The sequence below is a fragment of the Methylobacterium sp. Leaf91 genome, assembly GCF_001422815.1.
Classification (GTDB): Bacteria; Pseudomonadota; Alphaproteobacteria; order Rhizobiales; family Beijerinckiaceae; genus Methylobacterium.
The window spans coordinates 1-57,230 of the sequence record NZ_LMMP01000014.1; the positions used below are offsets into that span (position 1 = coordinate 1).

The 57,230-nt window shown below is 67.6% G+C and carries 48 protein-coding genes; 21 read left to right on the top strand and 27 right to left on the bottom strand.

Features of this window, described 5'->3' with window-relative positions:
• Positions 1-136: 136 nt before the first annotated feature.
• The gene (locus ASF32_RS12945) at positions 137-301 is read right to left on the bottom strand and encodes a YqaE/Pmp3 family membrane protein (RefSeq protein WP_082470365.1); all 165 of its coding nucleotides are present in this window, start codon (positions 299-301) and stop codon (positions 137-139) included.
• 154 nt (positions 302-455) lie between these two features.
• Between ASF32_RS12945 and ASF32_RS12950 the strand changes: the two genes are divergently transcribed.
• Complete coding sequence (locus ASF32_RS12950) at positions 456-1,223, top strand: hypothetical protein (RefSeq protein WP_056428993.1); 768 nt, start codon at positions 456-458, stop codon at positions 1,221-1,223.
• A gap of 117 nt (positions 1,224-1,340) precedes the next feature.
• On the opposite strand, the gene ASF32_RS12955 is transcribed toward ASF32_RS12950, so the two are convergent.
• The 5 genes from ASF32_RS12955 to ASF32_RS12975 form a co-directional block, all read right to left on the bottom strand.
• Positions 1,341-2,690: a DUF4167 domain-containing protein gene (locus ASF32_RS12955; protein WP_056428996.1), complete on the bottom strand. Its 1,350-nt coding sequence runs from the start codon at positions 2,688-2,690 to the stop codon at positions 1,341-1,343.
• Between the two features lie 429 nt (positions 2,691-3,119).
• Positions 3,120-4,055, bottom strand: coding sequence for a peptide chain release factor N(5)-glutamine methyltransferase (gene prmC / locus ASF32_RS12960; protein ID WP_244478081.1), 936 nt, complete (start codon positions 4,053-4,055; stop codon positions 3,120-3,122).
• The gene (gene prfA / locus ASF32_RS12965) at positions 4,052-5,137 is read right to left on the bottom strand and encodes a peptide chain release factor 1 (RefSeq protein WP_018042072.1); all 1,086 of its coding nucleotides are present in this window, start codon (positions 5,135-5,137) and stop codon (positions 4,052-4,054) included. The genes prmC and prfA overlap by 4 nt, the downstream gene beginning before the upstream one ends.
• A gap of 88 nt (positions 5,138-5,225) precedes the next feature.
• The gene (gene ptsP, locus ASF32_RS12970) at positions 5,226-7,490 is read right to left on the bottom strand and encodes a phosphoenolpyruvate--protein phosphotransferase (protein WP_056429002.1); all 2,265 of its coding nucleotides are present in this window, start codon (positions 7,488-7,490) and stop codon (positions 5,226-5,228) included.
• Positions 7,491-7,562: 72 nt separating this feature from the next.
• Positions 7,563-8,798 (bottom strand): aspartate kinase, encoded by a 1,236-nt coding sequence (locus tag ASF32_RS12975; protein WP_056429005.1) that lies wholly within the window; start codon positions 8,796-8,798, stop codon positions 7,563-7,565.
• 186 nt (positions 8,799-8,984) lie between these two features.
• Here ASF32_RS12975 and ubiG point away from each other — a divergent pair, with 186 nt between their 5' ends.
• Both ubiG and ASF32_RS12985 read left to right on the top strand, forming a co-directional pair.
• Positions 8,985-9,731, top strand: a complete 747-nt coding sequence (ubiG, locus tag ASF32_RS12980) for a bifunctional 2-polyprenyl-6-hydroxyphenol methylase/3-demethylubiquinol 3-O-methyltransferase UbiG (RefSeq protein ID WP_056429009.1) — start codon at positions 8,985-8,987, stop codon at positions 9,729-9,731.
• A gap of 104 nt (positions 9,732-9,835) precedes the next feature.
• On the top strand, positions 9,836-10,810 hold the full coding sequence (locus tag ASF32_RS12985; RefSeq protein ID WP_056429012.1) for an NADPH:quinone oxidoreductase family protein: 975 nt from the start codon (positions 9,836-9,838) through the stop codon (positions 10,808-10,810).
• Positions 10,811-11,040: 230 nt separating this feature from the next.
• Here the strand turns inward: ASF32_RS12985 and ASF32_RS12990 are convergent, their stop codons facing one another.
• From ASF32_RS12990 to ASF32_RS13000, 3 genes are all read right to left on the bottom strand, one after another.
• Complete coding sequence (locus tag ASF32_RS12990; protein WP_056429124.1) at positions 11,041-14,391, bottom strand: error-prone DNA polymerase; 3,351 nt, start codon at positions 14,389-14,391, stop codon at positions 11,041-11,043.
• 244 nt (positions 14,392-14,635) lie between these two features.
• Entirely contained in the window at positions 14,636-16,219 is a 1,584-nt protein-coding gene (locus tag ASF32_RS12995; protein WP_056429017.1) for a DNA polymerase Y family protein, read from the bottom strand.
• Positions 16,146-16,856, bottom strand: coding sequence for an ImuA protein (locus ASF32_RS13000; RefSeq protein WP_244478082.1), 711 nt, complete (start codon positions 16,854-16,856; stop codon positions 16,146-16,148). Before ASF32_RS13000 ends, ASF32_RS12995 begins: the two co-directional genes overlap by 74 nt.
• Positions 16,857-17,177: 321 nt before the next feature.
• Between ASF32_RS13000 and ASF32_RS13005 the strand changes: the two genes are divergently transcribed.
• A complete protein-coding gene (locus tag ASF32_RS13005; RefSeq protein ID WP_056429023.1) occupies positions 17,178-18,191 on the top strand; it encodes a collagen-like protein in 1,014 nt (337 codons plus the stop codon).
• Here the strand turns inward: ASF32_RS13005 and ASF32_RS13010 are convergent.
• The 3 genes from ASF32_RS13010 to ASF32_RS13020 form a co-directional block, all read right to left on the bottom strand.
• Positions 18,186-19,421: a TIGR03862 family flavoprotein gene (locus tag ASF32_RS13010; protein WP_056429026.1), complete on the bottom strand. Its 1,236-nt coding sequence runs from the start codon at positions 19,419-19,421 to the stop codon at positions 18,186-18,188. The genes ASF32_RS13005 and ASF32_RS13010 overlap by 6 nt on opposite strands.
• Positions 19,422-19,479: 58 nt before the next feature.
• Positions 19,480-20,244 (bottom strand): ComF family protein, encoded by a 765-nt coding sequence (locus ASF32_RS13015; RefSeq protein ID WP_056429028.1) that lies wholly within the window; start codon positions 20,242-20,244, stop codon positions 19,480-19,482.
• A gap of 84 nt (positions 20,245-20,328) precedes the next feature.
• The gene (locus ASF32_RS13020) at positions 20,329-20,556 is read right to left on the bottom strand and encodes a hypothetical protein (RefSeq protein ID WP_056429032.1); all 228 of its coding nucleotides are present in this window, start codon (positions 20,554-20,556) and stop codon (positions 20,329-20,331) included.
• A 100-nt stretch (positions 20,557-20,656) separates the two neighbouring features.
• On the opposite strand from ASF32_RS13020, the gene ASF32_RS13025 reads away from it, so the two are divergent.
• Both ASF32_RS13025 and ASF32_RS13030 read left to right on the top strand, forming a co-directional pair.
• Entirely contained in the window at positions 20,657-21,553 is an 897-nt protein-coding gene (locus ASF32_RS13025; protein ID WP_056429036.1) for a methyltransferase domain-containing protein, read from the top strand.
• A 10-nt stretch (positions 21,554-21,563) separates the two neighbouring features.
• Positions 21,564-21,923, top strand: coding sequence for a DUF427 domain-containing protein (locus ASF32_RS13030; protein WP_056429040.1), 360 nt, complete (start codon positions 21,564-21,566; stop codon positions 21,921-21,923).
• 6 nt (positions 21,924-21,929) lie between these two features.
• Here ASF32_RS13030 and ASF32_RS13035 read toward each other — a convergent pair whose 3' ends face one another.
• From ASF32_RS13035 to argJ, 4 genes are read right to left on the bottom strand one after another with little or no spacing between them, the layout of a single operon-like run.
• The gene (locus tag ASF32_RS13035; protein ID WP_056429043.1) at positions 21,930-23,474 is read right to left on the bottom strand and encodes a DUF6880 family protein; all 1,545 of its coding nucleotides are present in this window, start codon (positions 23,472-23,474) and stop codon (positions 21,930-21,932) included.
• 52 nt (positions 23,475-23,526) lie between these two features.
• The gene (gene mutT, locus ASF32_RS13040; protein ID WP_244478083.1) at positions 23,527-23,964 is read right to left on the bottom strand and encodes an 8-oxo-dGTP diphosphatase MutT; all 438 of its coding nucleotides are present in this window, start codon (positions 23,962-23,964) and stop codon (positions 23,527-23,529) included.
• Complete coding sequence (locus tag ASF32_RS13045) at positions 23,961-24,710, bottom strand: SIMPL domain-containing protein (RefSeq protein WP_056429046.1); 750 nt, start codon at positions 24,708-24,710, stop codon at positions 23,961-23,963. Before ASF32_RS13045 ends, mutT begins: the two co-directional genes overlap by 4 nt.
• Entirely contained in the window at positions 24,707-25,957 is a 1,251-nt protein-coding gene (gene argJ, locus ASF32_RS13050; protein WP_056429049.1) for a bifunctional glutamate N-acetyltransferase/amino-acid acetyltransferase ArgJ, read from the bottom strand. Before argJ ends, ASF32_RS13045 begins: the two co-directional genes overlap by 4 nt.
• Before the next feature lie 274 nt (positions 25,958-26,231).
• On the opposite strand from argJ, the gene ASF32_RS13055 reads away from it, so the two are divergent.
• Positions 26,232-26,636 carry a hypothetical protein gene (locus ASF32_RS13055; protein ID WP_056429052.1) on the top strand — a complete coding sequence of 135 codons (405 nt, stop codon included), beginning with the start codon at positions 26,232-26,234 and terminating at the stop codon, positions 26,634-26,636.
• Between the two features lie 118 nt (positions 26,637-26,754).
• Here ASF32_RS13055 and ASF32_RS13060 read toward each other — a convergent pair whose 3' ends face one another.
• Entirely contained in the window at positions 26,755-27,285 is a 531-nt protein-coding gene (locus ASF32_RS13060; RefSeq protein WP_056429055.1) for a PRC-barrel domain-containing protein, read from the bottom strand.
• A gap of 181 nt (positions 27,286-27,466) precedes the next feature.
• Between ASF32_RS13060 and ASF32_RS13065 the strand changes: the two genes are divergently transcribed.
• The gene (locus tag ASF32_RS13065) at positions 27,467-28,024 is read left to right on the top strand and encodes a glutathione peroxidase (RefSeq protein ID WP_056429058.1); all 558 of its coding nucleotides are present in this window, start codon (positions 27,467-27,469) and stop codon (positions 28,022-28,024) included.
• A gap of 16 nt (positions 28,025-28,040) precedes the next feature.
• Here ASF32_RS13065 and ASF32_RS13070 read toward each other — a convergent pair whose 3' ends face one another.
• Positions 28,041-28,295: a hypothetical protein gene (locus ASF32_RS13070; RefSeq protein ID WP_056429061.1), complete on the bottom strand. Its 255-nt coding sequence runs from the start codon at positions 28,293-28,295 to the stop codon at positions 28,041-28,043.
• Positions 28,296-28,402: 107 nt separating this feature from the next.
• On the opposite strand from ASF32_RS13070, the gene ASF32_RS13075 reads away from it, so the two are divergent.
• Positions 28,403-28,630 (top strand): hypothetical protein, encoded by a 228-nt coding sequence (locus tag ASF32_RS13075; protein ID WP_056429065.1) that lies wholly within the window; start codon positions 28,403-28,405, stop codon positions 28,628-28,630.
• 113 nt (positions 28,631-28,743) lie between these two features.
• A complete protein-coding gene (locus ASF32_RS13080) occupies positions 28,744-28,983 on the top strand; it encodes a hypothetical protein (protein WP_018042095.1) in 240 nt (79 codons plus the stop codon).
• A 111-nt stretch (positions 28,984-29,094) separates the two neighbouring features.
• Here ASF32_RS13080 and ASF32_RS13085 read toward each other — a convergent pair whose 3' ends face one another.
• Entirely contained in the window at positions 29,095-30,333 is a 1,239-nt protein-coding gene (locus ASF32_RS13085) for a GGDEF domain-containing protein (protein ID WP_244478084.1), read from the bottom strand.
• On the opposite strand from ASF32_RS13085, the gene ASF32_RS25775 reads away from it, so the two are divergent.
• The 3 genes from ASF32_RS25775 to ASF32_RS13095 all read left to right on the top strand — a co-directional run bounded on the left by ASF32_RS25775 (position 30,328) and on the right by ASF32_RS13095 (position 32,992).
• Positions 30,328-30,579, top strand: coding sequence for a hypothetical protein (locus ASF32_RS25775; protein ID WP_162239906.1), 252 nt, complete (start codon positions 30,328-30,330; stop codon positions 30,577-30,579). The genes ASF32_RS13085 and ASF32_RS25775 overlap by 6 nt on opposite strands.
• A gap of 186 nt (positions 30,580-30,765) precedes the next feature.
• Positions 30,766-31,362 carry a nitroreductase family protein gene (locus tag ASF32_RS13090; RefSeq protein WP_056429132.1) on the top strand — a complete coding sequence of 199 codons (597 nt, stop codon included), beginning with the start codon at positions 30,766-30,768 and terminating at the stop codon, positions 31,360-31,362.
• Positions 31,363-31,372: 10 nt separating this feature from the next.
• Positions 31,373-32,992: an AMP-binding protein gene (locus ASF32_RS13095; protein WP_056429069.1), complete on the top strand. Its 1,620-nt coding sequence runs from the start codon at positions 31,373-31,375 to the stop codon at positions 32,990-32,992.
• A 3-nt stretch (positions 32,993-32,995) separates the two neighbouring features.
• Here ASF32_RS13095 and ASF32_RS13100 read toward each other — a convergent pair whose 3' ends face one another.
• Positions 32,996-33,496: an Rrf2 family transcriptional regulator gene (locus ASF32_RS13100; protein WP_056429073.1), complete on the bottom strand. Its 501-nt coding sequence runs from the start codon at positions 33,494-33,496 to the stop codon at positions 32,996-32,998.
• Positions 33,497-33,594: 98 nt separating this feature from the next.
• Here ASF32_RS13100 and hmpA point away from each other — a divergent pair, with 98 nt between their 5' ends.
• Complete coding sequence (gene hmpA / locus ASF32_RS13105; RefSeq protein WP_156467803.1) at positions 33,595-34,836, top strand: NO-inducible flavohemoprotein; 1,242 nt, start codon at positions 33,595-33,597, stop codon at positions 34,834-34,836.
• Between the two features lie 23 nt (positions 34,837-34,859).
• Here hmpA and ASF32_RS13110 read toward each other — a convergent pair whose 3' ends face one another.
• Positions 34,860-35,534 (bottom strand): hypothetical protein, encoded by a 675-nt coding sequence (locus tag ASF32_RS13110; RefSeq protein ID WP_056429080.1) that lies wholly within the window; start codon positions 35,532-35,534, stop codon positions 34,860-34,862.
• Positions 35,535-35,683: 149 nt separating this feature from the next.
• Between ASF32_RS13110 and ahcY the strand changes: the two genes are divergently transcribed.
• From ahcY to addB, 5 genes are all read left to right on the top strand, one after another.
• Positions 35,684-37,084 carry an adenosylhomocysteinase gene (ahcY, locus tag ASF32_RS13115; protein ID WP_018042100.1) on the top strand — a complete coding sequence of 467 codons (1,401 nt, stop codon included), beginning with the start codon at positions 35,684-35,686 and terminating at the stop codon, positions 37,082-37,084.
• Between the two features lie 314 nt (positions 37,085-37,398).
• Entirely contained in the window at positions 37,399-39,978 is a 2,580-nt protein-coding gene (locus ASF32_RS13120) for a PAS domain-containing sensor histidine kinase (RefSeq protein WP_056429083.1), read from the top strand.
• A gap of 173 nt (positions 39,979-40,151) precedes the next feature.
• Positions 40,152-41,756 (top strand): tRNA (adenosine(37)-N6)-threonylcarbamoyltransferase complex ATPase subunit type 1 TsaE, encoded by a 1,605-nt coding sequence (tsaE, locus tag ASF32_RS13125; protein WP_156467804.1) that lies wholly within the window; start codon positions 40,152-40,154, stop codon positions 41,754-41,756.
• A gap of 166 nt (positions 41,757-41,922) precedes the next feature.
• A complete protein-coding gene (locus ASF32_RS13130; protein WP_056429086.1) occupies positions 41,923-42,666 on the top strand; it encodes a nucleotidyltransferase family protein in 744 nt (247 codons plus the stop codon).
• A gap of 23 nt (positions 42,667-42,689) precedes the next feature.
• Complete coding sequence (addB, locus tag ASF32_RS13135) at positions 42,690-45,809, top strand: double-strand break repair protein AddB (protein WP_056429089.1); 3,120 nt, start codon at positions 42,690-42,692, stop codon at positions 45,807-45,809.
• 93 nt (positions 45,810-45,902) lie between these two features.
• Here the strand turns inward: addB and dmeF are convergent, their stop codons facing one another.
• A complete protein-coding gene (gene dmeF / locus ASF32_RS13140) occupies positions 45,903-46,880 on the bottom strand; it encodes a CDF family Co(II)/Ni(II) efflux transporter DmeF (protein WP_056429092.1) in 978 nt (325 codons plus the stop codon).
• A 103-nt stretch (positions 46,881-46,983) separates the two neighbouring features.
• Between dmeF and addA the strand changes: the two genes are divergently transcribed.
• Positions 46,984-50,454 carry a double-strand break repair helicase AddA gene (addA, locus tag ASF32_RS13145; RefSeq protein WP_056429095.1) on the top strand — a complete coding sequence of 1,157 codons (3,471 nt, stop codon included), beginning with the start codon at positions 46,984-46,986 and terminating at the stop codon, positions 50,452-50,454.
• Here the strand turns inward: addA and ASF32_RS13150 are convergent.
• Positions 50,444-51,718 carry a PQQ-dependent sugar dehydrogenase gene (locus ASF32_RS13150; RefSeq protein WP_056429141.1) on the bottom strand — a complete coding sequence of 425 codons (1,275 nt, stop codon included), beginning with the start codon at positions 51,716-51,718 and terminating at the stop codon, positions 50,444-50,446. The genes addA and ASF32_RS13150 overlap by 11 nt on opposite strands.
• A 370-nt stretch (positions 51,719-52,088) precedes the next feature.
• Here ASF32_RS13150 and trxA point away from each other — a divergent pair, with 370 nt between their 5' ends.
• Positions 52,089-52,409, top strand: coding sequence for a thioredoxin (trxA, locus tag ASF32_RS13155; RefSeq protein ID WP_056429100.1), 321 nt, complete (start codon positions 52,089-52,091; stop codon positions 52,407-52,409).
• 172 nt (positions 52,410-52,581) lie between these two features.
• On the opposite strand, the gene ASF32_RS13160 is transcribed toward trxA, so the two are convergent.
• The 4 genes from ASF32_RS13160 to trpA all read right to left on the bottom strand — a co-directional run bounded on the left by ASF32_RS13160 (position 52,582) and on the right by trpA (position 56,889).
• Positions 52,582-53,403 (bottom strand): hypothetical protein, encoded by an 822-nt coding sequence (locus ASF32_RS13160; protein ID WP_056429104.1) that lies wholly within the window; start codon positions 53,401-53,403, stop codon positions 52,582-52,584.
• Positions 53,404-53,736: 333 nt separating this feature from the next.
• Positions 53,737-55,062, bottom strand: coding sequence for a folylpolyglutamate synthase/dihydrofolate synthase family protein (locus tag ASF32_RS13165; protein ID WP_056429106.1), 1,326 nt, complete (start codon positions 55,060-55,062; stop codon positions 53,737-53,739).
• A 28-nt stretch (positions 55,063-55,090) separates the two neighbouring features.
• A complete protein-coding gene (gene accD / locus ASF32_RS13170) occupies positions 55,091-55,993 on the bottom strand; it encodes an acetyl-CoA carboxylase, carboxyltransferase subunit beta (RefSeq protein ID WP_056429110.1) in 903 nt (300 codons plus the stop codon).
• A gap of 80 nt (positions 55,994-56,073) precedes the next feature.
• Positions 56,074-56,889: a tryptophan synthase subunit alpha gene (gene trpA / locus ASF32_RS13175; protein ID WP_056429145.1), complete on the bottom strand. Its 816-nt coding sequence runs from the start codon at positions 56,887-56,889 to the stop codon at positions 56,074-56,076.
• Positions 56,890-57,230 lie beyond the last annotated feature (341 nt).

Below are 57,230 nucleotides of genomic sequence, written 5' to 3' on the forward strand. Positions count from 1 at the left end.
AGGCTCATAACCTGAAGGTCACAGGTTCAAATCCTGTCCCCGCAACCAATCCTACACATCACACCACACAGCCCGCAGCGCCATAAACGCCGCGGGCTTCGTCATGTCCAGAGCACGCAGTTCTCCCCAGCACAGATCAGCGAGACCGCATCACAACCCAAAGCGCGTGAATCGAGCCAGGCAGGTAGAACAGAATGCACAGCAGGATGTTCAGGAAGAACTGCACGCCAATCCCAACCGTCAGAAGCACTGCAATCGGCGGGAGAAAAATGGCAAGGAGAATACGGATAAGGCTCGACACGGTGCTTCCCTGATCAATGGAGTGCTTTTGCACTTCGATGAACCGTAACAGCCGCGCTTAAGTTCCAGCGAGCTCCACTCCCATGGGTGTTCTTCCGCGAACAAACTCGATCCTTGGCCTAAGATGAGGCCCCTCGTCGAGCCGTGAGGCATCCATGCTGATCGAGGCCATCCACTATCTGACGACGCCGGCATCGCGCGCGCAGCGGAGGCTCGGATATCTGAGTGAGAGCGTTCGGCTGCTGTCACGTTCGCGCCGTTGCCGTCTGGCGTGGGCGGATCACCTCGCGGCCGCCCGATCCGCTATCATGCAGTCTTGTGCGGATCTCGTCCGCCGTCGCACCGCCGTGATCCTAGGCTCGGGCCTTCTCGACGATGTACCCTTGTCGTATCTGGCCGAACGCTTCGAGCGTGCGATCCTGGTGGACATGATCCATCCCTGGCCAGCCCGATGGATGGCGCGCCGCCATGCGAATGTCAGCCTGCAGATCGTGGATCTCAGCGGATGCGCGAACTGGCTGAGAGGGGAGGGGGAGCGGCATGCCGATCCTCTTGCCGTATTCAACAGCGACGATGTCGATCTCGTCGTCTCCGCCAATCTACTCTCACAACTGCCGATCCTGCCCGTGGACTGGTTCGAGTCCCGTGGCATTCCGCTTCCCCATGGGTTGGGAGCCGAGATCGTCGACATGCATCTCCGGGGTTTGGCGGGTCTGCGGGCACATGTCTGCCTCATCACCGATACCGAGGAGCTGACAGAAGACCGCGACGGCCGCGTCATCGAGCGGTTCGATCTTCTCCACGGCGTCGCTTTACCGCCTTCCGATCATTCCTGGATTTGGGAGATAGCGCCATTCGGAGAGATTGGACGCCGCCGCAGGCAGCGCCATCACGTCCGTGCCTATTGCGATTGGCGTGGATGAAAGAGCAGCAAGACTTTTGTCTGCGGCAAGAAAAAAGCCGCCCCACATGAGAGGGCGGCTTTTACAAAACTTCATCCGGTTGTCCGCGCCTGGGATAGGCGGCGGGTCCTTTGCAAACTATTCGACGGTGGAGGGTGTATCGTCGGCGTTCGTGCTGCCGCCCTCTGAGCCTTCCGGTCCCTCGAAGCGAGGACGACGGCGACGACGTGGCTTCGGTGCTGCCGGAGCTGAATCGTCCTTCGTCACCTCTCCGGCGAGATCGCGTTTCGGCTCCGCTTCGCCAGCGGGTTCGACAAAGCGTTCTGCCACCGGTGCAGCGGCTGGACGAGGAGCTGCCGTCAGGAAAGCCGGCAAGGCACTGACATCGTCTTCAGCGCGAAGATCGGGTTCCTCGCGGCGGCGGGAACGGCGCGGAGCCGTCTCCGAACGCCGGCTGTCACTGCGCGAGGATTCCGGGCGCGGGCTCTCCTGGCGCTGGTTTTCCTGGCGCTGGTTTTCCTGACGCGGTGGATCCTGTCTCACAGGCTCGTTTCTAAGCGCAGGCTCCTGTCGAGGATTGTCCTGGCGATAGGCCTCCTGCCGGGGAGCTTCCTGGCGAGACACGTCCTGAGACATCTGGTCCGGCTTCGGCGCGGTGTCGTTGCCCTGGAACTCGCTGCGCTGGCTTTCGTAGCGGGAGCTGTCGTTGCGGTTCTGAGCGCGGTTGAAGTCCGTGCGCGGCTGATCCTGGCGGCCGTAATCCTGCCGCGGCTGCTCGTGCCGGGGATTGTCCTGCCTCGGATTATCCTGCCGGGCATTCTCGCCACGGAAGGAATCCTGCCGGTTATACTCCTGGCGGCCACCGTCGCTACGGTGTCCCTCATAGCGCGAACCGTCTTGGCGCGAACCGTCTTGTCGGTTCCCGTCCTGCCGGCCACCGTCCTGGCGCTGACCGTCCCGATTGTTCTCGAAACGTTGGGGGCGGTCGTTACGATTCTGGAAGCGGTCGCGCCGCGGGCTTCGCTGGTCGGACTGGGAGTCCTGGCGGTGATCGGGGCGGGAATCTTGCCGGGAATCCTGCCGCGAGTCTTGGCGTGGCGCCTCGTAGGATTGAGGCTGCGGCTGCTGCGCCGGATCGCCGTATTCCTCGCCGTAACTGTTGCCGTAACCGTTGGCGGCATAGCCCTGGCTCGTGCCCTGGCCCTCGTCTTCGCCATCCTCGTCGTCATCGTAGCCGTTGCGGGCGTAACCGCCATTCTGCTGGCGGTTCTGCTCCTGGGCACCGGAGATGATGCGGAAATAATGCTCGCCGTGCTGGAAGTAATTCTCGGCCGCCACCGGATCGCCGCTCGCTTGCGCATCACGCGCCAGCTGGGCGTATTTGTCCGCGATGTGCTGAGCCGTCCCGCGGATTTTTACATCCGGCCCGTTGGACTCGTAGGAACGCGTCAGCGGATTGGGACCTTTGGGGCGGTTGCGACCGCGCATCCGTCTATTCTGGTTTGGTCTCATCGGTCTCGATTGACCCTCGTTCAAATCGGAGCGTCTGATGATGCGGCGGGGCTACGAGCGAAGGAGAATGAACCCGCTCGGGCTCTTTCCTGTCCTCGTAAGATCCGGTCGATGGTTCCGCGATCGATTGTGCCGTGCTCGCCGTATGTCCGGCCAACCGATTCCCACGCTCGCATCTCGGCGTCGATCGGATGTCTGGAACTCAGTTCATCAAGCTTCCACACGGAATCTCGTGCGTATCGGCTCGATGGTGGGGAGATCGTCTAAAAACATCGCGTGCTAGACGCCGCCGACATTTCTACCTCGATCCGCCTTAACGGACCGTTCGCGACCTGACTGTGACATTAGCGGCTCCCCAAGCCCACAACAAGCTTTTTTTCCGAGCCTTCTCGCGGTTTCCGGTGGTCAAAGGCCCGATAATGTGACGACGCGGGCGTGACCGGCCAGATCGTGCCGGATCGAACCTTGCGTGAATCCCGCCTCATGGCCGATCCGGACGACGTCCTCCGCCTGATCGTAACCGACCTCGAACACCAGGGCCCCATCCCGCGCGAGCAGGCGCCGGCCATCCGACGCCCCGCTCACCTCCGCGGTGATCCTCCTGTAGGCGGCCAAGCCATCCTCTCCGCCATCGAGGGCGCCAATGGGATCATGGTAGCGAACTTCGTGGGAGAGCATCGGAATGGTGGCGCTCGGGATGTAGGGCGGGTTCGAGAGAATGACGTCGAACGGCTTGCCGAGAGCGGAGCACCAATCGCCGGCAAGGAAAGCGGCACGCCGTCCGACACCGTTCATCCGGGCGTTGCTGCGGGCGCAACCGAGCGCTTCGTGCGAACGGTCGACACCCACGCCGAAGGCCTGTGTCCATTCGCTCAAGAGCGCGATCAGGATGCAGCCGGATCCGGTTCCGAGATCCAGGAGGCGTAGGGGCCGGTCGCGGGTAGCATGAAGCGACAGTGCGGCATCCACCATCGTCTCGGTATCGGGCCTGGGAACCAGGGTCGCGGCGTTCAGGATGAAGGGAAGACCCCAAAACTCCCACTCGCCGAGGATGCGGGCGACGGGCTCACCCGCGAGGCGCCGTTGCATCGCCTCGCCGAGCCGCTTGGCGCCCTGCTCGCCCAGAGTCTCCGCGCCGGAAAGGACGAGCTCGGTCTGAGTGATGCCTAGGACGTGAAGGAAGAGGAATCGGGCATCGCTGGCCCCGCCATCGATCCCGGCCTCGCGGAAAGCCGCCGTGATCCGGCTGAGCGCCTGCGAGCGAGACAGCCATGGGTCGATGCCTGTTCCATCCGCCCCGCCCCCGGTCACGCGAGAGTCACTCAGACCATCTTCCGTCACGCCATGCCTTCGGCGGCCATGAGTTCGGCCTGGTGCTCAGTGATGAGGGCATCCACGAGTTCGTCCAGCGCTTCACCCGCGAGAACCTCTTCCAGTTTGTAGAGGGTGAGGTTGATGCGGTGGTCGGTCACCCGCGCCTGTGGGAAATTGTAGGTGCGGATACGCTCCGACCGGTCTCCCGAACCGACCTGTGACTTGCGGTCTGCTGCGCGAACGGCATCTTTTGCCGTCCGTTCGGCATCGTAGAGCTTGGCCCGCAGGAGCGACATGGCGCGCGCGCGGTTCTTGTGCTGCGAGCGCTCTTCCTGGACGAAAATGACGATGCCGCTCGGCATATGGGTGATGCGGATCGCCGATTCCGTCTTGTTGACGTGCTGGCCGCCGGCACCCTGGGAGCGCATCGTGTCGATCTTCAGATCGGCATCGTTGACGACGATATCGACCTCCTCGGCCTCGGGCAGGACCGCCACGGTGGCGGCTGAGGTGTGGATGCGTCCCTGGGCCTCGGTATCGGGCACACGCTGGACCCGGTGGGCTCCGCTCTCGAATTTCAGCTTGGCGAAGACGCCCTTGCCCTTCACCTCAGCGATGACTTCGCGATAGCCGCCGACCGTGCCTTCGCTCTCGGAGATGACATCGACCTTCCAGCCCTTCAGATCCGCGTATTTCGCGTACATCCGGAACAGATCGCCGGCGAAGAGCGCGGCTTCGTCGCCACCGGTCCCGGCACGGATTTCGAGAATGGCGCTCTTCTCGTCGGCGGCGTCCTTGGGCAGCAGGATGACCTGGAGCGCCTTGTGTGCCGCCTCGAGCCCCGCTTCCGCATCGGGCTTTTCGGCGGCGGCGAGCGCACGCATCTCGGCATCGCCCCCCGGCTCGTCGATGAGAGCCTCGATTTCGGCAAGGTTCGTCGCGGCCGCGCGGTAGGCATGGATGGCCGCCACCACGCCGTCGAGTTCGGCGAGTTCCCGGGACAGCTGGACGAAGCTGTCGGAATCGGCCGAACCTGCGCTGAGCGTGGCGGTGACGATGTCATGCCGCGTCAGAATGGCGTCGAGACGGTCTGAAGGAATTGGGGTCATCGCCCGGAGGATACTCTCAACTGTGGAAAGGGAATGTCGAACGGACGTGCGAAAAGCTCAGCTGCCGGCGTAAGCGCCGTCACGCTCGCTAGATAGGCACGCCGTGGGCCTTGGCGAAGGCCGTCAGGACCGGCCGCAGGGAAGCGCTGTCGCTGGAACGCTCCATCTCGGCATCGATCACCGCCGCCACGGCGGACGCATCGATTCCGAGAACCATGGCCTTCACCGGGCCGATGGCGGCGGGCGACATCGACAGGTTGCGGAAGCCGAGGCCGATCAGGGCCATCGCCTCCAAGGGCTTGCCGCCGATCTCGCCGCAGATGGTGACGGGGCAGCCGGCGGCAGCCGCCCGCTCGGCGATGAGGCGGAACGCACGCAGGGCCGGCACGCTGAGCGTGTCGAACCGGTCGGCGACGCGGCGGTTTTCGCGGTCCACCGCGAAGAGGAACTGCATCAGGTCGTTCGAGCCCACCGACAGGAAGTCGGCGACCTTGGCGATCTCGTCGATCTGGAAGAGGAGAGACGGTACCTCGACCATCACGCCGAGGCGGCAATCGCTCGGAAGGATATGGCCGTGGCGGCGCAGATGCGCCTTCTCCCGGTCGACGATGGCCTTGGCGCGGACGAACTCGTCCACCGTCGCCACCATCGGAAACATGATCTTGAGAGGCCGGCCGGACGCCGCCCGCAGCAGCGCGCGCAACTGCACCCGCAACAGGGCGGGGCGGTCGAGGCCGATGCGGATGGCGCGCCAGCCGAGAGCCGGGTTTTCCTCCTCGAGGGCCGGCATGTAGGGCAGGATCTTGTCGCCGCCGATATCCAGGGTACGGATCGTCACGGGCAGGTCGCCGGTGGCGGCGAACACCGCTTCGTAGAGCGATTGCTGCTCGGCGGCCGAGGGCATCCGCTGCGCCACCATGAACTGCAATTCCGTGCGGAACAGGCCGATGCCCTCCGCGCCGGTCTCATGGAGATGGGTGAGGTCGACCAGCAGTCCGGCATTCAGCTGCAGGCCGATGGCGACCCCGTCCCTGGTGACGGCGGGGAGGTCGCGGAGCGCCCGGTACTGTTCCTGACGGCGCGCGCGCAGGCGGACCTGCTCGGCATAAGCCGCCTCGATCTCCGGGCCGGGACGGACCTGGATCTCGCCGGTGACACCATCGACGATGATGGCGTCGCCCGCATCGCAGAGGGCCGTAGCATTGGCGATCTCGCCCACCGCCGGGATGCCGAGCGCCCGTGCGACGATGGCGATATGGCTCGTCGGGCCACCTTCCTCCAGCACCACGCCGCGCAGGGAGGCGCGGTCATAGTCGAGGAGGGCGGCCGGCCCCATGGAGCGGGCGACGAGAATCGCGTTTTCGGGAAGCTCGCGATGCGTGCCGTTGCTCTCCGTTCCGATCAACGTGCGCAGAAGACGGTTGGCGAGATCGTCGAGGTCGTGCAGGCGGTCGCGAAGATACGGATCGCTCTGACGCATCATCCGGGCGCGGTTGTCCGACTGCACGCGCTCCACGGCGGCTTCCGCGGTGAGGCCGGAATGGACGGCCTCGCGCATCCGGCGCAGCCAGCCCTTGTCGTGCGCGAACATGCGCACCGTCTCCAGCACCTCACGCGATTCGCCGGTGCCGATGCTGTCGCCGCGCTCCACGAGATCGTCGATGGCCGAGCGGACTTCTCCGATGGCCTCCTCCAGGCGCTCGACCTCGCGCTCCAGGTTTTCGGCGATGAGCTGCTTCACGATGATGCGCGGCTCATGCAGCACCACGTGGCCGAGGCCGATGCCATCGGCGAGCGCGACACCGCGCTGGCTCACGGCGCGGCGCGCGGCCGAGCCCGCACCTGGGGCCAGGGATTGCAATTCACCCGAAGCGATCATCTCGGACAGCACCATCGCCGTCGTCTGGAGCGCCTCGATCTCCTCCTCCGAATAGACCCGGTAAGTGAGGTTCTGCACCACGAGGACGCCGAGCGTATTCCCCGCCCGCAGCAGCGGCACGCCGAGGAAGGCGTGATAGGCCTCTTCCCCGGTCTCGGGGCGATACGAGAAAGCGGGGTGGGACTGGGCGTCCGATAGCGAGAGCGGCTCGGCGGTCTTGGCGATGAGGCCGACGAGGCCTTCATCGGCCCGCATCCGGGTCAGGTGGACGGCCGAACGGTTCAGTCCCTCGGTGGCAAACAGTTCGAGGGTGTTGTCATCGCTCAGGACATAGACCGAGCAGACCTCGGCGATGACGTTCGCCGCGATGAGGGTGACGATGCGGTCGAGGCGAGCTTGTGGACTGACCGGCTCCGCCATCGCTTCGCGGAGGCGGCGCAGCAGCAGGCGCGGTCCTCCGGGCGCAGCAGGCATGGTCTCCTCGATCCGAATTCAGTCCCCGGTTCCGCACGCGCAAGTTTCATGCGCGGCGGAGAGGGCAGGCGCTCAAGCCTGATCGAGGCCGTATAGCGAGTGGAGCGTACGCACGGCAAGCTCCGTATAGGCCGCGTCGATCAGGACCGAGAACTTGATCTCCGATGTGGTGATCGCGCGGATGTTGATTCCCTTCTGCGCCAGGGCCCTGAATGCCTTGGCGGCGACACCCGCATGGCTGCGCATGCCAACGCCGATGGCCGAAACCTTGACGACATCGGTGGCGCCCTCGATCTGGGCGAACTCGATGATGCCGCTCTGAGCATCGAGAATCGTGCGGGCGCGATCGTAATCGGCCGAGGGCACCGTGAAGGTCATGTCGGTGGTCGACTGGTCGCCGGACACGGTCTGGATGATCATGTCGACGTTGATGTTGGCATCCGCCAGCGGTCCGAAGATCGCGGCCGCGATCCCGGGGCTGTCCTTGACGCGGCGAAGGGTGATCTGCGCCTCGTCCTTCGAGAAGGCGATCCCGGTGATGATCTGCTGTTCCACGATGTCGTCCTCGTCGCAGATGAGGGTGCCTGTGCGGGCGTTGTCGGGTGGGTCGAAGCTGGAGCGCACCGTGGTCGGCACGCGATGGACCATGGCGAGCTCGACGGAACGGACCTGGAGCACCTTGGCCCCGAGAGAGGCCATCTCCAGCATCTCTTCGAAGGTCACGCGTTCCATGCGCTTGGCCTTCTGCACCACGCGCGGGTCGGTGGTGTAGACGCCGTCGACGTCGGTATAGATGTCGCAACGCTCCGCGCCGATGGCGGCGGCGATGGCGACCGCGCTGGTATCCGAGCCGCCCCGGCCGAGCGTCGTCACGCGGCCGGTCTCGGCATGGATACCCTGAAAGCCGGCGATCACGGCGACTTCGCCGCGTTGGAAGCCGGCCTCGAGATTCTTCGGATCGATGGCGGTGATACGGGCCGAGCCGTGGGCGTCCGAGGTCTCGATCGGGATCTGCCAGCCCTGCCAGGACCGGGCCTTGATCCCGTTCTTCTGGAGCGCCGCGGCGAGGAGACCAGCGGTGACGAGCTCCCCCGAAGCGACGATGGCGTCGTATTCCGCCTCGTCGTAGAGCGGGTTGGCGTCCTTGACCCAGGCCACGAGTTCGTTGGTCTTGCCGGACATGGCCGAGACCACGACGGCGACGTCGTAGCCGGCCTCGATCTCGCGCGCCACGTGGAGCGCCACGTTGCGGATACGGTCCACGGTCGCCACCGATGTGCCGCCGAACTTCATTACCAAACGGGGCATGTCGGGTCCGCGTCGATTCATTCCAGGCTGGCCGCCCGCTGCGGGCACGACGCCGGCGGCAATCGCCGCAGCCGTGTCCCGCCGCTATACCGGCCGGTGCCTGGGCGGGTACAAGGGCCCTTCGGACGTGTCAACAATCGGGCATGCGGGCGGGATGGCCCGCATCCGAGTCGGAAGGTCAGGCGAATGAATCCAGCGGCACCCTCTTCCATCGACGCCGAGGAAGTCGCGCGCTTCGAGGGGATCGCCGCGACCTGGTGGGCCGAGGACGGGCCGATGAAGGTGCTTCACCGCTTCAACCCCGTGCGCCTCGCCTATATCCGCGACGCGATCTGCAGAACCTTCGGCCGAGACCCGCGCGCGCCCTATCCGCTGAAGGGGCTGACCATCGTCGATGTCGGCTGCGGCGGCGGCGTCCTGTCCGAGCCCCTGGCGCGGCTCGGCGCCAGCGTCACCGGGCTCGATCCGGCCCCCACCAACATCGCCGTGGCGCGATCCCATGCGGAGGCCGAGGGCGTGGCGGTGGATTACCGCTCGCAGACCATCGAAGAAGTGGTGGCGGCGGGCGAGCTTTTCGACGTCGTCCTGATCATGGAGGTGGTGGAGCACGTGGTCGACATGCCGGCCTTCGTCGCGAGTGCCTGCCAGGCGGTGAAACCGGGCGGTCTCCTGTTCGCCGCCACCCTCAACCGCACGATGCGCTCCTTCGCGCTGGCCATCGTCGGAGCGGAATACGTTCTCGGCTGGCTGCCGCGCGGAACCCATGACTGGAACAAGTTCGTGAAGCCGGAGGAATTGTCCCGCGCCATCGCGCGCGGCGGCCTCGCCGTCACCGATACGACCGGCGTCGTGTTCAATCCCCTCGACGGGAGTTGGCGACCGGCCCGCGACACGGCAGTGAACTACATGGTCGCGGCAGCGCGTCCGGCCTGAACCGGGCTCTACGAGCGCCGCTGACGACGAACGCTTGCGCTGCTGCCGCCAATCGGTGCAAGCGCGCTCAAGCAAAAGGCGCTGCGGCTCAAGGGAGGATCGGCATGAAGGCTTTGCTCTGCACCAGGCTCGGCGGCCCCGAGGATCTCGCGATCGCCGACTTGCCGGATCCAATGCCCGGACCCGGCGAGGCCGTGGTGCGGGTGACGCTGGCGGCACTGAACTTCTTCGATACGCTCATCATCGCAGGGCGCTACCAAGTGAAGCCCGATCTGCCGTTTTCACCCGGCGGTGAGGCCGTGGGAATCATCGAGGCCCTGGGGCAGGGCGTCGAGGGGTTCGGGGTCGGGGACCGGGTCATCGTCCACCGTACCTGCGGCACCTGCGCCGAGCGCATCGCGGTGGGCACCCGGCATCTCACTGCCGTCCCCGATGCGGTGAGCGACGAGCAGGCCGCCGGCCTCACCATCACCTATGGCACCTCGCTCCACGCCCTGCGGGATCGCGCGCGGCTCCAGCCCGGCGAGACCTTGGCGGTCCTCGGTGCCTCGGGCGGCGTCGGTCTCGCTGCGGTGGAGCTCGGCGTGATCATGGGGGCCAAGGTAATCGCCTGTGCCTCCTCGCCGGAGAAACTCGCGGTGGCGCAGGCGCACGGCGCAGAGATGAGCCTTGATTACAGCGCGAACAATCTGCGCGAGGGGTTGAAGAAGCTCACCGAGGGACGGGGCGTCGACGTGATCTACGATCCGATCGGCGGCGAATACGCCGAGCCTGCGCTACGCTCGCTCGGCTGGAAGGGACGCTACCTCGTCGTCGGATTCGCGGCCGGCGATATCCCACGCATCCCCCTGAACCTCGCCCTCCTGAAGGGCATCGATATCCAGGGCGTGCATTGGGGCGTGTTCGTGGAGCGCGAGCCCGAGGCTCACCGGGCGAACCAGGAACAGCTCCTCGCCTGGGTGGCGGAGGGGCGCCTCAAGGCCAAGATCCACGGCACCTATCCGATGATCGAATACGAGAACGCGCTCGGCATCCTCAAGCGCCGCGAAGCCGTGGGCAAGGTCCTGCTTCGGCCCTGAGGGGGCAAGCCCTCCTCCCCAGCGGATCTCGTGCCTGCTCAAGATCCGTCGAGCTTGTGGGGAGGAGTTGGAGGTGGGGGTGGTGGGGTGACCCTCAGCTTACGGAGGCTGGCGGAGCCACCCCCACTCCTGACCTCTCCCCACAAGGGGGAGAGGGACGCGCTCTGCCTGCAAAAGCAGATGGGTGAATCCGGTAGCCGCCGGCGGGGAGAGGGGATGCGCACCGCCCCTCAATGGAAATCCCGGCTGCGGTAGACGCGCCGGTCGGGCGGCGCCCCGAAATCCGTGGTTTCCGGTGGGAGGGGGAGGCCGCCCTCCCGCAGGGTCCGCAATTCCTCCGTCAGGTCGCGAAACTGCTCGGCCAGGAGATGAACCACCAGCCCTGAGCGCTGGATGCGGCCGCGCACGGCAAGGAAGCGCGCGCTCATGGCGATGCGCCGGTTGGCGTCGAACACCTTCTTCCAGACGATGACGTTGCAGATGCCGGTCTCGTCCTCCAGCGTCAGGAACACCACGCCCTTGGCGGTGCCGGGGCGCTGCCGGGTGAGGACGAGGCCCGCCACCGTGACGCGGGCATTCTGCGCCCATGAAGGGTCGTGGTGGGCCGCCGCAGGGATCGCGCCGATGCGGGCGAGGCGCGCCCGGAAGAACGCCACCGGATGGCCTTTGAGCGAGAGGCCGGTGGAGACGTAATCCTCCGCCACATGCTCGGAGAGCGCCATGGCGGGCAGCTCCACCGCGGGCTCGGCCCGGAACAGGCCATCATCGGCATGGAAGGCGAAAAGCGGCATCGGCGCATCGAGGAGATGGGTGCGCCGGTCGGTGGGGACGCCCCGCCCGGCGCTGGCCCGCATCGACGTTCCTTCCAGCGCCCGCACCGCCCAGAGCGCAGCGCGGCGGTCGAGGTCGAGGGAGCGGAAGGCATCCGCTTCCGCCAAGCGCTCGAGGGCGTTGCGGGGCAGCGTCAGGGCGGCCTGGAGGCCCTCGACGCTGGCATAGCCGTTGCCGCGCAGGGCCACGAGCCGGGCCATGGCGGCTTTCGGCAGGCCGCTCACCTGCCGCAGGCCGATGCGGACGGCGAAGCGGCGCTCCGGCCCACGCTGCTCCGAGGTCGGTTCCAGAGTGCAGTCCCATTCGCTGGCGTTGACGTCGGGCCCGCGCACCTCGACCCCATGGGCGCGGGCATCCCGCACCAGCTGGGCCGGCTGGTAGAATCCCATGGGCTGCGAGTTCAGGATCGCGGCCAGGAAAACGTCCGGGTGCCGGCATTTCATCCAGGCCGAGGCGTAGACCAGCAGGGCGAAGCTCGCCGCGTGGCTCTCGGGAAAGCCGTAGGTTGAGAATCCCTCGATCTGCTTGAAGCAGCGCTCGGTGAAATCGCGCGGATAGCCGCGCCCGACCATGCCCTCGATGAACTTGGTCCTGAAATTCACGATCAGCCCGTTGTGCCGGAAGGTCGCCATGGCCCGGCGCAAGCCGTCGGCTTCAGACGGCGTGAATCCGGCCGCCGTGATCGCGATCTGCATGGCGTGTTCCTGGAACAGCGGCACGCCGAAGGTCCGCTTCAACACCTCCTCGAGTTCGTCCTTCCGTCCATGCTCGGGAGAGGGGGATGGGAAGACCACTTCCTCCTCCCCAGAGCGCCGGCGCAGGTAGGGATGGACCATGTCGCCCTGGATCGGGCCGGGGCGCACGATGGCGACCTGCACGACGAGATCGTAGAATTCCTTCGGCTTCAGGCGCGGCAGCATCGACATCTGCGCCCGGCTCTCGACCTGGAACACGCCGACGGAATCGGCCTTCGAGAGCATCGCGTAGACGTCCGGCTGCTCCGGCGGGATGTCGGCCAGGGTCTCGTAGGCGACGCCGAAATCCTCGCGCAGGAAGTCGAGGCCGCGCTTGAGACAGGTCAGCATGCCGAGCGCCAGCACGTCGACCTTGAGAAGGCCGATCGTGTCGATGTCGTCCTTGTCCCATTCGATGAAGGTGCGGTCCGGCATCGCCGCATTGCCGATCGGCACGGTCTCGTCGAGACGCCCCCGCGTCAGCACGAAGCCGCCCACATGCTGGGACAGGTGGCGCGGGAAGCCGATGAGCTGGATCGCGAGGTCCACCGCCTGCCGGATCGCCGGGTTGGCGGGGTCGAGCCCGGCTTGCGCGATATGCTGGTCGGGCAGACCGTCGCCCCATGAGCCCCATACCGTGTCGGCCATCATGCCGGTGATGTCGGGGGTGAGGCCCAGCACCTTGCCGACCTCGCGGATCGCGCTGCGGGGCCGGTAATGGATCACCGTCGCGCAGATGGCCGCGCGCTCCCGCCCGTAGCGATCGTAGAGGTGCTGGATCACCTCCTCACGGCGCTCATGCTCGAAATCGACGTCGATATCGGGCGGTTCGTCGCGGCTTTCGGAAATGAAGCGGGCGAAGAGAAGCCGGATCTTGGTCGGGTCCACCGAGGTGATGCCGAGGCAGTAGCAGACCACGGAATTGGCCGCCGAGCCGCGGCCCTGGCACAGGATTCCCCGGTTCCGGGCGAATTCGACGATGTCGTGGATGGTGAGGAAGTAGCGGGCGTAATCGAGCTGGCGGATCAGGTCGAATTCGTGGGCGAGGGCCGTCTCCACCATCTCGGGAATGCCATCCGGATAGCGCAGCCGGGCCCGTTGCCGCGTCATGTATTCGAGATGCCCCTGGGCCGTCCTGCCGGGGGGGACGGTCTCGTCGGGATACTCGTATTTCAGCTCCTCCAGCGAGAACTCGCAGGCTTGCGCGATCTCGACACTGCGCGCGATCGCCTCCGGGTGGTCCGCGAAGAGCCGGGCCATCTCCTCCGGTGGCTTCAGGTGGCGCTCGGCATTGGCCTCCAGCCGGTAGCCGGCCTCGACCAGGGTGCAACCCTCGCGGATGCAGGTGGCGACATCCTGCAGGGGGCGCCGGTCGGGATGGTGGTAGAGCGCATCCGACACCGCCACCATCGGCGCGCCGAGGCGTTTCCCGAACCCGGCCAGCCGGCCGAGGCGGCGGCGCTCGTCGCCACGGTAGCGGTGGCTGACACCGAGGAAGACGCGGCCCGGCGCCGCCTCCGCCAGATCGGCGAGGTGACGGGCGAAGGCCTCGTCCGCCATGTCCGGCGGCGAGCCGTCTTCCGAAGGCAGAAAATCCTCGGGAGGCAGAAAATCCTCCGGAGAAATGGCGATGAAGATCTGGCCCCTTGCTGCCGCGAGCACCTCCGCGATGCCGAACCGGCATTCGCCCTTCTCCGAACGGCGGTTGCCATCCGTGAGCAACCGGCAGAGCCGGCCATAGGCATCCCGGTCCATCGGGTAGGCGACCGCCTCAAAACCTTCCTCGGTGACGAGACGGACGCCCGGCAGATACCGGACCGTCGCTTCGCCCGCCTTCTTCCGGCGCTTGGCCTCGGCATGGCCGCGCACCACGCCCGACAGCGTATTGCGGTCGGCGATGCCGATGGCGTGAAACCCGAGTTCGGCACCCTGCGCCACCATTTCCTGCGGATGCGAGGCTCCGCGCAGGAACGAGAAATTCGTGGTCACCGCGAGCTCCGCATAGGGCGGGGTCATGCGCAGAAAGATGGGCCGTTCGCGCAATCCCCTCTCCCCGCGAGCGGGGAGAGGGCCGCGACGACCCCGTTGTCGGCGCGGCGAGGCGGCAGCCGAGGGTGAGGGGGCGCGTCCGAAGGAGCCTCATCCGAAGAGACCCCCTCACCCTCGCTCCGGCTTCGCCTCCGCTCATCGCAGTCACGGCAAGGTGCCTGCGATCCTCTCCCCGCCCGGCGGGGAGAGGGGAGGGCGCTCATCTCGGCACTCACGCGAACAATCCCTGCACGAACCAGCGTGCGGCCTGCTGCGCCGTGTGGAAGCCTTCCCGGTAGACCCAGAGCCTCCGGCCGGATTCGTCCTCGACCACGTAATAGTCCCGGGCTGGTGCGGGGGCGTGCCACCAGGCGTCGGCGATGCGCTCCGGTCCTTCGGCATGGGCGATTCGGTGCAGACGTCGGCGCCAGCGGAAACGCTGGGGCGGCCCGTCGGGGGCCAGCGAGAACACCTCGTCGGCCATTTCGCTGCGAGGGAAGAGGACGAGGGGGCGGGACGGCACGGGGCCGCCCGGGCGCGCATTTCCCCGCCCGGTCCAGTCGAGGGCCACATGGTTCACCCGCCACGGTTCCAGGGCGTCGGCGCGTTCGGGGATATGGCTCGCTCGTGGGCTCACCCTTATCACCCTGGCCCTGATGCGCTGGCGCAGGGCATCGGCGAGGCGGGCGGTTCCGTTGCCTTCCGCGCGTCGATCGAGGCCAGTATCAGCGAGGGAGTCCTGGCGCGCTTCCAGCCGGCCGATGCCGGTCACGTCGAGCCGCACGGTCTCGAAGCCGAAGCCGGCATCGAGGGCCGGGCCGAGCCGGTCGAGGCGCAGGTCCAGCAGCCGACCGATCTGGATGGGGCACAGGGTCGGTTCCGACAGGCCGAGATCGAGGGTCTTCTCGATGCCGTCGACCCGATGCAGGCTCAAGCGCAGGGATTGCGCGCCCATGCCCGATGCGCCGAGACGGGGAGCGATCTCCCGCATCAGCCGGATGGCGGTGGCGACGATGCCGGCCTGATGTCCGATCGGGTCGAGGAAGCCCTGGCTCGCGCCGAAGGCGGCAGGCTCGGCCAGGGAGACCAGCGGTTCGGGCCTCCTCCCCAATGCCTGATCGAGGCGCAGGAGCAGGGTCTCGCCGAAGCGTCGGGCGAGGGGAGGGCGGGGCGCGTCGGCCAACGCTCCGATCCGGCGCAGGCCGAGGCGACGCAGCGAGTCCGAGATGGACGGCTCGATCCGCAATGCGGCGACGGAAAGCTCGCGCAGGGACGGTGCATTGTCTCCGGGCGGCACGATGACGGGCCTCGCCGAACCGCCGTGGCGGGCATGGGCGAAAGCGCAGGCGGGTGTGTCGGCCAGGGCCAGCCGGGCGGGAATCGCATTGGCCGACAGGCGACCGGAAAGGTCGGCCATCAGGCCTTCCTCACCGCCGAACAGATGGCTCGACCCCTCCACGTCGAGGAAGAAGCCGGCAGCACCCTCTGCCGGTCCGAACGGCGCGACCACGGGCGTGTAGCGACGGGCCCAGAGGCAGAGCCGCGCGAGGGCGGCGGCATCGGCCTCCGGGTCGGCGGGGTGGACGGCGATGCCGGGGCCGATCCTCGCTCGGGCTCGCGCCAGGGGCTCTCCTGGGCGCAGGCCCAGGGCCCAGGCAGCGGCATCCACTGCCGTGATGCGCAGGCCCCCCGGGCCGATGGCGGCCACGACGGAGGGCGCGGCCGCTTCTGGCGCCGCGTGTTCAAGCCGTGTTCGAGCGCGCCTGAGGCGCGTCAGCGGCCACTGCTCCAGCCAGACCGAAACGATGCGCGGCATGATCCCACTCCAGAAGCCAATCCCCGGTCCGTCCGTTGCGGCAGCGGTCGAGCCGCGCCCGCCAGCAGGGCCGCTCGATGCAGCCGAAGCGGTCCCGCAGGGCCGCCCCCGACCCGATCCGCCAGCGGGTCGCGGCCATGTTCGGGTTTTCCGCCTGCGGCGGCCGCAGGACGAGGAGGAGGCGGGAGGCCGCCTCGCCCGCCAGATGCAGCCGACGGCTCTGTTTCAGCGACAGGCCGGCATCCACCAGCCCCGCCACTGCCCTCAGGCCCTGAGACCGCAGGGCTTCCTCCACGGCGCGGTAGGCATCCGCGTCGTTCTCCACCTCCAGGATCAGCAGGCGGCCCGGATCGAGGCCGAGCCCGGCGAGACCATGGCCGTAGGGCGTCGGATGGCCCTTGCCGATGACGAGGAGCGCCTCTCCCTCCACCCGCGCCAGGTGACGCGCCACGAGGGCGAGGGTGAAGCCCAGGGCCGCCGCCTCGTCGCCTTCGGCTTCCGGCGCGATCTCGTGCGGTCGCCCGAGGGTGAGGCCGTTGCCGGGAAGCCCCGAATCGATATGGGCGATTCCCAGGGGCAACGACTCGACGCGGAGGGCGTCGGAATGTCCTCCCCCGTGATCGCGCAGGGCGGCCATCGCAACCCTCCGGCGCCGCGCGAACTCGTCCGTGTTCGTCTCGCCCTCATCGCGCATTGTCCGTTGAGCCAAAGCCATCCTGTCCGCACCGTCGCCGGACGATAAGAACAAAACAAGAACACACTCAACAGGTTTCAGGGATCTGAAAAATTTCCCAACGCAAACAGTCGTTTCCCCTGTGGACGACTGTGGATGAGTGTGGACGGCCGAGAATCGGCAGGGCGTTCGAGCCCCTCATTGTGGACTTGACCCCATGGCCGGACCCGGCATTGTCCCTCCGCCGTGCCGGACCCCCGGCGCATCAGCCGGGAGAGAATGCCCATGCGCCTCGACCAAGCCGCCCAGTGCCAGGCCCTCCATCGCCCGACCGGAAACAGCCAGAAGGCCAACTCCCTGTTCGGCAAATCGCTGATTGGCCTGATGCTGCTCGTGGGCTCCTTCTCTGGGGCCGCCTTCGCGCAGGCGCCAGGCCAGGTCAGCCCCGGCCAGCCGGGCCGTGGGATGAGCGCCGCCCCGGCGACAGATGCCGCAGCGGCTCCGGGGCCCAGGGCCAGGACCAGGCGGGTCGTGACGCCGTCGCAGCCGATCCAGGTTTACGATGCGCGGATCGAGGGGGGAGACCTGCGGATCTCGGGCAGCGTGCGCAAGGCCGGCACCGTCGTCATTCTCGACGAAGACATCTCGGTGATGGCCGATTCGCGCGGGCGTTTCCTGTTCCGCCTTCCCTACCGACCGGCTACCTGCGTCGCGGCGCTGAAGGCCGGTGAAGACGAGAGGGAGGCGGTGGTGGCCAATTGCGCGCCCACGGGCGAGCCCGGCCCCAAGGGCGATGCGGGCCCCGCAGGTGAAACCGGGCCCCAGGGCATGGCAGGGCTTGTCGGACCGCAGGGGATTGCGGGCCCCGCGGGCGAGGCCGGGCCGAAAGGTGAGACGGGACCGAAGGGCGAGGCCGGGCTCAAGGGAGAGACTGGCCCCCAGGGACCGATCGGTCCCAAGGGCGATGTTGGTCCCAAGGGCGATGTCGGTCCCAAGGGTGAGGTTGGGCCAAAAGGCGATGTCGGCCCCAAGGGGGACACGGGTCCCAGGGGGCCTGCCGGTCCTCAGGGCGAGCCGGGGGCGGCTGGCATCACGGCCAGCGCCGCCAACTCCAGCCTTCGTCCCGTCCGCAACGAGACGTGTTCGACAAGCGGCTGCGAGTTGAGCTGTGCCAGTGGCGAGGCCTTCGTCTCGGCCTATTGCCTGTCCTCGGGTAGCCCGTCCTTCGCCAATGGCGGCGCCAGCGCGTCCTGCCCGTCCGATGCCAAGGGCATGGTCGGGTTCTGCACGCGGTTATAGGCCCGCGCCGGCTTCGTCGAGCCAGCCCATCATCCCGGCGGCCGCCGCGCGACCGCTGGAAAAGGCCCCCTGCAGCAGGTAGCCGCCGGTGGGGGCTTCCCAATCCAGCATCTCGCCGGCGACGAAGACCCCCGGCCGCGCTTTCAGCATGAAGCGGTGATCGACGGCCTCGAAGGCGACGCCCCCCGCCGTGGAGATCGCCCGGTCGATCGGACGGGGAGCGAGCAGGCGCAAGGGAGCCGCCTTGATCAAGGCCGCGAGATCGCCCGCCGAGGATGGAAGCGTGCGGCCGGCCGCCTCGCGCAAAATTCCCGCCGCCACGGGGTCGAGCCCCGCATCCTTGCGCAGACGCGTGGCGAGGGACGCCCCCGGCTTGTACGTCGCGACGCGTCGCATCAGCGTATCCTCGCTGAGGTCCGGCCGTAGATCGAGGACGAGACGGGCCTCACCCTTGGCCTCGATCGTCTCGCGGATGAGGCGCGACAGGGCATAGACCGCCCCGCCCTCGATCCCGTCCGTGGTGATCATGGCCTCGCCGCGTACGCTCTCCTCGCCGAGCCTGAGCACGACGCGCTTCAGGGGCGTCCCGGCGAAGCGTTCGCGGAACACATCCGACCATGGCACGGTGAAGCCGACATTGGCGGGTTTGAGCGGCGAGACGGCGATGCCTGCCCCGGTGAGAAGCGGGACCCAGGTCCCATCCGAGCCGAGCCGTGGCCAGCTCGCTCCGCCAAGAGCCATCAGGGTCGCCTGGGGGGCCACCGTGACGCGTCCGTCCGGGGTCTCGAAAGCCAGGCTTCCATCCGCCTCCCAGCCGAGGAAGCGATGCCGTGTGAGGATGCGGACGCCCATGGCATCGAGCCGCCCCAGCCATGCCCGCAGGAGCGGGGAGGCCTTGAAGCTTTTCGGGAATACACGGCCGCTCGACCCGACGAAGGTCGGCTGGTCGAGCCCCTCGCACCAGTCCCGCAAGGCTTGCGGAGGAAACGCGTCGACCGCCTTCGCGAAAGACGGATTCGCCGGGTGGTAGCGGCGGTGGAACGACTCCAGCGGCTCGCTATGCGTGAGGTTGAGGCCGCCGCGCCCGGCGATGAGGAACTTGCGCCCAACCGAGGGCATCCGCTCGTAGAGCGCGACGCGGTGACTGGCCTCGGCCAGAATCTCGGCGGCCGCCAGCCCGGCCGGGCCGCCGCCGATCACCGCGATGTCTCGTGACGTCAATCCTGTCATGGACGTTGGGAGGCCGTGGCGGAGCCCGGCTGTCAAGGGCGGAGGTCGGTTTGTTGGCTCAGCCTGCCTCCGCGGCGACCAGGGCGAAGGTGAGGACGTCCACCGAAGCCGCTCCTCCCCGCAAGAGCACCCGCGATGCGGCATTGGCGGTGGAGCCGGTGGTGGTGACATCGTCGATGAGCAGAACCCTTCGCCCCTGGAGCCTGGGCTTCGCCGATGCGGGGACCCGGAACGCGCCCTGGAGATTCGTCGCCCGCGCCGCGCGGCTGAGCCCGACCTGCGAGCGCGTCGCCTTCACCCGTGTGAGAAGCGAGGTCTCGCAGGGTAGGGACGCAATGCGGCCGATGCCACGGCCGAGGAGGGCGGCCTGATTGAAACGACGGCGCCACAGCCGGGTCCAGTGCAGCGGCACGGGAATGAGGCAATCGGCCTCCCTCAGCAATTCGGCACCTGCCGATGCCATCATCCGCGCCATGGGGGCGGCGAGATCGAGCCGGTCCTCGTATTTCAGGCGGTGGACGAGATCGCGCGCCACATCGTCGTAGAGCGCGACGGCCCTGGCCCGCCCGAAGACGGGGGGATCGGCGATGGCGCGCGGGGACAAGAGAGGGCCGAGCCCCAGATCGACGGGAAACGGCGTGCCCAGGCGCGGGCAATAGGGCTGTTCGATGAGGCGCAGGCTCGACCAGCAGCGGGGGCACAAAGCATGCGGGTCGGCGGTGGCGGCGCCGCAGCCGGCGCAGGTCGGCGGGTAGATCAGGCCGAGGGCGCCCGCCGATATCGAACGGACACCCCGCCTGAGAAGCTGAGCGGCGGACACCATACTGCGTGCTTAGGTCCTTTTCGTTGCTTCGCGAAGACCTTACGCAACATTGTCCCGGCGAAGCGACGTCCGGAAAGCGGCGCCCTACTGTGCCGCGGGCTGCTGGCCCTGATTCTGCTGCTTGTCCTTCTTGTTGGCCCTGTGGTGTCCGATGGCGCAGCCGGCTGCCGCCCCCATCTTGCCGTGTCCGGCCATATGGCCGGCGACGCCGCCCACGAGCGCGCCCTTGATGCAGCCCTTGGCTTCGGCGGCCCCACTCAGCGAGAGTGTCGCGAGGGTGGACAAGGCGATTCCCGTCAGAAGTCGAATCATGAATCCGGTCTCCGGTTTCCGTTATGATGCGCCAACCTCCCGCCGCTCTGCCCCGTTCCGGCTGGCAGGATCACGTTTTCGCGCCAGCTATAGGAGCGAGATGACCAGCCCACCGCCACTCTTCGATACGGCCCTTGCCCGTCTCCGCCTCTCGCGCGCCATCCGTGCGGGCTATGCCGATTTCCTGTTGGCGCGACTCGCCGAGGATCTCGACGATCGTCTCGCCGCGGTGCTGCGTCCTTTTCCCGAAGTGCTCGACCTCGGGACGCCGAGTTCCGCCCCCGCCCGCCATCTTCTGCGCTCCGGCCGCGTCGGCGCCGTCACCCGTGTGGCGCCCCTGGCCGAGGCCGGCGATGGTCTCGCCCTCATGGTCGGCGATCCGGAAGCGCTGCCGCTGGCGGCTTCCCGTTTCGATCTCGCCCTGTCGCTGCTGGCCCTGCAGCACGTCAACGATCTGCCGGGTGCGCTGGCCCAGCTGCGGCGGGTGTTGAAGCCCGACGGGCTGTTCGTCGGCTGTCTTCTCGGCGGGCGCACTCTCACCGAGTTGCGCCAGTCCTTCGGGCAGGCCGAGGCCGAGATCGAAGGCGGAATCAGCCCGCGCGTGGCGCCCTTCGCCGAGGTGCGCGAGATGGGCAGCCTGCTCCAGCGCGCCGGCTTCGCCCTGCCGGTGACGGATGTCGACACGATCACCGTGCGCTACGCCGATCCCTTCGCCCTGATGCGCGACCTGCGCGCCATGGGCCTCACCAACGTACTGACCGAGCGCCGCCGCACGCCCCTGCGCCGCGACACCCTCATGCGGATGGCCGCGATCTATGCCGAGCGCTTCGCCGATTCCGACGGGCGCCTGAGGGCGACGTTCGAGATCCTGTGGCTTTCCGGCTGGGCGCCGCATGAGAGCCAGCAGAAGCCGCTCAAGCCCGGCAGCGCCAAGTCCCGTCTCGCCGACGCCCTAGGCGTTCCCGAGATCACGCCCGGCACAACCAGCGATTCCTGAGGAGACGACGATGAAACAGCCCGGCCCGGACCATCCCATCACCATCGAGACGAGCCCTCTGCGCGTCCGCGTCATCCTCGCCGGCACCTTGATCGCGGAATCCGGAGCCGCTCTCGTCCTCCGCGAGGCGGCTTACGGGCCTGTCTATTACCTGCCCCGCGCCGATGCGCGCTGGGAGCATTTCACCCGCTCGGCGCGCAGGAGCCACTGCCCCTACAAGGGCGAGGCCAGCTACTACACGCTGACGGTCGGCGATACGGTTCGGGCCGACGCGGTCTGGAGCTACGAGACTCCGTTTCCCGCCGTCGCCGAAATCAAGGATCATCTCGCCTTCTATCCGGACAGGGTCGACGCCATCGAGGTGAGCTGAGTTCCGTCATACGCGGGATTGTCCGGCCTTCTCCCAGAAGGCGGATTTCCGCCCGTGTGCCTTGCGCAAGGCGTCCCGATAGGCGGCGTGGTCCGGCGTGAGGTCGCCCGGTTCGAGCCGCTGCGCCAGGGCATCGAGGGCCAGAAGGTGGCGTGCGCCGTAACCGTAGGCGCTGGAGCGGCCCTTGCTCAGCATGTCGTCGATCATGCAGCGGTAGAGCAGGCTGGCCGCCTTCGGGCTCGCCTCTTCCAGAGCCTCCGCCGCGGGAGCGAGGATCTCATAGCGGTTGCCGTCCCATGTCGCGGCCCTGTCGATGACGAGGCGGGCGGCGCGGTCGCGCTTTGGCCAATGCACGAGGAAATGCAGGGCGCGGTAGGGGTCGTCGTGAGAGGCCGCATGGTCGAAGGCGCGCTCCAGTGCCTCTTCGTCCTCGAAATCGGGAAGCTTGGCGACGTAGTCGCGCAGCATCTCGCGGTCGAGACGGGCTTCGAAACAGGCCCAGCGCTTTGCCTGTGCCTCGTCCCTGCGACCGAGAGCGTCGAGGATGCGGATTTCGAGGGAGGCCCGCTCACGCTGGGGCGCGTCCGGGTCGAAGCTTCCCGTCAGCATCTGCTCGCGGGTGACGACGACGATTCCGCGCTTCTGGGGCCGTCCGATCCAGTCGAGGGCCTCGGCGGCGCGGTTCGCCGAGAGCAGACGCTCCGCTACGGCCATCGTGTTGGGATGGTCGGGGGAGATCGCCTGCTCCAGGGCGATAAAAGCCTCGACGTCGCCGCGCCGGTCGGCCAGGGCCTGTCGCATCCGCAGCAGGCGCATGCGCTCCATCTTCCGGTCCCAGCCCTGCGTGCTGAAGGCGGCCGAGCGGGTTGCCGGCTTGCCCGATGCCTTCGGTTCCGGCGGCGTCGCCGATGCAAGGGCCGCGTCGACCGGCTCCAAGGCCGTATCGGGCAGGCCCTCCACCACCGTGAGCAGCAGGGCATCGAGGATGCCGAACCCGTCCGTCTCGAGGAGCGGCACCAGTCTCACGGCCAATTGGGCGGCCTCGGCCGGAGGGAGCCGAAGCGCCAGATCGGCGGCGGCATGCGTCGCCCGTTCGTAGACGCCCACCACCTGACCGCTGGAATCGTCGACGCGCTCCAGCACGCCCTGCGCCCCGCCCAGGAAACGGATCAACCGATTCAGGGCGGCGTCCACGTCGAGAGGAGCCAGTTCCGAGACGATGGTGGAGATCGTGGCGTCGAGATCGGCGGCGAAGCTACGCCGTTTCTGCCAGTCGATGTAACCGTGGGCCCGTTCGAGGGCGGTCAACCGTCTGTCGATTAGGGCGGCGACGGCATCGGGGCCCTGCAATCCGGCGATCGCGGCGGTGACGAGCTTCTTGAAGGCGGGATTGCGCGCGGTCTCGTCGAGGACGAGGCCGATCAACCGGTCGAGCCCCAGCGGCGCCAGGGTCTCGTGCGACGGCGTGGTCTTGCGCGTGACGCGCTTCGGCTTCTCCGCCGCGACCGCGCTCGGCTTGGGGGCCGTCTTTACTGCTGACTTGCGCGCCATGCTTTCCGTCTCCCGCCTCCGACGGACAACCTGTGGCGGCAGGGTGCAGCCATCAAGGTCCGAGGAGATCGACCAGGAACGGAATCAGCGGCGCATCGGCCGGGGGCATCGGCTGGTCCTTGAGTTCGCGCGGGCGCACCCATTTCAGCGCCTGCCCCTCCATGGAACGGGCCATGCCCTCCCAGCGTCGGCAGACATAGAGCGGCATCAGCAGATGAAAGTCGGGATAGGCGTGGCTCGCGAAGGTCAGCGGAGCAAGGCAGGCCTCCTTCACCTCGATCCCGATCTCCTCCCGCAATTCGCGGATCAGGGTTTCCTCCGGCCGCTCGCCGGGCTCGACCTTACCGCCGGGGAACTCCCAGAGACCGGCGAGCTGCTTGCCCTCCGGGCGCTGGGCCAGGAGGACGCGGCCATCAGTATCCACCAGGGCGACCGCCACCACGAGGAGGATGCGGAACGGAGGCGGCGTCACGGCGGAGTCTTGTGTCACGGTAGGATCGCGAAGCTGGCCGAGACCTCGGCACTCGTCTCGATCGTGCCCGCCGCGAGCGGCACCGGCACGCCGGAGCGTTTGGACCGCATCGGGGCCGCCGCCATCGCCATCGGCATCCCGCCGCCCTGGGGCGTCGTCTGGATCAGCAGGGGCGGTCCGAGCTTGACACCGGCGGCCTCGGCGAGGCGTCCCGCCTGCGCCATCGCATCCTTCATGGCCGCTACCTGCACGGAGGCCTCCGCCGCATTCGGATCCTTCAGTCCGAACGCCACGCCCTCGATCCGGTTGGCGCCGGCATCGAGGGCTTTGCGCATCAGCTCGCCGAGCTTGCCCATATCCGAGAGGCGCACCCGCACGCTATTGGCGGCGCGGTAGCCGTCCGGCTTCTCGGTGGTGCTGCCGTCGGGCTGGCGTACCTCCCGCGTCGCCTGGGTGAGGGTGACCGCCGTCGTGCCGATATCGCTCTCGCCGACGCCGAACCCGGCCGATAGCGTGATGAGCGCGCGGGCGACGTTGCTCGCTCCGTCGAGGGCGGCAGCGGGCGTCGCGCCCCTGGCTTCGATCCCGATCTCCACCGAGGCGAAATCCGGTGGCGTCTCGGCGCGGGCGCGGCCGGTGACGACGATGCGGCTCTCACGCTTGTCGTACTCGTCCGCCCATGCGGGAAGCGCCAGGGCGGCGAGCAGAACGGATGCGACGGCGATCCGGAACCGGCGCGGAGCGCGCTCGGGCGAGCGGCTCATGAACGGTAATCCCCGTTGATCTCGATATAGCCCTTGGTCAGGTCACAGGTCCAAACCCGCGCCGTGCCGTTGCCCAGGCCGAGATCGACCGTCACGGCGACGTCCGATTCGCGCATGACGGCGCTCGCTGCCGCCTCGCTGTAATCCGGGTCGCGGGCGCCCTCGCGGGCGACACGGACGTCGCCGAACCAGATCGCGAGGCGATCGCGGTCGGCAGGCTCGCCTGCCTTGCCCACCGCCATCACGACGCGGCCCCAATTGGCGTCCTCGCCGGCAATGGCCGTCTTCACCAGGGGCGAATTGGCGATGGACATGGCGATGCGGTGGGCCGAGGCATCGTTCGTCGCGCCCTTCACGTTGACGGTGACGAACTTGCGCGCGCCCTCGCCATCCTTGGCGACGAGCTGCGCCAGCTCGATGAGCAGATCGTCCAGCGCCGCGCGGAAGCCCGACAGGCGGGCGTCGCCCGGATCGGTCACGGGTGCGTTGCCGGCGGCTCCGGTGGCGAACAGCATCAGCGTGTCGGAGGTGGAGGTGTCGCCATCCACCGTCACGCAGTTGAAGCTCGTCTGCGTGCCGGCGCTCAAAAGGGTCTGTAGCACGACCTGCGGCAGGGCCGCGTCGGTGAAGACGAAGCTCAGCATCGTCGCCATGTCGGGCGCGATCATGCCCGCGCCCTTGGCGATGCCGTTGATCGTCACCGTTGTCCCGTCGATCGTCGCCGTGCGCGTGCCGAGCTTGGGGAAGGTGTCGGTGGTCATGATCGCCTGCGCCGCCGCCGCCCAGGCTGCTGGGCCGGTCTCGGTCCGGGCCGCGCAATCGCTCAGCACACCTTCGAACTTGGTCGCGTCGAGGGGCTCGCCGATGACGCCGGTGGAGGCGATGAAGACCTCGTCGGGCCGGCATCCCGCCGCCTCGGCACCGATCTTCGCGGTGAGTTCCACGGCGTCCCGTCCACGCGCTCCGGTGAAGGCGTTGGCATTGCCGGAATTGACGATGAGGGCGCGGGCGCCTTCCCTCGCCAGGGCTTCGCGGCACCAATCCACCGGTGCGGAGGGGCATTTCGAGCGGGTGAACACGCCCGCCGCCTGTGTCCCCGGCTGCAACGCCAGATAGAGCACGTCGGTGCGCCCGGAATAGCGGATGCCCGCCTGCGCGGTGGCGATGCCGACGCCGGCGATGGGCGGCAGGTCCGGCACGGATTTCGGTGCGAGGGGCGAGACGGGGGGAGTTTTGGCGGATGACATCAGTCGGTCGGGCTCCGGCAATCCGCCGCTATCGATTCTCTGGCGGCGCGGCGGTGTTGCATCGCCCACCGCCGCCACGTCAACACCGGCGGGCGCTTTCGAGGGAACAGTCAAGCTCCTCGGGGATTTCCTGTATCCGACGCAACGGACATCTGCGGACGCCTTGTCCTGCAGTGCAAACGTGTCCTACGATGACGCGTCGCACAGAAGATACGTGCTGGAACTGGCTTGAGCCGATCCAGGCGCGCCCAGGCGGAAACGAGGAGTTTCGACCATGGAACCGACGGCTTCCACCGGTGGAGCCTACGGCGTTCAGGTTCTGATCGCTGGACGACAGAAGCACTGGCGCGACGAGGTGGCATCGCAGATCCGGCGTGCCGGATACGCCGCCACGACCGTCGATTCCGGCGTCGATGCGATGACGGTTCTGGCCCTCGGCCTCCCGGTCGACGTGCTCGTCACCGATATCAGCCTCAAGGGCGAGTTGTGTTCGACCAAGCTTGTTCTTGAAGCGCGCGCCCTTCGGCCCGACCTGCGGATCGTCTTCGCCAACGAAGCTCCGCGCGACCCTCTGCCCGAGGTGATCGAGGACGGCCATGACGACGTCTACGTGACGAACGAGGTCAGAAACGACGCGGTTGCCAGCACCGTGCGCGAGGCTCTCGGAAACCGAGATTGATCTTCAAGGTTCTTCCGATCGGGTAACGAGAAGGGCGGCCGAGACATCACTGTCTCGGCCGCCCTTCTCGTTACATCGCCACGGCTCCAAGGCACGCTATGCCGGCGTGCCTTTGGCGTCAGGGAGCCGTCTTGGTTTCCGCCGGCTTGGCATCGGGCGCCCTCGTCTCCGTCGACTTGGTGTCGCCGGAATTGGGCTTGGCCTGACCGAGATAGACATATTCCGGCGCGGCGCGGAGCTGGTCCTTGTTGGTGTCGATCGTCGCCTTCATCGCCTTGTCGTCGACTCGGGCGAGCTTCAGGGCGCTCGGATCCACGGCCACGTATTTCGTACCGATGCCGAGGAATCCGCCGACGCCGACGACCCAGGCTTTGATCGTGCTGCTCTCGTCGAGAACGATGTCGGCGATCTCGCCGATCGTCTCGTTGGCGCCGTTCTGGATGGTCAGGCCGATCAGCTTGGAGGTGACCCGGTCGGACGGCGCCTGGGCGACGAAGGTCGGACGCAGGTCGTTGTTGAGAGTGGCGGGGGCCGCCGGAGCCGGAGCCGAGCCCGCATTCTGCGGATCCGCCGTCTGAGCACCGGCAATCGACGCTCCAGCGAAGACGAGGGGCGTTGCGAGGGTCGCTGCAAGCAACAGGATGCGCATAGGGGCGTGTCTTTCCGCTCTGGGTTCGGTGGTCGAACTCGGTCCTCGCTCAAGCTGAGCCCTTGCGAAAGGTTCCACCCGCGATGCACCCGATAGTGGACAGTCCGGATCGCCGGACTAGTTTCCGTCAGGGCGAAAGCGGGCCGATTCCAGCCTCTGTCCGCCCAGGGAGCGACCCCCGATGACCCTACTTCGCCGACAGGCCCTGTTTCTTCTCGGCTGCGTCATCGCAACCGGTGCGCGCGCCGCGACCAGCGAGGGCAATGCGAGGGCCTTCGCCTTCGAGAAACCGGAAGGCGGGCTGATCGCTCTCAAGGATTTCGCGGACAAGCCGATCCTCATCGTCAACACCGCCACCGCCTGCGGCTTTGCCGGACAGTTCTCCGGGCTTCAGGCTCTGTGGACGCGCTTCGGCGGGCGCGGCCTGACGGTGATCGCCGTGCCGTCGCCGGATTTCGGCAATCAGGAGCCCCTCGACGGCGTTGCCATCGCCGAGGCGGCCCGCCGGAATCACGGCGTCACCTTTCCCGTCGCCGCCAAGACCCATGTGCGCGGGCCGCAGGCCCATCCGTTCTATCGCTGGGCCGCCGCCGAGAAGCCCGGTTCCACGCCGAACTGGAACTTCCACAAATACCTCGTCGGCCGCGATGGCGGCCTCGTCGGCGCCTATCCCTCGTCGGTGGAACCCAACGATCCTCGCATCGTCACTGCCATCGCCGGTGAGCTGAGCCAGAGCTGATGCCCGAGGCCCGAGATCATTGCGGGATGTCGCGGGGCGGGCGAAGCGGCTCGACCCGCCGCGGGCGTGCCGCTTGTCGTCTCGTGCCTCCGCGCGACGAGCGTTCGTAGACCCCATCGGAACGTGAAGGAGCCGCGGACGGATAGTTCGACGCGAAGGGGTTGGCCGGTACGCGCTCGGGGCTTCCGAACAGTCTTCCGCCGGATTGCGCCCAGGCCGATGGGCCGGCCAGGATCGTCAGGAGGAAGGCTGCAGTCAGGTTCAGGCGCATCGCCGATTTCCTTTTCAGTCGGTCTTTGACGCCATAGCCCGGCTTCCCACATCCGGCGAGGCATCGTCCGATGCGCCGTCCTCCTGCGGCTCGAAAGGAAGAAACAGATGGACCCTCATGAATTCGAGCATGACGGCGCGCGTTTCGAGGTGCGCTTCGAGCGTGTCGCCGAGGGCTGGCTCGGCCATATCCACCGTGAGGGGGACGACGTCACGCATATCATGGCCTTCCCCGATGGCGCCGGCTACGATTCCGGCGATGTGCGCGGTTCGTTGATCGCCGGTTGCGAGGCGGCCGTTTCTCGCATGACGCAGGCTCCAGCCACCCGTCACTGAGTCGCGACGGAAGCTGGGGACGGAACTTGGGGACGGAACCTGGGACAGCCCCGCTCCGTTCGCCATGCCAAGCACTTGGCGCCAAAACGTCGGCGCCTCGAGGAGGAACCAGCATGTCCGAGATCACCTATCGCATCGTCGAGCACGATGGCGGCTTCGCCTACAAGGTCGGCGACGTCTTCTCCGAGACCTTCCCGAGCCACGACGAAGCGCTGCAGGCCGCCCAGGCCGCCGCTGCCGAACAGCAGGTGCCGGGCTCTACCGAGGGTATCCGTTACCAGGACGGCAAGGGCGACTGGCACGACGAAACAGCTCAGGGCAACGACCGTCCCACGGCGAAGGTCGTCGATTAACTCACGCTCAGTTCCCGCCGGTCTCGTCCTGTCGTGGGACGGGACCGGCACGGATTTCCGGTCGGCTCGCTCTGAGACCGCTGCCTCAGCCCTGACAGAGATGCTTGCCGCTCAGCCGGTTTTGGCGACCGGCTGTTTATCGGTGGCGCTCCACTGCGCGGCTGCCACGTATCTCGTCGGGCCTCCTTCGCCGTTGCCGTTCTTACCGCTGTGGCAGGTTCGATTCCGGCCGGTGCCTTTTGCCTCGTAGAGAGCCATGTCGGCCGCTTCGACCAGCGCTACGGCCGTGGCGGCGGGGCCGCAGCTCGTCGCCACGCCGATGCTGACGCTGACGAAGCCGAGGTGATCGTTCCGGTTTCCGTGAATCAGGCCCTTCTCCGCGATGCTGCGGCGGAACCGTTCCGCGACCCCATAGGCCTCGTCGGGATCGCTGGTGTGCATCAGGACTGCGAATTCCTCGCCACCATAGCGGCTGACGAACGCACCCGACCCCGCAGCCGTCTTCGCCAGCAGGGCGGACACCTCACGCAGGCACGTATCGCCGGCGCCGTGGCCGTAATGGTCGTTGAACAGCTTGAAATAATCGACGTCGATCAGCATCACGGCGAAATGCCGGCCTCCGAGGCTCGCTTCCCAGAACTCGGAGAGCTCGCGCGCGAAAGCGCGCCGATTGGCGATGCCGGTAAGCGGATCGGTGGTGGAAAGATGGGCGAGGGTCGTGTTGTCCTCGGCCAGGCGCTTGGCGCGCAAGCTATCGCGCAGGTTGACCAAGTAGTCACGCCGGTTCGCGGCTTCGATCTTGTAGGTGGCGACGAGGCTGAAGAGGATGCCCGTCATCATGTCTAGGCCGAGGACGCCGCCCACCGGCGCTGCGATGTCCGGCTTCAGATACAGTCCCGCCGCCACCGCGATGGCCGTGATACCCGACAGGAAGCAGGCCCAGAAGAACCGCAGCGGTAGGGTGATGTTGGCGAAGAGGACGCTGAGCCAGATCGTCGCCGTTGTCAGCGAGACCAGCGGACCCGTTCCCATCCAGAAGATCAGGATGGGGATACCGGTGGCCGCAAGCATGCCGATCCCGCCAATGGCTTCGCGGACCGGACCACTGACCCACCCTACCGCCCAGATGATCAGCAGAGCCAGCGGCGTCATCGCCAGAACCCGCAACCCGACATTGAGGAGGGCGAGGTCCGGCGTCGTCACGAAACCCGCGACGTTGTAGACGTGGAAGACCACCATGCCGAGGACGATCGTGTAACGGATGTCCCGGACGCGCTTCTCGCGCGTGTCGTACTCGAAACGTGCTTCGAGCTCGGATTCGAAGGCAAGTTTGAGGGTCCTGGCATGCAACTGCCGATCGATAGCACCGAGCAGGCGCATGTCTTTGCCGGCACCGGGAAGATCGGGTGCCAAAGTTCCGCCTGCACTAAGCCGGCGTACCGGTCTTTCACTCACGCGATCCGCCCACGGCTCAAAGTCGTTCGCCCCGAATTCATTGTCGTCCAAGCCTCAGACAGCACCGTCTTCAACCTCGACATTGCCGTTCGGTCGCATCGTCACGTCGATAAAAACGCCAATACGCATTATGATCCCTAACAGTGCTGAACCCCCTTGAAAAAGATCGTTCAAATTCGAACCATCTTGCATGCAATCCCGGGGAAATTTCCACATTGCCGGAAGCCGGATGCGCAAGGGGCATTTGCGCTTTGCACCCGACCTCGTGCATCTCGCTAGGAATCCCCTGCCGGCCGATGGCGCCAGGTGGGGTCGTCACGTTCGGAGATAGCCTTGCCGCCTCGTCAGACCGACCATGAGATCGATCCGCTCTTCGTCGAGCGTCGCTCGCCCCGCGCCTTCACCGGCGAGGCCGTGCCGGAATCGGAACTGCTGCGGATGTTCGAGGCCGCCCGATGGGCGCCGTCCGCGTATAACTCGCAGCCCTGGCGCTTCCTCTACGCCCTGCGCGACACGCCCGATTGGCAGGTTTTCTTCGACCTGATCGTGCCCGGCAACCAGAAATGGGTGAAGGACACCGGGGCCATCGTGATCCTGGTCTCGAATACGCAGATGAAGGTCGGCGACGAGCTCAAGCCGTCCTGGAGCCATTCCCTCGATGCCGGCGCGGCATCCGCGAACTTCCAGCTCCAGGCGATCCGCCAGGGCTGGCACGCGCACGGAATGACCGGGTTCGACCGGGAGCGTACGATCACGGCCCTGAACGTGCCGGAGACCTATCGGGTCGAGGCCGCCTACGGCGTCGGCCGTATGATCGAAGCGGGCAATCTCACGGAGGAGCAGACGGCGAAGGAGAGCCCGACCGGCCGTCGTCCGATCACGGATTTCGTGTTCGCCGGCGGATTCAAACCCACTGCGGCGTGAGGTCTTCGCCGTGCTGAAACCGGCTTCCGATTACGATGCCCTGGTGTCGGGCTTCGCCTGGGACATCCCCGAGCGGTTCAATATCGGCGTCGATGTCTGCGACCGCTGGGCCGGGATCGAGCCGGGACGCGCGGCGATCCACGACGTCTCGTCCTCGGGGGCGGTGACGACGACGACATTCGGAGGCTTGCGCGAGGCGTCGAACCGCCTCGCGCAAGCCCTTGTTGGGCTCGGCCTGCGCCCCGGCGACCGCATCGGTGTGCTTCTGCCCCAATCGGCCGCCGTCGTGGTCGCCCATGCCGCCGCCTACAAGCTCGGCGCCATCGCCCTGCCGCTGGCGGGCCTGTTCGGCCCGGAGGCGCTGGAATACCGCCTGTCGGATTCCGGCGCCGCCGCGCTCATCACCGATGCGGCCGGATTGGCGAAGATCGAGGGCATCCGCCATGCCCTCCCGGCTCTGGCCCATCTCATCTGCCTCGACGGTGCCGTCGGCGGAGCCCTCGCCTATGCCGACCTGATCGCATGCGCTCAGGACCGCTTCACCGCCATCGACAGCCGGGCCGACGATCCGGCCCTGATGATCTACACGTCCGGCACGACCGGCCTCGCCAAGGGGGCGCTCCACGCCCATCGCGTGCTTCTCGGCCACCTGCCGGGCTTTGCCATGATGCACGACTTCCCCCCCAAACCCGGCGACCTGATGTGGACGCCGTCCGATTGGGCCTGGGCGGGCGGTCTCCTCAACGCGGTCCTGCCGAGCCTGCATCACGGCGTGCCGGTGGTGGCGCGGGCCACCGCGCGCTTCGCGCCGGAGACGGCCCTGGCGCTCATCGCCGAACTCGGCATCACCACGACCTTCCTGCCGCCCACCGCCCTCCGGATGCTGCGCGGCGTGCCCGACCCGCGCGGACGCTTCGATCTGTCCCGGCTCCGCAACATCGCCTCGGCCGGCGAGGCGCTGGGGCCCGAGACCTTCGAATGGGTCCGCAGTGAACTCGGCCTCACCATCGGCGAGGCCTATGGCCAGACCGAGTGCAACCTCGTTCTCGCCTCCTGCAAGACGGCCGGCATTGCGCGCGCCGGCTCCACCGGCCGCCCGGTGCCCGGCCACCGGGTGATGATCCAGCGCGCCGACGGCAGCGAGACGGCCATCGACGAGCCCGGCGAGATATGCGTCGCCCGGCCCGACCCGGTGATGTTCCTCGGCTACTGGAACCAGCCGGAGGCGACCGCCGCGAAGTTTCGCGGGGAATGGATGCTCACCGGGGACACCGCCCGGCGGGATGCGGACGGCTACGTCCATTTCATCGGCCGCGAGGACGACCTCATCACCTCGGCGGCCTACCGCATCGGGCCGGTGGAGATCGAGGATTGCCTCCTGCGCCATCCGGCTGTCGCTTCCGCGGCGGCGGTGGGCAAGCCGGACCCGCTCCGCACCGAAATCGTCAAAGCCTTCATCGTCCTGCGGGAAGGGATCGCCGCGAGCGACGCCCTGGCCGACGAGATCAGGGCCTTCGTCCGCTCGCGTCTCTCGGCGCACGAATATCCGCGCGAGATCGCGTTCCGCGAGTCCCTGCCGATGACGACTTCGGGCAAGATCATCCGGCGGCAGTTGCGCGACGAGGGCTGAGGCTCATCGACCGCGCTCAGGAGGGACCGGCGCGGTCGCTTCGATCGTCGGTGGCGCAATCACGCCCGGCGCTGGCAGGCCGAGGAGGAAGGCGAGATCGGGCGCGGCGCCCTCCGCGAGAAGATCGGCCAGCGTGTACCGGTCCAGCACCTCGAGGAAGGCGGCGAGGGCCTCGCCCAGCGCCTTCCGGAGGCGGCAGGACGGGGTGATCGCGCAGGCCCCGTTCGCGAAGCATTCGACGAGGGCCAGATCCTCTTCCGTCTGCCGCACCACGGCGCCGACCACGATCTCGGCGGGGGGACGGGCGAGCCGCAGGCCGCCGCCGCGACCGCGCGTGGTCTGGACGAGGCCGATCCGGCCGAGCTGATGCACCACCTTCGTGAGATGGCTCTCCGAGATCCCGTAGGCGCGCGCGATCTCGGCGATCGAACTCACCCGGCTCTCGTTCAGCCCGAGATAGATCAAGGTGCGCAGGGCGTAGTCGGTGTAGCGGGTGAGGCGCATTCCACCCTCCTACAGGGTTTTAAAGATACATTCCGCTTGCATCTTCTAAAACACATCGGCGATAAGGTTCATATGAAATGAACCTTTGGAGCCTGTCTTTGTCCCAGCCCCTGACGCCCGCCACCATCGCCCTCATCAAGGCCACCGTTCCGGCCCTCGAAGCCCATGGGCTCACCATCACGAAGCGGATGTACGAGCGCCTGTTCCGGGACGAGGCGATGCGCGACCTGTTCAACCAGTCGCATCACGGCGAGACCGGTTCGCAGCCGAAGGCGCTGGCCCTGGCGGTGCTCGCCTATGCGCGCCACATCGACGATCTCGGCGCGCTGAGTGGCGCGGTCGAGCGGATCGCCCAGAAGCATGTCGCCCTGAACATCCTGCCGGAACATTATCCCTTCGTGGCGGATGCGCTCCTCGGTGCGATCCAGGACGTGCTCGGCGATGCCGCCACGGCGGAGATCTGCGCCGCATGGGGGGAGGCCTACTGGTTCCTGGCGAATATCCTGATCGGCCGCGAGGCGGAGATCGCGCGCGACCTCGCACACAAGCCCGGCGGCTGGAACGGATGGCGCGACTTCGTCGTCGAATCGGTGACTGAGGAAAGCGAGACGATCCGGTCCTTCGTGCTGGTGCCGCGCGATGGCGGGCCGGTCCTGCGTCACGAGCCCGGCCAGTATCTCGGCATGCTCATCGACCTACCCGGGCAGGGCGTGCTCAAGCGCAACTACTCGATCTCCTGTGCGCCGAACGAGCGGGCCTACCGCATCACGGTCAAGCGTGAAGAGCGGCCGGGCGAACCGGCGGGGATCGTCTCCAACTGGCTGCATGCAGAGGCAAAGCCGGGCACTGCCCTGCGCCTCGCGCCCCCCGCCGGCGATTTCTTCCTCGACCGTTCGACCAAAACGCCTGTCGTCCTCGTCAGCGGCGGTGTCGGCCTCACGCCGATGCTGAGCATGCTGGAAACGCTGGTCGAAACAGGGGCCGACCGGCCGGTCTGGTACGTCCACGGCTCCATCAGCGGGCGTTTCCATGTGATGCGCGAGCATGTCCGTGGCCTGGCGGCCCGAGCGCCGAACATCGGGGTCCGGACGTTCTACGCCGTGCCGGAGGACGGAGACCGCCAGGGCATCGATTACGATGCCGACGGCCTGATCACGGCGGATTGGCTGGCACGGGAGACTCCGCTCACCGAGGCGACCTACTATCTGTGCGGCCCTAAGCCGTTCCTCGCCTCCCTCGTCCACGGCCTCGCCCGGCACGGCGTTCCGGCCGAGCGAGTGCGGTTCGAGTTCTTCGGCCCCGCCGACGAACTCGTGGAGGAGCCCCGTCAGGCGGCCTGAGATGAGGCAGGCCTCAGGACGAATCAGGGGCTGGGCGGGGCGGCCCCGTCCCTGGCTTCCTGCAATCGGCGAACCCATTGCCAGAACGGGTCGTCGCTCGCCTTGGCGAAACTGTCCGGCGGTGTCGGCACGATCTCCGAGACCGTCCTGGGGATCGTCACGCCGTAGGTCGTCGTCAGCCAATCCCGGAAGGGAGGATTGTCGGCCTCCATCTCGTAATCCGGTTCGTCCTCTGGCTCCGCCTTGGGATGCGCGAGTCCGGTCCCCAACTCGTTGTGCCCGATGGCCAGAAGCCGCAGGAAATCGAGCGGGGTCCGTCCGAGCACGCAGAGCCCATCTCCCTCGGAACCGAGATGGACGATGCGCTGATATCCGTCGTCATCGAGCCAGAAGGCCGCGTAGGAACCGTCCGCGCCGGTCCGGGCGAAGGGGATCAGGCGCGCGGCAGTGTCCGGGTTTCCGAACCAGCCCTCGGCATAGGAGCGGGCCTCGTCCTCACGCTCGACTCGGAACAGAACGACCGCGCCGCGGTAAGGCGCCTCCAGCGGCTGAAGCGTCCCGAACCTGTCGCCGGGCACACGCTGGCTTTCGTGCAGAAGGCCCCGCTCCTCGATCCAGTCGAACAGCGAGGCGATCTCCGGCGGCAGCGTGAAGCCGGCCGGCAGGCGCGCGCGCATCTCGTCGGTGAAGCGTCCCATCCGCTCTTTCCTTCCCATCCCGCTATCCCAATCCCAAACCGGCGTAGCCTGGAACACGTATAAAGACATCTTTATGTCTTGATTGCTTCGCGCCGGTTCGCCTGCTATAGGCCTCGCCATAACGAAGCGAGAGACGGAGAAGCGACCCCATGGCCCAGGATTACATCGTCAAGGACATCGGTCTGGCCGATTACGGCCGCAAGGAAATTTCCATCGCCGAGACCGAGATGCCGGGCCTGATGGCGACGCGCGAAGAATACGGTCCGTCGCAGCCGCTGAAGGGCGCGAAGATCGCCGGCTCGCTGCACATGACGATCCAGACGGCCGTGCTGATCGAGACCCTGAAGGCGCTCGGCGCCGACATCCGCTGGGTCTCGTGCAACATCTACTCGACGCAGGACCATGCCGCCGCCGCCATCGCGGCCGCTGGCATCCCGGTCTTCGCCATCAAGGGCGAGACGCTCACCGAGTACTGGGATTACACCTCCAAGCTGTTCGACTGGCATGACGGCTCGATGCCGAACATGATCCTCGACGATGGCGGCGATGCTACGATGTTCGTGCATCTCGGCCTCCGCGCCGAGAACGGCGACACCGCCTTCCTCGACAAGCCCGAGTCGGAAGAGGAAGAGATCTTCTTCGCGCTCCTGAAGAAAAAGCTCGCCGAGAAGCCCAAGGGCTGGTTCGCCGGCCTCGCCGATTCGATCAAGGGCGTCTCGGAAGAGACCACCACGGGCGTGCACCGCCTCTACAATCTCGCCAAGGAGGGCAAGCTGCTCTTCCCGGCGATCAACGTGAACGACGCCGTCACCAAGTCGAAGTTCGACAATCTCTACGGCTGTCGCGAATCGCTGGTCGACGGTATCCGCCGCGGCACCGACGTGATGATGGCCGGCAAGGTCGCCATGGTCGCGGGCTTCGGCGATGTCGGCAAGGGCTCGGCCTCTTCGCTGCGCCATGCCGGCTGCCGCGTGCTGGTCTCGGAAGTCGATCCAATCTGCGCCCTCCAGGCCGCCATGGAAGGCTATGAGGTCGTGACGATGGAAGATGCCGCGCCCCGCGCCGACATCTTCGTGACGGCGACCGGTAACAAGGACATCATCACCCTCGACCACATGCGGGCGATGAAGGACCGGGCGATTGTCTGCAACATTGGCCATTTCGACAACGAGATTCAGGTCGCCGGCCTGAAGAACATGCAATGGTCGAACATCAAGCCGCAGGTGGACGAGATCACCTTCCCCGACGGCCACCGCATCATCCTCCTGTCGGAGGGACGCCTGGTGAATCTCGGCAACGCCACGGGCCATCCGTCCTTCGTGATGTCCGCCTCGTTCACGAATCAGACGCTGGCCCAGATCGAGCTCTGGACCAACCCCGGCAAGTACGAACGCCAAGTCTACACCCTGCCGAAGGCCCTCGACGAGAAGGTCGCCATGCTCCACCTCGAGAAGATCGGCGTGAAGCTCTCGAAGCTCCGCCCCGACCAGGCCGCCTATATCGGCGTCTCCGAGAACGGCCCGTTCAAGCCCGACCATTACCGCTACTGATACCGCTTCCGGGAGCCGGCGCTGCCGGCCCCTTGTGAGCGACATCGAAGAAAGCCCGGCCTTGTGCCGGGCTTTTTTTTCGCCGCGGCGGCCGTGGCGCACCCGTGGCACAAGTGTGTCCTTTCTGCGCCGATGGCCGGGCAACCGATCGGCGACATGGTGAAGATAAGCTTAACCCTCTTCCGGCAGGATTCCGGCTCGCGCTAGTGTGGGGTGATTCCTCATCTGGAGGTAACCCCGCAGCCGCCTTTCGGGCGTCTGGCGGGATGGGCGCAACTGCGCCTCAGCGACGGTTCGTAGGGGCGGTACGTGTCATGAGGGTCGATGAAACGGCACGCCTGAACGGGCGTGTCGGCGCTGCCGTCGTCTCTGTCGCTGCCGGTGTGGCGGCGGGCGTCATGGTGGCCGGTCACGCCATGGCGGCGTCCGGCGAGGGCGCGGCCATGCCGTCGCCCACCGCCGCGACGCTCGGAGCCGGCTATGTCGGCGACCAATCCTCGTGGGTGATCGGCCTACCCTTGCACATGCACAATGCCACCGGCCTCGCGATCCTCATCGGCCTCATCATCTTCGCGACCATCCTGTCCCTGCTGCACCTGCGCGAGCGCGGACGCTGGACCCGGCGTGAGCGCGAACTCATCGCCGATCTCGACACCCTGCGCAGCTCCGAAGACCGGGCCGAGATGCTGCTCGGTGCCGAGCGGCAGGTCATCGTCACGTGGTCGGGGCGTGGCGAGCCCGTCATCGAGGGCGACCTCACCCTCGCCTTCGACGGCAACCGCGTGAAACCGGGTCCCGCCGGGCTGATCCTGGCTTTCGGAACATGGCTTCTGCCGGCGGATGCGGGCGCCATCGAAGCGTCTCTCGACGCTCTGCGCGAACGCGGCGCAGGATTCCGCATGACCGTCCGCGCCCAATCCGGACGGATCGTCGACGCGCACGGGCAGGCCCTGGCCGGTCGCGCCCTGCTGCGCCTGCGCGAGACCACCGAGGAGCATCGCGAACTCGCCGAATTGCGCGAAACGCTCGACGAGACCAAGCGCGGTCTCTCCGCCCTCGCGAACCTGCTCGACGCGATTCCCCAGCCGGTCTGGCGGCGCAACCGAGACGGCGGCCTCGCCTGGGTCAACACCGCTTATGTCGCCGCCGTCGAAGCCGGCAGCCGCGAGGCGGCGGTCGCCGAGGGGATTGAATTGCTCGACCGTCAGGCGCGGGATCTCATCGCCCGCGGTGAAGGCGACCGCACAGCGTCCGGGGGCAGGGCGGCAAAGCGACTCTCCGCGGTGGTGGCCGGCGGGCGCCGCATCCTCGACGTCACCGAGGCCGCCATCGATTCAGGCCGCGTCGGAATCGCCGTGGATGTCTCCGAATTGGAGAGCGTCCGCGCCGACCTGCAGCGCCAGATGGACGCCAATGTCCGCACCCTCGACCAGCTCCCCACCGCCGTGGCGATGTTCGATGCGCGCCAGCGACTGATCTTCCACAACGCCGCCTATCGCCAACTCTGGAGCCTCGATCAGGCGTTCCTCGATTCCGGCCCCCTCGACGGCGAGATCCTCGACCATCTGCGGGCAGCCCGGAAGCTTCCCGAACAGGCGGATTTCAGAGCCTGGAAGGCCGACGTGCTCGCTGCCTACCGCGCCGTCGAAGCCAGTGAGACCTGGTGGCATCCGCCGGACGGACGTTCGCTGCGCGTCGTCGCCGACCCGAACCCGCAAGGTGGCCTGACCTACCTGTTCGACGACGTCTCCGAGAACGTGAAGCTCGAATCCCGCTACAACGCCCTGATGCGTGTCCAGGCCGAGACGCTGGACACGCTGAAAGAACCGGTGGCGGTGTTCGGCGCGGACGGACGCCTGACTTTCGCCAATCGCGCCTTCTCGACATTGTGGCGCCTGGATCAGGAGACCCTTGGCGAGCGTCCGCGCGTGGATGCGGTGATCGAGGTCTGCCGGAGGCTCTCGCCGGACGAGGAGCCCTGGCTCGACATCCGTGGCGCCATCACTGGCCTCGAGAGCCGGGCGGGCCTCACCTGTCGTCTGGAGATCGTGGATGGCACGGTGCTGGATTGCGCCGCACAGCCCCTGCCGGAGGGAGCGACGCTGCTCACGCTCATCGACGTCACGGCCAGCGTGAACGTGGAACGGGCACTGACCGACAAGAACGATGCTTTGGAACGGGCCTCTCAGCTCCGCGACACCTTCGTCCACCACGTCTCCTACGAGCTGCGTTCGCCGCTCACCAACATCATCGGCTTTACCCAACTTCTCGGCGACGAGACCGTGGGCGCGCTCAACGAGCGCCAGCGCGAGTATTCCGACCACATCATGCGCTCGTCGGGTGCGTTGCTCGTGATGATCAACGACATTCTCGATCTCGCCTCGATCGATGCCGGCTCGCTCGAACTCGCCCGCGAAGTCATCGATGTCCGGGCGACCGTAGAGGCGGCCACTCGCGGCCTGGAGGATCGCCTCGCCGAATCCGCCATCAGCCTCGATCTCGACATGCCCGACGACATCGGCAGTTTCGTCGCCGACGGAAAGCGCGTGCGGCAGATTCTGTTCAACCTGCTCTCGAACGCCGTCGGTTTCTCCTCCCCCGGCCAACTGGTTCGGGTCACCGCCCGCCGGACTGAGTCGGAACTCACGCTCACCGTGCGCGACGAGGGCCGCGGGATGCCGGAAGACGTCGCCGCGCGGGTGTTCGACCGGTTCGAGAGCCGTACGCTGGGAACCCGTCATCGCGGAGTCGGCCTCGGCCTCTCCATCGTGCGCTCCTTCGTCGAGCTCCACGGCGGCCGGGTGGAGCTCGCCTCCAAGCCCGGCGGCGGCACCCGCGTGACCTGCACGTTTCCCGTGGACAATCCGGAGCCCAAGCGCGCGGCGGCGGAGTAGCCGCATCCGCGTCATCCCTCGTAAAAACGCGGCCGCGCGGATTGCGCCGCTGGCCCGGACGCGTCGCACCCCTTAGGGTACGTGACGATTTTGTTTAAGGATGCCCGCGTTAGATGAGCAGCCCGCCTTGCGTCCCGGCCATTCCATGGTCCGGCGTCGAGGCGGTCTAGCGAATGGCGCGGACGGAGGATGTGGCGGTGAGTGAGGACGGTTCGGGCGAGACCCGGCGCGAGACCAAACCCGCCTGGGCCTTTGTCCTCCCCGACGAGGGCGCGACGGAGGATCTCGGCCGCTTCCTCGCCGAATTCCTGCAGCCGGGCGACATCGTCGCGCTGTCCGGGGGGCTCGGTGGCGGCAAGACCACCCTGGCGCGGGCGTTGATCCGCGAACTCACGGGCGATCCGGAACTCGAAGTGCCGAGCCCGACCTTCACCCTGATCCAGCCTTACGAAGCGAAGAATGGCCGGCAGATCGTCCATGCGGACCTCTATCGCTTGCGCGGTCCGGACGAGTTAGTGGAGCTCGGCTTCGACGAGATGACCGATACGGCGATCACCCTGGTGGAATGGCCCGAGCGCCTCGGTCAGCGCGATGGCCCGATCCTGACCGTGGACCTGTCGCTGCGGCCGGAATTCGGCGAGGGCTCGCGTTTGGCCCGCATCGACGGCCAGGGCGAGATGCGCGCCCGCATGAAGCGCGCCCGCGCCCTGCGCGCTTTGCTCGACCGCAGCGGCTGGGACGAGGCGGAACGCATTCTCATGCAGGGTGATGCGTCCTCCCGGCTCTATGAGCGTCTGGTGAAGCCGGACGGGACCAAGGCCGTGCTGATGATTTCCCCGGCCCGGCCCGATGGCCCGCCGGTGCGCAACGGCAAGCCCTACAGCGCCATCGTCAAGCTCGCCGAGAGCGTCCACGCCTTCGTCGGCGTCGACCGTGGCCTTCGCGCCCTCGGCTTCTCGGCGCCCCGCATCTATGGCGAGGATCTCGACGAGGGCCTGCTCATCATCGAAGATCTCGGCTCGGAGCCGGTGGTGGATGCCAACGGGCCGCGCCCCGAGCGTTACGCCGAGGCGGTGCGCCTCCTGGCCAAGCTCCATGCCACCGAGCTTCCCGGGGTTCTCCCCGTCGCCGACGGCATCGACCACGTCCTGCCGCCCTATGATCTCGAAGCCCTGCTGTTCGAGACCGAACTCCTACCGGACTGGTACTGCCCGTCGGTGCGGGGTGCCTCGCTGCCCACGCCCGCCCGCTCCGAATTCGTGGCGCTCTGGGCCGAGGTCCTGCGCGGGGTCGAGCCGGAGCGTCCGACCTGGACCCTGCGCGACTATCATTCGCCGAACCTGATCTGGCTGCCCGACCGCGAGGGGCTGGAGCGCATCGGCGTCATCGACTTCCAGGATGCCGTCCTCGGCCACCCGGCCTACGATCTCGCCTCTCTGCTGCAGGACGCCCGCGTCGACGCCACGGCGGATTTCGAGCTGCGCCTGCTCGGCCTCTATGTGCGCGAGCGGCGCAACCGCGAGCCCGATTTCGACATGCAGGGCTTCGCGCGAGCCTATGCGGTGATGGCGGCGCAGCGCGCCACCAAGATCCTCGGCATCTTCGCCCGCCTCGACAAACGGGACGGCAAGCCGGCCTATCTGGCGCATCTGCCGCGGATCGAGGGCTATCTCGCCCGCAATCTCGCCCATCCGGCGCTCACCCGCCTGCGCCTCTGGCACCAGGAGCACCTGCCGCATCTCGTGAGCGAGGCGGCTCCGGACGAAGGCGAGGCCTGACGTAGCTCCCGCCCGATAGCCGGGGGGGGCGGGGCCGCGCTTTCGGGCTTGACCCGGGGAGCGAGTTCCCCACGATGCCGCCGCACCCGCTGGTGCTTCGCGATCATCGCCCCGGATGTCCCATCCGGGACGATGCCACAGCCCTCGCGCCCGAGACGCCGACGGAATGTCCGACAGCCCCGTGCCCGCCATCCATCAGGCCTTCGTCCTCGCCGCCGGCCTCGGCAAACGCATGCGTCCGATCACGGCGACGGTGCCCAAACCGCTGGTCGAAGTGGCCGGCCGCGCCCTGCTCGACCACGCGTTGGACAGGGCGGCGGAAGCCGGCATCATGGATGCGGTGGTCAACGTCCACTACCTCGCCGACCTGCTCGAAGGGCACCTGGCCCGCCGCCGCACCGCTCCGGCGATCCGGATCTCCGACGAGCGCGAGGCGCTGCTCGAGACCGGAGGCGGTGTGAAGAAGGCGCTGCCGCTACTCGGCGCCGCTCCCTTCGTCGTGCTCAATTCGGATTCGTTCTGGCTCGAAGGGCCCAAGCCCAATCTCGGCCGTCTCCTCGAAACCTGGGAGCCGGAACGGATGGACATCCTGCTCCTCGTCGCGCCGACGGCGACGAGCCTCGGCTACGAGGGCAAGGGTGATTTCGTGATGAATGCCGGTGGCGCGCTCCAGCGTCGCGGCGAGCGCGAGGTGGCGCCCTTCATCTATGCCGGTGTCGCCATCCTCAAGCCGGAGCTCTTCGCCGACACGCCGGAAGGTTCGTTCTCCCTCAACCTGCTGTTCGACCGTGCCATCGAGCGGGAGCGGCTGTTCGGCCTGCGCCTCGACGGCCAATGGCTCCATGTCGGCACACCGGAGGCGATCGAGGCTGCCGAGGCGCGGGTGAAGGCGAGCGCGCAGGTACAGTGACGCGAACCGATCGGACTGACGGAATGACAGAGTCCCACGTCTTCACGATCCCGCCCAGCGCCCCTTTCCTGCCGACCCTCGCCGAGGCGCTGATCTCCGGTCAGCTCGTGGGGAATGTCTCCGGCGATCCGTTCGCGCTGGCCAGCGTCACTCTCTATCTCCCCACGCGACGCGCCACGCGGGCGCTCTCCGCGATCCTGGCGGAGCGGGTCGGCAGCGCGCTCCTCCCGCGCCTGATCCCGTTGGGCGAGGCGGACGAGGCCGAACTCGACGTCGCCGCGAACCCCTTGCTGGAAGACGGCGCCGACCAGCTCGCCCCGGCGATGCCACCCCTGGAACGCCGGCTGATTCTCGCCCGCCTCGTCCAGGCCTGGGCCGAGACCATCGACCGCAAGCTTCTCCCCATGGGTGACGATGTCCCCTTCGTCGTCCCCTCCTCGCCGGCGGATGCGGTCTATCTCGCCTCGGATCTCGAGAAGCTGATGGACGCCCTCACCGTGGAGGGGGTGCCCTGGACCGAGATCGCCGGGGCGGTGGAGGCCGAGTACTCGCAGTATTTTGGCCTGACCCTGGATTTCGTGCGGATCGCCGCGGAGAACTGGCCGAAGATCCTGCATGACCGGGCCTTGAGCGATCCGGTGGCCCGCTCGCGCACCCTCATCCTCGCGGAGGCGACGCGGCTGCGGCGCGACAAGCCTGCGGATCCAGTCATCATCGCGGGCTCCACAGGGTCGGTGCCGGCGACAGCCAAGCTGATCGCCGCCGTCGCTGCCCTGCCGAGGGGCGCGGTAGTATTGCCCGGGCTCGATCTCGATCTCGACGAGTCCGGCTGGGACGCCATCGAGACGGGGGAGGGGGCGGAGCGTGAGATCGCCCACGGCCATCCCCAGGCCATCCTGCATCGCCTCCTCGGCCCCGGCTGCCTCGATCTCGACCGTGGCGCGATCGCCTCTCTCGGACAAGCGACGCCACAAGGCCGAGCACGGACGGCCCTGCTGTCCCAGGCCCTGCGCCCGGCCGAGACCACCGACGCCTGGTCGGACCTCACCGCCGATGAGCGGCGCGAGACCGCCGAGACCGGCATGGCGGGCATCGCGGTGATCGAGGCCGCCGACGAGCGCGAAGAAGCCCTCGCCGCCGCCATCGCGCTGCGCGAGACGCTGGAGACGCCCGGCGCCACAGCCGCCCTCGTCACCCCCGACCGCAACCTCGCCATACGGGTGGCGGCCGAACTCGCGCGCTGGGGGATCGTCGCCGAGGATTCGGCCGGCGAGGCACTCTCCGTCAGCCCGGCCGGGCGCCTGGCGCGCATGGCGGCCGAGATGGCGGCGGATTTGAAGCCGCATCGAGTGATCTCACTCCTGGCGCATCCGCTGGTCCACCTGTCGATGACGCGGGAGGAGGTCCGGCGCGGCGCGGCCGCTCTCGAGATCGGAGCCCTGCGAGGGCCGGCACCGGCTCCGGGATTCGACGGCTTGCGTCGTGTGCTCGCCGACCGGCGAAAGGCGACGGGACGCATCCCCCGCGCCCAGCGCCGCCTCACCGACATCGATTGGGACCTGGCGGCCCGGATCGTCGATGGCCTCGAACAGGCATTCGACGGATTCCTTCGCTCCGAGGAGGAGGGGAGCGCCGATCTGGTGGCCCTGGGGCGCAGCCATGCGGCGGTGTTCGAACGCCTGATCGCCCGGCCCGAGGGCGAGGACCCCGTGGAGGACAACTCGCTCTGTATCCTCGATACCCTGTTCGACGACCTGTCCACCTCGGAGCCCGGCCTCCTGCCGGGAATGCCTCTCGATTATCCGGCTTTCTTCACGGCGTTGGCGCGCGAGCGGGTGGTGGCCTGTGGCGGAGAGCGCCCCCATCCGCGCCTGCGCATCCTCGGCCTCCTCGAAGCCCGACTGCTCGATGCCGACCGCATCGTTCTCGGCGGGCTCGACGAAGGCGTCTGGCCGATGAAGACCGTCACCGACGCGTTCCTCAACCGGCCCATGCGCGAGCGCATCGGCCTCAATCCGCCCGAGCGGCGGATCGGGCAGACCGCCCATGATTTCGTGCAGGCGCTCGGCTGCCACGATGCCGTCATCACCCGCTCGGCCAAGCGCGAAGGGGCGCCGACGGTGCCGTCGCGCTTCATCCAACGGCTTCAAGCCTTCGCCGGCGAGGCCTGCTGGGACCGTGCCCGCGAGAACGGCCGGCGCTTCCTCGGCTATGCCGGAGCGCTCGACCGTGGGGAGGGGCCGGTCCCCCCGCGCCTGACCCAGCCGAAGCCGAAGCCCGACCCGGCCCTGTTCCCCCGGAGCCTCAGCGTCACCGAGGTCGAGACCCTGGTGCGCGACCCCTACATCATCTTCGCCCGGCACGTGCTCGGGCTCGATCCGCTGGAACCCGTTGCCGGCCGCCCCGGCGCCAGCGAGCGCGGAACGCTGATCCACGCGGTGCTCGGCGATTTCGCGCAGACCTATCCCGACGTCCTGCCGGAGGACGCGGCCGAGCGTCTGCGTGCCCTCGCCGATGACGAATTCGCCGAGATTCGGCAGGACTTCCCGGAACTCTACGCCGAATGGTGGCCGCGCTACGAGCGCCTCGCCGCCGAGTTCCTGGACTGGGAGACCGAGCGCCGTCCGGCCCTGGACCGGGTGCGGGCCGAAATGTTCGGCCGCTGGGCGCTTCCCATGGGCAAGGACACGTTCACGCTTCGCGGGCGGGCCGACCGGATCGAGCAGCGTCGCGACGGAACCGCCTGCATCGTCGATTTCAAGACCGGACAGCCGCCGAGCAACAAGGAAGTCTTCGCCGGTTTCTCACCCCAGCTCACCCTGGAAGCGGCGATGCTGAAGGCCGGCGCGTTCGACGGCGTGACGCGGACTCGTGAGACGCCGGATCTGCTCTACGTCCATGCCACTGGCGGCCGGAAGCCGTTCGAGCCGCTCGCCGTCAAGCCGCCGCGCGGCGACCCGCGCACCCTGAACGCCATCGTCGAGGAGCATGAGCGGCGGTTTCGCGGTCTCGTCGCCCGCTTCATGGCGGGGGAGGCGGCCTATGTCTCACGGCCCTACCCGAAATATGCCAGGTCCTACGGCGATTACGACCACCTCGCCCGCGTGCTGGAATGGTCGCTGGCCGGGGAAGGCGAGGGGTGAGGACGTCCTTCCTTCCCGAGAATGCAGACCCGAGACGATCGAGGGTGCTTTGATGTCCTGCCCGAGGAAATCCGCGAATCGCGGGAAGTGAGCCTAAGCGCGAATCTGTTCCGCCCCATGGTTCGGGCAGAGATTCGCCTCCACGGTGATGTGCGAGAGGCCTTCCAGATCGGCGAGCTTCGCCTTGTACGCCGCCGGTGCCTGCGGGTGGTCGGACACCAGCGAGACGATCAGCCCGGTATGGCCAGGGCCGAGGCGCCAGAGGTGGAGATCGGTGATCGTGTCGCCGTTCGTTTCCAGCCGCGTCCGCACGGAGTGGGCGAGATTCCGGTCCGGCACCGCATCGAGCAATGTCGCGCCGGCGGAGCGGATCAGGCTCCAGGACCATGCGACGATCACCGCCGCGCCGACCAGGCCCATGGCCGGATCGAGCCAGGCGATGCCGAGATAGCGGCCCGCCAGCAGGGCGGCGATGGCCAGCACCGATGTCAGCGCATCGGCCAGGACGTGGACATAGGCTGCCCGTAAGTTTGTATCCCCGTGATCGGCATGGCCGTGCCCCTCGTGATGGGCGTGATCGTGATCGTGATCGTGGTGATGTCCGTGGTCGTGCCCGTCGCCGTGAAGCAGCCAGGCGCTTGCGAGGTTCACGAGGAGGCCGAGGATCGCGATCGGCAGGGCTTCGCCGAAGGCGATGGCCTGAGGATTGCCGAGGCGCGTGAGACTCTCGTAGCCTATGGCGAGCGCGATCATGGCAAGGATGATGGCACTGGCGAAGGCGGACAAATCCCCGAGCTTGGCGGTGCCGAAGGCGAAGCGCGGGTCGTCGGCATGAAGACGGGCAAAGCGATAGGCCAGGGCGGCGATACCGAGCGCCGCCGCGTGGGTCGACATGTGCCAGCCGTCGGCGGTGAGGGCCATCGAGCCGAAGATCGTCCCGCCGACGATCTCTGCCACCATCATCGCCAGGGTGAGGCCGACGACGAGGACGGTCCGGCGCTCGTTGCGCGCATGCGATGTCCCGAGGAAATCGTGGCGGTGCCGCCAAGTCTCGATGCTGTGGCTGTGCATGAACGGGGTGCCCTGAAAGAATCGTCCCGCCGAACATAGGGTGCTTTGGCGGGGCGATCATCCTTCTCTATGAAGAGACGGAGCCAAGCCCGGAGCAGACAGGTTGCCCTTCGTCGTCGACGATCTCACCAAGGCGAGCCAGCGCCGCGCCGCCGATCCCCTGGCCTCGGCCTGGGTCTCGGCCAATGCGGGGGCGGGAAAGACCAAGGTTCTCACCGACCGCGTCGTGAGACTCCTGCTGAACGGCGCGCCGCCGGCACGCATTCTGTGTCTCACCTTCACCAAGGCGGCCGCCGCGAACATGTCGATCCGGGTGTTCCGCACCCTCGGGCGCTGGGTCACCCTCGACGATACCGCGCTGACGGCCGAACTCACCGAACTGACCGGCAAACCGCCCGCCCGCCGCCTGCTGAAAGTGGCGCGGCGCCTGTTCGCCCGTGCCGTCGAAACGCCGGGCGGCCTCAAGATCGAGACCCTGCACGCCCTGTGCGAGCGTCTGCTGCACATGTTCCCGTTCGAGGCCAACGTCCCCGCCCGTTTCCAGGTGCTGGACGAGAACCAGGCCTCCGACATGTTCGCCGCCGAGACCGACAGGGTGCTCGCCCTGGCGATGACGGCGAGGAACCCCGAACTCCGTGCGGCCTGGGACCGCGTCGGGCCGGAGGCCACGGGCGACACCCTCCGCTCGGTCCTGCGCGCGGCGATGCGGGCGCGCTCTCTGTTCGACGGATCCGACGGGCTCGCCGCGCCGGTCGCGGCCTTGTCCGAGGCCCTCGGTCTGCGCGCCGCCGACACCGCGGAAGCGATCCTGGAACGGATGCTTACCGGTGGGCTCGACCAGTGGAGCGAGCTCGCGCAGCGCCTGCGCACGGGAAAATCCACCGATGAGGGGCTGGCCGACAAGCTCGTGGCCGCCGAGGCGGCGAAGGACCCGATCGAGAAGCTCGATCTCTACCGTTCGGTCTTCTTCACCGAGAAGGGGACGCCGAAAGCCGACAAGAGCCTCGGCACCAAGGATGTCCCCGCCGAGGTCAAGGAGGCCCTTCTCGCCGAGCGGGACAGGCTCGACCCGCTCTTCGATACGCTGCGCGCGGCGCGGGCGCTGGAGCGGACACAGGCCCTGTTCGTCCTGGCCTCGGAGATCCACCGCAGGGTGGAGAGCCAGAAGGCGCGGCTCGGCGCCCTCGATTTCGACGACCTCATCCACAAGGCCCTCGATCTGCTCTCGCGGGTCGATGCGACCTGGGTCCTGTACAAGCTCGATCGCGGCATCGACCACGTCCTCGTGGACGAGGCGCAGGACACCAATCCGCGCCAATGGGATATCCTGCGCCGCATCACCGCCGATTTCGCCAGCGGCGAGGGCGCCCGCGAGGTTCTTCGCACCCGTTTCGCGGTGGGTGACCCCAAGCAATCGATCTACAGTTTCCAGGGCGCCGAACCACGCGAATTCTCGACCGTGCATCGTGAATGGCGCACGGCCTCCGAGCAGGCCGGTCTGCCCTTCGAGGACGTGACGCTGAACCTGTCGTTCCGCTCGACGAAGGGCATCCTCCGCGCGGTGGACGCCACCTTCGCCGTGCCCGAGCATTACCAGGGCCTGTCCTTCGACGATGCCGCCGTGGGCACCACCCATGAGACGGCCCGGCGGGAGGCGCCGGGGGTGGTGGAGATCTGGCCCGTCGAAGTGCCCGCCGAGGAAGAGGAGCCCGATGCCTGGGCGGCACCGGTGGACGCGCCAGAGGCCAACGCGCCGTCCATCGTCACCGCCCGCCGGGTGGCGCGGGCGGTGAAGGCCTGGACCACGACCGGGGACGAGGGCGGCCGCGTCTGGCGTCCCGGGGACGTGCTCATCCTGGTGCGCAAGCGCTCGGCGGCGTTCGAGGAGGTGATCCGCGCCCTGAAGCTCTGCGGTGTGCCCGTGGCGGGCCAGGACCGCCTGGACATCACCGCCCATATCGCGGTGAACGACCTCGTCTCCATCGGCCGGGCGGGGCTGCTGCCGGCCGACGATCTCACCCTGGCCGGCGCCCTGAAGACGCCGCTGGTCGGGCTCGACGACGACGACCTCGTTCGCATCGCCGCCGGCCGCGAGGAGGCGGAGACGCTCGAGGATGCCCTGGCCCGCCACGCCGAAGCGGGCGATCCGGCCGCGAGACGTGGGCATGCGGCCCTCACATTGTGGATCGACCTGGCGGCCCGGCACGGGCCGTTCGGGTTCTACGCGAGCCTGCTCGGGCCGCATGAAGGACGGATGAGGCTGGTATCCCGCCTCGGTGGCGAGGCAGGGGATGCCATCGACGTGTTCCTGATGAAGGCGGCCGAGGCCGAGCAGGCCTCCGAGGCTCCGTCGCTCGATTGCTTCCTCACCCGCTACGACATCACTCCGGGGCGCGGCGTCAACGGCCTCACCGTCAAGCGCGACCTCGAATCCGGTCGCAACGAGGTCCGGGTGATGACGATCCACGGCGCCAAGGGGCTCGAAGCACCCGTTGTAGTGATGATCGACGGATGTGAGCCGCTCGGGCGCAACGATCCGCAACTCCTCGCCATGCCGGGCGTGCGCGGCCGAGTCCTGCCGCCGGTCTGGGCCGGGTCGAAGTCGCAGGATACGCAGGCTGTCGCCGCCGCAAGGGCGGAGCATCAGGCCCGTGCCCGCGAGGAGCACAATCGTCTCCTCTATGTGGCCCTGACCCGCGCCGCGGACCGCCTCACCATCGCGCCCTATCGCGGCCACGAGGAGCAGGGCGAGAATGCCTGGTGCGAGATGGTGCGGAAGGGGGTGGAACAGATCCTGGGGGCAGGCGAATCCATCGAGACAAGCTACGGCCCCGCGCTCCTTTGGCGCGAGGGCACAGCGGAACCCGTCGCAGCCCGGTCCTCTGCGGGTGATGAGGCGATCTCGTCGATTCCCCCCTGGTTGCGGCAAGTGGCGCGCAGCGAGGTCGAGGTCGCGCCGCCGCTCAATCCCTCCGGGGCACTCGGAGCGGCGGATGGGCAGCGCACGCTGCCGCGTCGGCAAGCGAACCCGCATGCCCGCCGCCGTGGTATCCTCATTCACTCGCTGATCGAACACCTTCCCCGCCTCGAGCGGCATCAGCGAGCGAGCGCTGCTTCCGCCTTCGTCAAAGCACGGTCGCCGTCTCTCTCGGTGCCGGAGCAGGAAAGGTTGGTGACGGACGTCCTGCGACTGGTGGAGGATCCTGCCCTGGAGGCACTCTTCGCCAGCGATGCGAGGGCTGAAGTCGCGGTCTCGGGACGCGTCAGCGTCGGCGGCGAAGAGCGGGCGGTCTTCGGACGGATCGACCGCCTGAGCATCCGCCCCGACAGGATCGTGCTCGCGGATTTCAAGACGAGCCGGCCACCGCCTGATCGCGCCCCGGTTCCGGGCGACGAGGCGGCGCAGGTCGCACTCTATGTGGCACTCCTACGGGACATCTATCCGGGACGTCCCGTCGAGGCGCTGCTGGTCTGGACCTCGGGGCCGGTCATCCGCCATCTCGGCGAGCCCACCATTTCGGCGGCGCTCGCCTCGCTGTCGAGTCGTCCGGCTCAGCCCGGCATCAAGGCGTGAGCTTGAGGATCTGTCCGTCCGGGCCGTCCGTCACGGCATAGACCGACCCATCGCTGGCGACCTTCACGTCGCGGATGCGGTGATCGAGGGGGATGCGCTCCTCGGTCACCACCTTGTCGCCGTCGAGCTTCAAGGCAACGATGCCGCCGCTCACCAAGCCGCCGACGAGGAAGGCGTCCTTCCAGGCCGGGAACAGGGTGCCGTTATAGAGTGCCATCCCGGACGGGCCGATGACCGGGTCCCAGTAATAGACCGGCTGGACCGTACCGCCTGCCTGGGTCTTTCCTTCGCCGATCTTCTCGCCGCTATACTCGATACCGTAGGTCACCTCCGGCCAGCCGTAGTTCAGTCCGGGCCGGGGGCGATTGAGCTCGTCGCCGCCGCGCGGCCCGTGTTCGACGGTCCAGAGGCGTCCCTGCCCATCCAGGGCCGCGGACTGCACGTTGCGGTGCCCGTAGGACCAGATTTCGGGCTTGGCCTTCTCACCGCCCGTGAACGGGTTGTCCTTCGGCGCATTGCCGTCGGTGTCGATACGGAAGACCTTGCCGAGGCCGCTGGTGAGGTCCTGGGCCTGGACGCGCGGTCCCTTGTCCGAGCGCTCGCCGACGGTGACGAACAGCTTGCCGTCCGGCGCGAAGACGAGGCGGGAGCCGAAATGCTTGTCGCCCTCATAGGACGGCGTCTGGCGGAAGATGACCTTCAGGTCGTCGAGACGGCCGCCATCTTTCTCCTCGATCAGCTTGGCGCGGGCCACCGTCGTTCCGTTGCCCTTATCGCGCGGCTCGGAATAGCTGAAATAGATGAGACGGTCGGAGACGAAGCTCGGGCTCAGCGCCACGTCGAGGAGACCGCCCTGGCCTCGCGCGTCCACCTTCGGAACGCCGGCGATGGGCTGGCCGAGCGTGCCGTCCTTGGCGACGATGCGCAGCTTGCCGGCTTTCTCCGTGACCAGCATGCGGCCATCCGGCAGGAACTCCATGGCCCAGGCGCTGTCGAGGCCCTTGGCGACGACGGCGCTCTGCACCTTGGTGGCCTCGAGGGGCTTCGGAGCACGGGTCTGGTTGGGAAGCAGGGGCTTGTAGGTGGTGTTGGCGGGTTCCGTTTCGGCGGGCTCTCCCCCCTTGGCCTCGTGCTGGGGCGCCGCGAAGGACTCGCCTCCGATCCTCGGCTGAGGCGTTCCGGAATTGCCATCCTGGGCGAACGCACCGGTGCCGAGGCTCAGGGCGGCGAAGGAGGCAAGCAAGGTCGGAGAGATGCGCGTCACGTGGTGATATCCTCCATGGCCGGCTTTCAGGAAACCAGCTCTTGGCCTGTTGCGAAGCTCGATCGCCGGACGGCGGCCGAACTCATCTCGCACCGGCTTCATCGGGGCGTGCGTGATGGAACGCTCGCCTCAAGGATCGCCGATCACAGGAGGAGATGGGGCGAGGCGATGGCTTTGGCGAGGGGCAACGTGATTCACGCGCCCCACATCCCGCCGGGTCGAACATCGGTGGATGATGCATGCGGGAATCGGACGGCTGTCCCGCCTTGGGCATCTTACGCCTTGACCGTCCCGGTTCACGTCGCCAACTCTCGTTCTCAAGCTGGCGCAGGCAATGTCGCGCCGCCCGTGGAATGTGAAAGGGATCGTGATGGCGACGGTAAAAGTGACCGACGCGAGCTTCGAGCAGGACGTTCTCAAGTCCGTCGAGCCCGTGGTCGTGGATTTCTGGGCGGAATGGTGCGGCCCCTGCCGTCAGATCGGCCCGGCCCTCGAAGAGATCTCCGCTGACATGCAAGGCCGGGTGAAGATCGCCAAGGTCAATGTCGACGAGAATCCCGGCATTGCCGCCAAATATGGCATCCGCTCGATTCCGACCCTTCTCATCTTCAAGGGCGGTGAGCTCGCGAGCCAGAAGGTCGGTGCGGCTCCGAAGGGCGATCTGTCCCGTTGGATCCAGGCCAGCGCCTGAGCGCATTCGCTAAGCTTTCGAGGAAAAAGCCCGGCCGTTCATGGCCGGGCTTTTTTTATGTCCGGTGGAGCGCACCGGCCGGTGCTTGCCGTGGTTCGGAAACGAAAAAACCCGGCCATAAAGGCCGGGCTTCTCCGTTTCGAGACCTGTGTCGACGTTGCGACGTATCGGCTTAGTACGAGCCGAACTTGTAGTTCAGACCGGCGCGGACGACAGCGAACTCGGTCTCACGAGCCGAGGGGCTGAGCGTGAGCACGTCCGTGGCAGGGTTGTAGACGGAGCGGGCGCCGCGGCCATCCTGCTCGAGGTTCACGTAGAGGCCTTCGACCTTCAGCGTCACGGCCGAAGAGCGGAAGAAGTTCAGGAACGAGTCGGTGGGGAGAGCGTACTCGATACCACCACCAGCGGTGTAGCCGGTGCGGAAGTCGTCGCCACCAGCGCCGCCGTCGCCGTAGGCGAAGCCGCCGGTGCCGTAGAACAGGACGCGGTCGAAGGCGTAACCGACGCGGCCGCGAACCGTACCGAAGAAGTTCATCTCGCTACCGGGAGTCCGGACAGCGGAGCCACCAGCAACACCCGGGGTGCCGGTGAAGCTTACAGCCGAACCGGGGAACAGACGCGAACGGTTGCTGAAATCGGTGTACTGAGCGTCAGCTTCGAGACCGACGACCAGGCCCGAGCCCGGGGTGAACTGGTAGTTGTAGCCGACCTGACCACCGCCAACGAAACCTTCGCTGTTGTTGCCGTTGCCGACCGACAGAACACCATTGGTGGTGCCCGAGTTCAGCACGGAGCCGGCCGGGAGGTTGTAGCGGTTGCTGTCGCTACCGGCGTCGAAGCCGTAACCGGCGTTGATACCGAAGTAGAAGCCGGTCCAGGTGAACACCGGCACCGGCACGAAGACCGGCGGTGCAGCGCGACGCGGAAGGTCGGCGGCGGTGGCCGCAGCCGTGAGGGCCGTGAAGGCCGCGAAAGAGGTAAGAAGCTTTTTCATCGTTGATCCCCAGCGAGTTGCCCGATCCACAATCAAACTAGTCGATTTTGGGCAGCTGAGATGTAGCGCAGGAGCCACACCCAATGCCCGATGCCACAAGTGTGGCTGCTTCGGTGAAAAGCGGGGATCGTTTCGGGGCTTCGGCGCCGGACAATAAGGACAGACGTTGTCTCCGTCACGCCGCCTCGGCGCCCGAGACTCTCGATCGCGGCGGTTGTCCAAGAAAAACGATGTTTTAACCCTGTCGGAAGCTGGCGACGATCCCGCCGGAGGGTTCGCCAGACTTCGCAATCGCAATGAACGCCCGAGCCGGCGGCGAATCCGCCGGCGCGATCAGGTCGGGGGCGTACCGTTGGCGGTCAGGACGTTGCCCGCGAGATAAAGCGAGCCGCAGATGAGGATGCGCGGCGGCTGCTCGAAGGCGAAGTCGGCGAGGCTTTCCAGGGCGGCCTCGACGCTGGAGGCCACATAGGCGGTGAGGCCGACATCGGCGGCGATCTGCGCCACCTCCTCGGCGGGGCGTGCCGCCATCTGACCTCCGATCGGGACCGCGATCAGACCGCGTGCCAGCCCGACGAAGTTACGCAGGAATCCCTCCGCGTCCTTCGTGCCGAGCAGGCCCGCCACCAGGACCAGCGGCACGTCGCTACGCTCGCCGAGATCCGCCATCGCGGTCGCGAGGATGCGGCCACCGTCGATATTGTGGCCGCCGTCGAGCCAGAGTTCCGCGCCGGCCGGTGCCATGTCGGCGAGGCGGCCGCGGTTGAGGCGCTGCAGGCGACCCGGCCACTCGACTTTGTTCAGACCGGTCTCGATGGCCTCGACGCCGATATCGCCGAATCCCGCGGCGCGCAGGGCGGCGATCGCCGTTGCGGCGTTGGTGAATTGGTGACGTCCGTTGAGCCGGGGCTGCGGCAGGTCGAACAGGTCGAGCTCGTCCTGGTAGACGATCCGACCGCGCTCGGCATGGACGGAGAAATCCTGGTTGCCGACCCGGATCGGCGTGGCGCCGATCTCTTCGGCGAAGCGGCAGAGGACCGAATCCGCTTCCTTGTAATCCTGGGCGGCGATGATCGCCGGGCAGCCGCGTTTGAAGATGCCCGCCTTCTCCGTCGCCACCGCCTCGACGGTATCGCCGAGATATTCCGCATGGTCGCGACCGATCGGCGTGACGACGGCCGCCGCCGGACGATCGATCACGTTGGTGGCGTCGACACGCCCGCCGAGGCCCACTTCGAGCAGGAGCACGTCCGCCGGAGCTTCCGAGAACAGGAGGAGGGCCGCGGCCGTGGTGATCTCGAACACGGTGATCGGTTCGCCGGCATTCGCGGCCTCGCAGCGCGCCAGGGCGTCGGCCAGCTGGTCCTCGGGCACGTAGCTGCCGCCGCCCACCGCGCCGATGCGGATGCGCTCGTGGAATCGCACGAGATGCGGTGAGGTATAGACATGCGCGGCGAGACCGCCGGCTTCGAGGATCGCCCGCATGAAAGCGATGGTCGATCCCTTGCCGTTGGTGCCGGCCACATGAATGACCGGAGGCAGCTTGCGCTCAGGGTGTCCGAGCCGTTCGAGCAGGCGCTCGATCCGCCCGAGGGACAGATCGATCGTACGCGGATGAAGGGCCAGGAAGCGCGCCATCAGCGCGTCGGAAGAATCCATGGATCGGCTCGCCGTATCGCGCGTGGGCTCAAGCCGGTTCGGCAACGGCGCCCGCGCGCGCCGGTGTCGCCGCGGGCTGGTTCATCAGCAAACCGCAGAGCCGTGAGATCGTATCCTTCAGGGCATGCCGATGCACGACCTGATCGACCATTCCGTGTTCCTGCAAATACTCGGCACGCTGGAAACCGTCGGGCAGTTTCTCTCGGATCGTCTGTTCGATGACGCGAGGCCCGGCAAAGCAGATCAGGGCGCCGGGTTCGGCGAGATGGACATCGCCGAGCATGGCATAGGAGGCGGTGACGCCCCCCGTGGTCGGGTTGGTGAGTACGACGATATAGGGAAGCTTCGCCGCTTTCAGCCGACGGACCGCCACCGTGGTGCGGGGCATCTGCATGAGCGAAAGGATGCCTTCCTGCATGCGCGCGCCGCCGGAGGCCGAAAACAGAATGTAGGGCGTGCGCTTGTCGAGGGCCGTCTCGGCGCCCCGCACGAAGGCCTCTCCCGCCGCCATGCCGAGCGAGCCGGCCATGAAGGCGAAGTCCTGTACGGCCAATGTCATCGGCAGGCCCGAGACCCGGCCGAAGCCGATCTTGAAGGCGTCCGGCATCCCGGTCTTCGCGCGGGCATCCTTCAGGCGGTCGGCGTAGCGCTTTTCGTCGCGGAACTTCAGCGGGTCCGTCGCCACTTCCGGCAGCGGCACGTCGATCCAGGTGCCCTCGTCGAACATCATCTTGAGACGCGCTTGCGCGCTCATCTTCAGATGGTGCTCGGAGCCCGGGATGACCCAATGGTTCCCCTCGACTTCCTTATGGAACACCATCTGCCCGCTATCGGGGCATTTGACCCACAGGTTCTCTGGGGTCTCGCGCTTGAACAGGGTCTTGATCTTGGGGCGCACGACCTCCGAGATCCAGTTCATGGGTTCAACCATCGTCGACTGACCATTCTTGAGGGAAGGGGTCTCGGATGAGCCGGAGACCGGCTCGCGGAATTATCGGTCCGGGGCAGCGCTCAGGCGGAACGCCCGCGCACGCCCTCGGCCAGTTCGCGCACGAGGGCGCTCACCGCTCCGGCGGCGTCCCGGCCATCCACGACGGCCCGGTGGACCACGTCGACCAGAGCCGACCCGACGACCACCCCGTCCGCGCCCTTGGCGATCTCGGCCGCTTGCGCGCCCGTCCGAACACCGAAACCGACCACCACGGGCAGCTCCGTATGATTGCGGATACGGCCCACCGCCTCGGCCACCCGGCCGAAATCCGGTGTCGCCGTGCCGGTGATTCCATTGATCGACACATAATAGACGAAGCCGGCCGTGTTCGCGAGGACGGCGGGAAGGCGGCGCTCATCCGTGGTGGGCGTCGCCAGCCGAATGAAGGCCAGGCCCTTCGCCAGAGCCGGCAGACAGAGCTCGTCATCCTCTTCGGGAGGAAGGTCGACGACGATCAGCCCGTCGAGTCCCGCAGCGACCGCATCGTCGAGAAAGCGGTCGACGCCGTAGGCGTGGATCGGGTTGTAGTATCCCATCAGGATGACCGGCGTGGCGGTGTTGCCTTCGCGGAAACGACGGACGAGGCCGAGGGTCTTGACCAGGTCCTGTCCACCCTTCAGGGCGCGCAAGGCCGCCGCCTGGATGGCCGGCCCATCGGCCATCGGGTCGGTGAAGGGGAGCCCGAACTCGACGATATCGGCGCCGGCCTCCGGCAGCGCCTGAAGCACCTTCAAGGAGGTCTCGGCATCGGGATCGCCCGCCATCACGTAGGTCACCAAGGCGGCGCGCTTCTCCGCGCGGCAGCGGGCGAAGGTGGCCTCGATGCGGGTCGGCATGGAGCCGGAAGCGTCCGGCTGCGAAGAAGTTTCTGACAGCGAAAGGGTCATGGTGCCTGCGTCTCGCGGGCTACCCTCGGGGGAGGGGCGGCCCAGGAACAAGCCGTCGCGCCTACACCATCGCGGCCTGCCCGTGAAGCGCGACGCGTCGAGCCGGCCGGCATCCGATGCGTCCATGACGTCGCCGATGCGGATCCGGCGATGCTCCGTTTCGCGGCAAGAAAGCCTTAAGCTCCTTTCGAAAGCCGTCCTTCAATCTCACATGCGATCAAGGGGGTATGCGAGGGACCGGAATGGAGCGAGAGCGGGACGGTGGGCAACGATGCCCCGCTGCACCATGT

Coding starts and splice junctions, on each gene's coding strand:
- ASF32_RS12950 (WP_056428993.1), top strand. CDS start 456: ATGCTGATCGAGGCCATCCACTATCTGACGACGCCGGCATCGCGCGCG.
- ASF32_RS12955 (WP_056428996.1), bottom strand. CDS start 2,690: ATGCGCGGTCGCAACCGCCCCAAAGGTCCCAATCCGCTGACGCGTTCC.
- prfA (WP_018042072.1), bottom strand. CDS start 5,137: ATGACCCCAATTCCTTCAGACCGTCTCGACGCCATTCTGACGCGGCAT.
- ptsP (WP_056429002.1), bottom strand. CDS start 7,490: ATGCCTGCTGCGCCCGGAGGACCGCGCCTGCTGCTGCGCCGCCTCCGC.
- ASF32_RS12975 (WP_056429005.1), bottom strand. CDS start 8,798: ATGCCCCGTTTGGTAATGAAGTTCGGCGGCACATCGGTGGCGACCGTG.
- ubiG (WP_056429009.1), top strand. CDS start 8,985: ATGAATCCAGCGGCACCCTCTTCCATCGACGCCGAGGAAGTCGCGCGC.
- ASF32_RS12985 (WP_056429012.1), top strand. CDS start 9,836: ATGAAGGCTTTGCTCTGCACCAGGCTCGGCGGCCCCGAGGATCTCGCG.
- ASF32_RS12990 (WP_056429124.1), bottom strand. CDS start 14,391: ATGACCCCGCCCTATGCGGAGCTCGCGGTGACCACGAATTTCTCGTTC.
- ASF32_RS12995 (WP_056429017.1), bottom strand. CDS start 16,219: ATGCCGCGCATCGTTTCGGTCTGGCTGGAGCAGTGGCCGCTGACGCGC.
- ASF32_RS13000 (WP_244478082.1), bottom strand. CDS start 16,856: ATGGCCGCCCTGCGCGATCACGGGGGAGGACATTCCGACGCCCTCCGC.
- ASF32_RS13005 (WP_056429023.1), top strand. CDS start 17,178: ATGCGCCTCGACCAAGCCGCCCAGTGCCAGGCCCTCCATCGCCCGACC.
- ASF32_RS13010 (WP_056429026.1), bottom strand. CDS start 19,421: ATGACAGGATTGACGTCACGAGACATCGCGGTGATCGGCGGCGGCCCG.
- ASF32_RS13015 (WP_056429028.1), bottom strand. CDS start 20,244: ATGGTGTCCGCCGCTCAGCTTCTCAGGCGGGGTGTCCGTTCGATATCG.
- ASF32_RS13020 (WP_056429032.1), bottom strand. CDS start 20,556: ATGATTCGACTTCTGACGGGAATCGCCTTGTCCACCCTCGCGACACTC.
- ASF32_RS13025 (WP_056429036.1), top strand. CDS start 20,657: ATGACCAGCCCACCGCCACTCTTCGATACGGCCCTTGCCCGTCTCCGC.
- ASF32_RS13030 (WP_056429040.1), top strand. CDS start 21,564: ATGAAACAGCCCGGCCCGGACCATCCCATCACCATCGAGACGAGCCCT.
- ASF32_RS13035 (WP_056429043.1), bottom strand. CDS start 23,474: ATGGCGCGCAAGTCAGCAGTAAAGACGGCCCCCAAGCCGAGCGCGGTC.
- ASF32_RS13045 (WP_056429046.1), bottom strand. CDS start 24,710: ATGAGCCGCTCGCCCGAGCGCGCTCCGCGCCGGTTCCGGATCGCCGTC.
- argJ (WP_056429049.1), bottom strand. CDS start 25,957: ATGTCATCCGCCAAAACTCCCCCCGTCTCGCCCCTCGCACCGAAATCC.
- ASF32_RS13055 (WP_056429052.1), top strand. CDS start 26,232: ATGGAACCGACGGCTTCCACCGGTGGAGCCTACGGCGTTCAGGTTCTG.
- ASF32_RS13060 (WP_056429055.1), bottom strand. CDS start 27,285: ATGCGCATCCTGTTGCTTGCAGCGACCCTCGCAACGCCCCTCGTCTTC.
- ASF32_RS13065 (WP_056429058.1), top strand. CDS start 27,467: ATGACCCTACTTCGCCGACAGGCCCTGTTTCTTCTCGGCTGCGTCATC.
- ASF32_RS13070 (WP_056429061.1), bottom strand. CDS start 28,295: ATGCGCCTGAACCTGACTGCAGCCTTCCTCCTGACGATCCTGGCCGGC.
- ASF32_RS13075 (WP_056429065.1), top strand. CDS start 28,403: ATGGACCCTCATGAATTCGAGCATGACGGCGCGCGTTTCGAGGTGCGC.
- ASF32_RS13080 (WP_018042095.1), top strand. CDS start 28,744: ATGTCCGAGATCACCTATCGCATCGTCGAGCACGATGGCGGCTTCGCC.
- ASF32_RS25775 (WP_162239906.1), top strand. CDS start 30,328: ATGCAACTGCCGATCGATAGCACCGAGCAGGCGCATGTCTTTGCCGGC.
- ASF32_RS13100 (WP_056429073.1), bottom strand. CDS start 33,496: ATGCGCCTCACCCGCTACACCGACTACGCCCTGCGCACCTTGATCTAT.
- ASF32_RS13110 (WP_056429080.1), bottom strand. CDS start 35,534: ATGGGACGCTTCACCGACGAGATGCGCGCGCGCCTGCCGGCCGGCTTC.
- ahcY (WP_018042100.1), top strand. CDS start 35,684: ATGGCCCAGGATTACATCGTCAAGGACATCGGTCTGGCCGATTACGGC.
- ASF32_RS13120 (WP_056429083.1), top strand. CDS start 37,399: ATGAGGGTCGATGAAACGGCACGCCTGAACGGGCGTGTCGGCGCTGCC.
- tsaE (WP_156467804.1), top strand. CDS start 40,152: ATGGCGCGGACGGAGGATGTGGCGGTGAGTGAGGACGGTTCGGGCGAG.
- ASF32_RS13130 (WP_056429086.1), top strand. CDS start 41,923: ATGTCCGACAGCCCCGTGCCCGCCATCCATCAGGCCTTCGTCCTCGCC.
- addB (WP_056429089.1), top strand. CDS start 42,690: ATGACAGAGTCCCACGTCTTCACGATCCCGCCCAGCGCCCCTTTCCTG.
- dmeF (WP_056429092.1), bottom strand. CDS start 46,880: ATGCACAGCCACAGCATCGAGACTTGGCGGCACCGCCACGATTTCCTC.
- trxA (WP_056429100.1), top strand. CDS start 52,089: ATGGCGACGGTAAAAGTGACCGACGCGAGCTTCGAGCAGGACGTTCTC.
- ASF32_RS13160 (WP_056429104.1), bottom strand. CDS start 53,403: ATGAAAAAGCTTCTTACCTCTTTCGCGGCCTTCACGGCCCTCACGGCT.
- ASF32_RS13165 (WP_056429106.1), bottom strand. CDS start 55,062: ATGGATTCTTCCGACGCGCTGATGGCGCGCTTCCTGGCCCTTCATCCG.
- accD (WP_056429110.1), bottom strand. CDS start 55,993: ATGGTTGAACCCATGAACTGGATCTCGGAGGTCGTGCGCCCCAAGATC.
- trpA (WP_056429145.1), bottom strand. CDS start 56,889: ATGCCGACCCGCATCGAGGCCACCTTCGCCCGCTGCCGCGCGGAGAAG.